Origin of the sequence: Novosphingobium sp. PC22D (assembly GCF_002556635.1) — a bacterium.
GTDB lineage: Bacteria > Pseudomonadota > Alphaproteobacteria > Sphingomonadales > Sphingomonadaceae > Novosphingobium.
The window spans coordinates 1-57671 of the sequence record NZ_MWMO01000019.1 but is presented as its reverse complement, the minus strand read 5'-3'; the positions used below and the strand labels follow the sequence as shown (position 1 = coordinate 57671).

At 66.2% G+C, this 57671-nt stretch carries 47 protein-coding genes, 1 tRNA gene, 1 other RNA gene and 4 pseudogenes (1 of these 53 running past the window's edge); 37 read left to right on the top strand and 16 right to left on the bottom strand.

All coding sequences use genetic code 11. The features are described 5' to 3' along the window. Positions 1 to 1156, top strand: the 3' portion of a protein-coding gene (locus B2G71_RS20700; protein ID WP_098108558.1) for an AMP-binding protein. It extends 479 nt beyond the left edge of the window; the window shows 1156 of its 1635 coding nt (coding positions 480-1635); its start codon lies beyond the left edge, outside the window; the stop codon is at positions 1154 to 1156. A gap of 81 nt (positions 1157 to 1237) precedes the next feature. Here B2G71_RS20700 and B2G71_RS20695 read toward each other — a convergent pair whose 3' ends face one another. Continuing rightward, a complete protein-coding gene (locus tag B2G71_RS20695; protein ID WP_098108557.1) occupies positions 1238 to 2038 on the bottom strand; it encodes an enoyl-CoA hydratase-related protein in 801 nt (266 codons plus the stop codon). 146 nt (positions 2039 to 2184) lie between these two features. Here B2G71_RS20695 and B2G71_RS20690 point away from each other — a divergent pair. After that, positions 2185 to 2619, top strand: a pseudogene (locus B2G71_RS20690) (transposase); the annotation flags it as partial. 146 nt (positions 2620 to 2765) lie between these two features. Then, positions 2766 to 3779, top strand: a pseudogene (locus B2G71_RS20685) (IS256 family transposase); the annotation flags it as partial. A gap of 97 nt (positions 3780 to 3876) precedes the next feature. On the opposite strand, the gene B2G71_RS20680 reads toward B2G71_RS20685, so the two are convergent. Beyond that, positions 3877 to 5085: an IS110 family transposase gene (locus tag B2G71_RS20680; protein ID WP_168176434.1), complete on the bottom strand. Its 1209-nt coding sequence runs from the start codon at positions 5083 to 5085 to the stop codon at positions 3877 to 3879. 263 nt (positions 5086 to 5348) lie between these two features. Here B2G71_RS20680 and B2G71_RS20675 point away from each other — a divergent pair. Together B2G71_RS20675 and B2G71_RS24615 are read left to right on the top strand one after the other, a co-directional pair. Beyond that, a pseudogene (locus tag B2G71_RS20675) lies at positions 5349 to 5549 on the top strand (transposase); the annotation flags it as partial. A 145-nt stretch (positions 5550 to 5694) separates the two neighbouring features. After that, positions 5695 to 5886 (top strand): annotated as a pseudogene (locus B2G71_RS24615) (hypothetical protein); the annotation flags it as partial. 1048 nt (positions 5887 to 6934) lie between these two features. On the opposite strand, the gene B2G71_RS20665 reads toward B2G71_RS24615, so the two are convergent. Continuing rightward, positions 6935 to 7011 (bottom strand) — tRNA-Pro (locus B2G71_RS20665). Positions 7012 to 7215: 204 nt separating this feature from the next. Here B2G71_RS20665 and yajC point away from each other — a divergent pair. From yajC to secF, 3 genes are read left to right on the top strand one after another with little or no spacing between them, the layout of a single operon-like run. Further along, on the top strand, positions 7216 to 7551 hold the full coding sequence (yajC, locus tag B2G71_RS20660; RefSeq protein ID WP_098108555.1) for a preprotein translocase subunit YajC: 336 nt from the start codon (positions 7216 to 7218) through the stop codon (positions 7549 to 7551). 8 nt (positions 7552 to 7559) lie between these two features. After that, positions 7560 to 9167, top strand: a complete 1608-nt coding sequence (secD, locus tag B2G71_RS20655) for a protein translocase subunit SecD (RefSeq protein ID WP_098108554.1) — start codon at positions 7560 to 7562, stop codon at positions 9165 to 9167. A gap of 13 nt (positions 9168 to 9180) precedes the next feature. After that, entirely contained in the window at positions 9181 to 10161 is a 981-nt protein-coding gene (gene secF, locus B2G71_RS20650; protein WP_098108553.1) for a protein translocase subunit SecF, read from the top strand. Positions 10162 to 10195: 34 nt separating this feature from the next. Here secF and B2G71_RS20645 read toward each other — a convergent pair whose 3' ends face one another. Continuing rightward, positions 10196 to 11422: a glycosyltransferase gene (locus tag B2G71_RS20645; protein WP_098108552.1), complete on the bottom strand. Its 1227-nt coding sequence runs from the start codon at positions 11420 to 11422 to the stop codon at positions 10196 to 10198. Between the two features lies 1 nt (position 11423). Next, a complete protein-coding gene (locus tag B2G71_RS20640) occupies positions 11424 to 11990 on the bottom strand; it encodes a helix-turn-helix transcriptional regulator (RefSeq protein ID WP_098108551.1) in 567 nt (188 codons plus the stop codon). A 99-nt stretch (positions 11991 to 12089) separates the two neighbouring features. On the opposite strand from B2G71_RS20640, the gene B2G71_RS20635 reads away from it, so the two are divergent. Both B2G71_RS20635 and B2G71_RS20630 read left to right on the top strand, forming a co-directional pair. Continuing rightward, positions 12090 to 12563 carry a DUF6456 domain-containing protein gene (locus B2G71_RS20635; protein WP_098108586.1) on the top strand — a complete coding sequence of 158 codons (474 nt, stop codon included), beginning with the start codon at positions 12090 to 12092 and terminating at the stop codon, positions 12561 to 12563. Positions 12564 to 12641: 78 nt separating this feature from the next. Continuing rightward, positions 12642 to 14450 carry a DUF885 family protein gene (locus B2G71_RS20630; RefSeq protein ID WP_098108550.1) on the top strand — a complete coding sequence of 603 codons (1809 nt, stop codon included), beginning with the start codon at positions 12642 to 12644 and terminating at the stop codon, positions 14448 to 14450. A 3-nt stretch (positions 14451 to 14453) separates the two neighbouring features. On the opposite strand, the gene B2G71_RS20625 is transcribed toward B2G71_RS20630, so the two are convergent. Further along, the gene (locus tag B2G71_RS20625) at positions 14454 to 15809 is read right to left on the bottom strand and encodes an amidohydrolase (protein ID WP_098108585.1); all 1356 of its coding nucleotides are present in this window, start codon (positions 15807 to 15809) and stop codon (positions 14454 to 14456) included. Between the two features lie 143 nt (positions 15810 to 15952). Continuing rightward, positions 15953 to 17737 carry an ATP-binding cassette domain-containing protein gene (locus B2G71_RS20620; protein WP_098108549.1) on the bottom strand — a complete coding sequence of 595 codons (1785 nt, stop codon included), beginning with the start codon at positions 17735 to 17737 and terminating at the stop codon, positions 15953 to 15955. Between the two features lie 121 nt (positions 17738 to 17858). On the opposite strand from B2G71_RS20620, the gene B2G71_RS20615 reads away from it, so the two are divergent. From B2G71_RS20615 to B2G71_RS20600, 4 genes are all read left to right on the top strand, one after another. Beyond that, positions 17859 to 18581 (top strand): SIMPL domain-containing protein, encoded by a 723-nt coding sequence (locus tag B2G71_RS20615; protein WP_098108584.1) that lies wholly within the window; start codon positions 17859 to 17861, stop codon positions 18579 to 18581. A 73-nt stretch (positions 18582 to 18654) separates the two neighbouring features. Further along, complete coding sequence (locus B2G71_RS20610; RefSeq protein WP_141521644.1) at positions 18655 to 18951, top strand: hypothetical protein; 297 nt, start codon at positions 18655 to 18657, stop codon at positions 18949 to 18951. A 126-nt stretch (positions 18952 to 19077) separates the two neighbouring features. Then, positions 19078 to 19755: a response regulator transcription factor gene (locus B2G71_RS20605; RefSeq protein WP_098108547.1), complete on the top strand. Its 678-nt coding sequence runs from the start codon at positions 19078 to 19080 to the stop codon at positions 19753 to 19755. A gap of 91 nt (positions 19756 to 19846) precedes the next feature. Beyond that, positions 19847 to 21163 carry a HAMP domain-containing sensor histidine kinase gene (locus tag B2G71_RS20600; RefSeq protein WP_098108546.1) on the top strand — a complete coding sequence of 439 codons (1317 nt, stop codon included), beginning with the start codon at positions 19847 to 19849 and terminating at the stop codon, positions 21161 to 21163. Between the two features lie 87 nt (positions 21164 to 21250). On the opposite strand, the gene B2G71_RS20595 is transcribed toward B2G71_RS20600, so the two are convergent. Then, positions 21251 to 21835 carry a hypothetical protein gene (locus B2G71_RS20595; RefSeq protein WP_098108545.1) on the bottom strand — a complete coding sequence of 195 codons (585 nt, stop codon included), beginning with the start codon at positions 21833 to 21835 and terminating at the stop codon, positions 21251 to 21253. Between the two features lie 160 nt (positions 21836 to 21995). Beyond that, positions 21996 to 22301 carry a chorismate mutase gene (locus B2G71_RS20590; protein ID WP_098108544.1) on the bottom strand — a complete coding sequence of 102 codons (306 nt, stop codon included), beginning with the start codon at positions 22299 to 22301 and terminating at the stop codon, positions 21996 to 21998. A gap of 103 nt (positions 22302 to 22404) precedes the next feature. Between B2G71_RS20590 and B2G71_RS20585 the strand changes: the two genes are divergently transcribed. Then, positions 22405 to 23421 (top strand): polyprenyl synthetase family protein, encoded by a 1017-nt coding sequence (locus tag B2G71_RS20585; RefSeq protein WP_098108543.1) that lies wholly within the window; start codon positions 22405 to 22407, stop codon positions 23419 to 23421. A gap of 10 nt (positions 23422 to 23431) precedes the next feature. Here B2G71_RS20585 and B2G71_RS20580 read toward each other — a convergent pair whose 3' ends face one another. Continuing rightward, the gene (locus B2G71_RS20580) at positions 23432 to 24133 is read right to left on the bottom strand and encodes a GGDEF domain-containing protein (protein ID WP_168176428.1); all 702 of its coding nucleotides are present in this window, start codon (positions 24131 to 24133) and stop codon (positions 23432 to 23434) included. A gap of 191 nt (positions 24134 to 24324) precedes the next feature. Here B2G71_RS20580 and hrpB point away from each other — a divergent pair, with 191 nt between their 5' ends. The 6 genes from hrpB (at position 24325) to B2G71_RS20550 (ending at position 30044) form a co-directional block, all read left to right on the top strand. Next, entirely contained in the window at positions 24325 to 26778 is a 2454-nt protein-coding gene (gene hrpB, locus B2G71_RS20575; RefSeq protein ID WP_098108583.1) for an ATP-dependent helicase HrpB, read from the top strand. 33 nt (positions 26779 to 26811) lie between these two features. Continuing rightward, the gene (locus B2G71_RS20570) at positions 26812 to 27090 is read left to right on the top strand and encodes an ETC complex I subunit (protein WP_098108582.1); all 279 of its coding nucleotides are present in this window, start codon (positions 26812 to 26814) and stop codon (positions 27088 to 27090) included. Positions 27091 to 27163: 73 nt separating this feature from the next. Then, positions 27164 to 27260: signal recognition particle sRNA small type (gene ffs, locus B2G71_RS20565), an RNA gene on the top strand. Positions 27261 to 27322: 62 nt separating this feature from the next. Continuing rightward, complete coding sequence (locus tag B2G71_RS20560) at positions 27323 to 29179, top strand: DNA polymerase III subunit gamma/tau (protein WP_098108541.1); 1857 nt, start codon at positions 27323 to 27325, stop codon at positions 29177 to 29179. Continuing rightward, on the top strand, positions 29179 to 29514 hold the full coding sequence (locus tag B2G71_RS20555) for a YbaB/EbfC family nucleoid-associated protein (protein WP_098108540.1): 336 nt from the start codon (positions 29179 to 29181) through the stop codon (positions 29512 to 29514). The genes B2G71_RS20560 and B2G71_RS20555 overlap by 1 nt, the downstream gene beginning before the upstream one ends. A 17-nt stretch (positions 29515 to 29531) precedes the next feature. Continuing rightward, positions 29532 to 30044: an ACT domain-containing protein gene (locus tag B2G71_RS20550; RefSeq protein WP_098108539.1), complete on the top strand. Its 513-nt coding sequence runs from the start codon at positions 29532 to 29534 to the stop codon at positions 30042 to 30044. 50 nt (positions 30045 to 30094) lie between these two features. On the opposite strand, the gene B2G71_RS20545 is transcribed toward B2G71_RS20550, so the two are convergent. Next, positions 30095 to 32071: a sensor domain-containing phosphodiesterase gene (locus tag B2G71_RS20545; RefSeq protein ID WP_240530261.1), complete on the bottom strand. Its 1977-nt coding sequence runs from the start codon at positions 32069 to 32071 to the stop codon at positions 30095 to 30097. Positions 32072 to 32495: 424 nt separating this feature from the next. Here B2G71_RS20545 and lon point away from each other — a divergent pair, with 424 nt between their 5' ends. Next, entirely contained in the window at positions 32496 to 34916 is a 2421-nt protein-coding gene (lon, locus tag B2G71_RS20540) for an endopeptidase La (RefSeq protein ID WP_098108538.1), read from the top strand. A 225-nt stretch (positions 34917 to 35141) separates the two neighbouring features. Then, on the top strand, positions 35142 to 35414 hold the full coding sequence (locus B2G71_RS20535; protein ID WP_098108537.1) for an HU family DNA-binding protein: 273 nt from the start codon (positions 35142 to 35144) through the stop codon (positions 35412 to 35414). Between the two features lie 109 nt (positions 35415 to 35523). Here the strand turns inward: B2G71_RS20535 and B2G71_RS20530 are convergent, their stop codons facing one another. Genes B2G71_RS20530 through B2G71_RS20510 form a run of 5 tightly spaced genes read right to left on the bottom strand, consistent with a single transcriptional unit; the run spans position 35524 to position 39020 of the window. Then, positions 35524 to 36384, bottom strand: coding sequence for a phosphatidylcholine/phosphatidylserine synthase (locus tag B2G71_RS20530; protein WP_240530260.1), 861 nt, complete (start codon positions 36382 to 36384; stop codon positions 35524 to 35526). After that, entirely contained in the window at positions 36381 to 37130 is a 750-nt protein-coding gene (locus B2G71_RS20525) for a phosphatidylserine decarboxylase (RefSeq protein ID WP_098108536.1), read from the bottom strand. Before B2G71_RS20525 ends, B2G71_RS20530 begins: the two co-directional genes overlap by 4 nt. Before the next feature lie 49 nt (positions 37131 to 37179). Then, positions 37180 to 37992 (bottom strand): sterol desaturase family protein, encoded by an 813-nt coding sequence (locus tag B2G71_RS20520; protein WP_098108535.1) that lies wholly within the window; start codon positions 37990 to 37992, stop codon positions 37180 to 37182. Between the two features lie 4 nt (positions 37993 to 37996). Continuing rightward, positions 37997 to 38491: an EF-hand domain-containing protein gene (locus tag B2G71_RS20515; RefSeq protein ID WP_168176427.1), complete on the bottom strand. Its 495-nt coding sequence runs from the start codon at positions 38489 to 38491 to the stop codon at positions 37997 to 37999. 25 nt (positions 38492 to 38516) lie between these two features. After that, on the bottom strand, positions 38517 to 39020 hold the full coding sequence (locus tag B2G71_RS20510) for a hypothetical protein (protein WP_098108533.1): 504 nt from the start codon (positions 39018 to 39020) through the stop codon (positions 38517 to 38519). A gap of 186 nt (positions 39021 to 39206) precedes the next feature. Here B2G71_RS20510 and B2G71_RS20505 point away from each other — a divergent pair, with 186 nt between their 5' ends. The 14 genes from B2G71_RS20505 to B2G71_RS20445 all read left to right on the top strand — a co-directional run. After that, positions 39207 to 39917: a response regulator gene (locus B2G71_RS20505; protein WP_098108532.1), complete on the top strand. Its 711-nt coding sequence runs from the start codon at positions 39207 to 39209 to the stop codon at positions 39915 to 39917. After that, on the top strand, positions 39910 to 41196 hold the full coding sequence (locus tag B2G71_RS20500) for an ATP-binding protein (RefSeq protein WP_098108531.1): 1287 nt from the start codon (positions 39910 to 39912) through the stop codon (positions 41194 to 41196). Before B2G71_RS20505 ends, B2G71_RS20500 begins: the two co-directional genes overlap by 8 nt. Positions 41197 to 41327: 131 nt before the next feature. Then, the gene (locus B2G71_RS20495) at positions 41328 to 43382 is read left to right on the top strand and encodes a pilus assembly protein TadG-related protein (protein ID WP_141521643.1); all 2055 of its coding nucleotides are present in this window, start codon (positions 41328 to 41330) and stop codon (positions 43380 to 43382) included. Further along, positions 43379 to 43888, top strand: a complete 510-nt coding sequence (locus B2G71_RS24205; protein ID WP_168176426.1) for a hypothetical protein — start codon at positions 43379 to 43381, stop codon at positions 43886 to 43888. Before B2G71_RS20495 ends, B2G71_RS24205 begins: the two co-directional genes overlap by 4 nt. After that, positions 43885 to 44298, top strand: a complete 414-nt coding sequence (locus tag B2G71_RS20490) for a TadE/TadG family type IV pilus assembly protein (protein WP_168176425.1) — start codon at positions 43885 to 43887, stop codon at positions 44296 to 44298. The genes B2G71_RS24205 and B2G71_RS20490 overlap by 4 nt, the downstream gene beginning before the upstream one ends. 91 nt (positions 44299 to 44389) lie before the next feature. Beyond that, on the top strand, positions 44390 to 44794 hold the full coding sequence (locus B2G71_RS20485; protein WP_141521642.1) for a DUF2946 family protein: 405 nt from the start codon (positions 44390 to 44392) through the stop codon (positions 44792 to 44794). Between the two features lie 273 nt (positions 44795 to 45067). Further along, a complete protein-coding gene (locus B2G71_RS20480; RefSeq protein WP_098108528.1) occupies positions 45068 to 47215 on the top strand; it encodes a TonB-dependent receptor in 2148 nt (715 codons plus the stop codon). A gap of 2 nt (positions 47216 to 47217) precedes the next feature. Then, on the top strand, positions 47218 to 47937 hold the full coding sequence (locus B2G71_RS20475; protein ID WP_098108527.1) for an energy transducer TonB: 720 nt from the start codon (positions 47218 to 47220) through the stop codon (positions 47935 to 47937). 268 nt (positions 47938 to 48205) lie between these two features. Continuing rightward, positions 48206 to 50905 (top strand): cation-transporting P-type ATPase, encoded by a 2700-nt coding sequence (locus B2G71_RS20470; RefSeq protein ID WP_240530259.1) that lies wholly within the window; start codon positions 48206 to 48208, stop codon positions 50903 to 50905. Between the two features lie 62 nt (positions 50906 to 50967). Beyond that, the gene (locus tag B2G71_RS20465; protein WP_098108526.1) at positions 50968 to 52734 is read left to right on the top strand and encodes a cation:proton antiporter; all 1767 of its coding nucleotides are present in this window, start codon (positions 50968 to 50970) and stop codon (positions 52732 to 52734) included. Between the two features lie 231 nt (positions 52735 to 52965). After that, positions 52966 to 53877 (top strand): LysR family transcriptional regulator, encoded by a 912-nt coding sequence (locus B2G71_RS20460; protein WP_098108525.1) that lies wholly within the window; start codon positions 52966 to 52968, stop codon positions 53875 to 53877. Between the two features lie 271 nt (positions 53878 to 54148). Continuing rightward, a complete protein-coding gene (locus tag B2G71_RS20455; protein ID WP_098108524.1) occupies positions 54149 to 54682 on the top strand; it encodes a TonB-dependent receptor plug domain-containing protein in 534 nt (177 codons plus the stop codon). 90 nt (positions 54683 to 54772) lie between these two features. After that, positions 54773 to 56515, top strand: a complete 1743-nt coding sequence (locus tag B2G71_RS20450; protein ID WP_141521641.1) for a TonB-dependent receptor — start codon at positions 54773 to 54775, stop codon at positions 56513 to 56515. Between the two features lie 77 nt (positions 56516 to 56592). Beyond that, on the top strand, positions 56593 to 57671 hold a 1079-nt coding region (locus tag B2G71_RS20445), incomplete at its 3' end, for an NADH:flavin oxidoreductase (RefSeq protein ID WP_141521640.1).

The window sequence follows — 57671 nt, the reverse complement described above, 5'->3', positions numbered from 1 at the left end:
CTTTACCGTGCGCGGCGCGGGTGCGGACGATTATGCCGCGCTGGTCGCGCAAGGGCGCGGTCGCGGCTTCGCGCGGCCCCGCGTCGATCCGTTCGGAGTGAAGATGGTGCTCTATACCTCGGGCACCACCGGGCGGCCCAAGGGGGTGCTCCATTCGCATGTGGCGATGCCGCGGATACTGGGCGCAAGCTACCGGTTCTGGGGACTGCTCTCGGGCGAGCCGCTGCTGATGCCCTCGCCGGTCACGCACATCTCGGGCTACGCGAACGGTCTCGAGGCGCCGCTGTGCGTGGGAACGCGCACGATCCTGATGGAGAGCTGGAGCGCGGCGGACGCGATCGCGCTGATAGACCGCTACGCGGTCGTCGCCACGATCGCGGCCACGCCGTTCCTCGTCGAGCTCGCGGCGGCGGCCCGCGCGGCGGGGCAGCGCCTGCCCGGCCTGCGCTTCTTCGCCTGCGGCGGCGCGGCGGTTCCCAACGACCTGATCCCGGAGGCCAACAGTGCCTTCGACGCCTGCAAGGCTTTCCGCGTGTTCGGCGCCTCCGAGGTCCCGCTCGTCAGCTTTGGCTGGCCTCGGGACGAGCGCCTCGCCGCCACGACCGACGGCAAGGTGGTCGATTACGACGTGCGTATCGTCGATGCCGACGACAACGCGCTTCCCCTCGGCTCGGAAGGCGAGATCCTGGTGCGCGGCCCGGCGATGATGCTGGGTTATGCCGATGCCGGCCAGACGCGCGAGGCGATCACCGCGGAGGGCTATTTCCGGACCGGCGACCTCGGCGTGCTCTCGCCCGAAGGCGCGATCACGATCACCGGGCGCAAGAAGGACCTGATCATCCGGGGCGGCGAGAACCTGTCGGCCAAGGAGATCGAGGACGTGCTCCACGGCCATCCCGACGTCGGCACGGCGGCGGTCGTGGCGATGCCCCATGCGCGGCTCGGCGAAGGTGTGTGCGCCTATATCGTGCCGAGTGGCGAGACGCGCGACGCGGCGCAGCTCGTCGGGTACGTCGAAGCGAGCGGCCTTGCCAGGCAGAAGATCCCCGAGCGCTTCGAGTTCCGCGACGAACTTCCCGCGACCGCCTCGGGCAAGATCCGCAAGGACCTGCTGCGGGCCGAGATCAAGGCGCTGGTCGAAGCCGAAGGGTCATAGCGCAACCGATCCGTCCGCGTGGCCGTACCGCCGCGTCCGCTTCCGGCGCGCAACCGCGCGCCGGGTCGGACACATCGCTGGTCAGGAATCCGAGAAGTCCGGCTCGCGCTTTTCGAGGATCGCCTTGACCGCCTCGAGATGATGCGGCGATTCCCAGGACTTCGTTTCCAACCGCAGCATCTCGCCCATGTAGCGTCGCGCCTTGTCGACAAGTTCGAGGTTGAGCGCCTGCTTGGTCGTCTGCACCGCGGCGGGCGACTTGGCGAGCAGCCCCTTCACCCAGCGCTCGACCGCCGCATCGAGGTCTTCGCGCGTGCTCGCCTCGGTGATCAGGCCCTTGGCGGCGGCCTCGGCTCCGGTCAGCGGATCGCCGGTGAGCAGGTGGCGGCGGGCCTCGACCAGTCCGACGAGATCGGGCCACAGCAGCGCGCCCCCGTCGCCTGTCGCCAGGCCCACGTTCACGTGCGGATCGGCGATTCGCGCGTCCTCGGCCATGATCGTGATGTCGGCGGCGAGCGCGAGGCTGGCGCCCAGCCCCATGGCATGACCGTTGATCCGCGCGACGATCGGCTTGGGGCATTCGAGCATGCCGAGGATGATCGCGCGCGCCTCCACCATGCTGACTTGCCAGTGGCCGCGATCACCAAAGGTCTCGACCATCCCGTTGAGGTCGCCGCCGGCGCTGAAGGCCCGCTCGCCGCTACCGGTGAAGACGATGCAGCGCACATCGGGATCGGCCCCGGCGTCGGACCAGATCCGTGCCAGTTCGTCGTGCGTTTGCGGGGTCATCGCGTTCAGGGGCGGATTGTCCAGCGTCACGGTCAGGACGTGGTCGCGCAAGGTGACCGACAAGGCTTGGTAGGATTCGTAGCGCCCGGGCACGGCATTTCCCTCTCTCAGTTGCGCGGCGATCCTTGCCGCCGAAGCGCGCGCGGCACAACCCTTCGCCTGATGTGCCTGTCAGGAGGAGGGAAATTGAACCTCTGAGCCTTCACCACTCAATGTGCAGACTGGCGTTTTAGCGATACATTCGTCGAGACGGATGGAGATATTGCTTGGGTCGGCTGAGCGCGGCAGGTGATCCGCTTGAGCGTCTAGCGGCCGTCGTGGATTTCGAGGTTTTCCGAGATCAGCTGGTGGCAGCCTTGCATCGCAGTGCGCGCGGCAAGAGCGGCAGGCTCCCATTCGATCCGGTCCTCATGTTCAAGGTCCTGGTGCTGCAGGCGCTCTACTTGCTGTCTGACGAGGCGACCGAGTGCCAGATCAAGGATCGCTTGCCTATCCAGCGATTCCTGGCTCTGGGGCTCGATGGTACCGTGCCCGACGCGACGACGGTACGGGTATTCCGCGAGAGGCTGGTGAAGGCCAACGCGATCGATAAGCTCTTCGCCAGGTTCGATGCAGCCCTCTCCGACCGGGGCTATCTCGCTATGGGCGGCCAGATCATCGACGCCACGGTCGTATCGGCAGTCCGGACCCGGGGCACTTCCTGGGTGACGATGTCGCGATGAAGCTGCTATACCTCGTGCTTAACAAGGCGGCCGAGGAATGGGGCCTGTCAGTAATTTTGTGCGCGAGGCCATAGAGATGGATAGAAAGGACCATCGATATGGCGATCGACAAGGACATGCTGGACCAGCTGCTGGCTGGTCGTGATCCGCAGGATTTGTTCGCGAAGGACGGGCTGCTCGACGAGTTGAAGAAGGCTTTGTCGGAGCGGATGCTGTCGGCGGAGCTGGAAGACCATCTGGAAGCCGAGAGCGCCGAAGGCGCAATGAACCGGCGCAACGGCTCGTCGCGCAAGACGATGCTGACGGGGACCTCGAAGGTGACGCTGGACGTTCCGCGCGACCGGGCGGGCACGTTCGATCCCAAGTTGATCGCCAAATACCAGCGGCGGTTCCCGGACTTCGACGACAAGATCGTGTCGATGTACGCGCGCGGGATGACGGTGCGCGAAATCCGCGGGCATCTTGAGGAGCTGTACGGCATCGACGTATCGCCCGACCTGATCTCGACGATCACCGATGCGGTGCTGGAGACGGTCACGGAGTGGCAGGGTCGACCGCTCGACGCCTGCTACCCGCTGGTGTTCTTCGACGCGATCCGGGTCAAAATCCGCGACGAGGGCTTCGTTCGCAACAAGGCGGTGTACATCGCACTCGGCATCCTGCCCGACGGCACGAAGGACATCCTGGGCATCTGGATCGAGCAGACCGAAGGCGCCAAGTTCTGGTTGCGCGTCATGAACGAACTCAAGAATCGCGGCGTTGCCGACATCCTGATCGCGGTCGTCGATGGCCTCAAGGGCTTCCCCGACGCGATCAATGCGGCGTTCCCCGAGACGGTGGTCCAGACGTGCATCGTCCACCTGCTGCGTAACTCGATGAGCTTTGCGTCATGGAAGGACCGTAAGCCGATCGCCCAGGCGTTGCGCGCTGTCTATCGCGCCGACACCGCCGAGGCCGGCCTGGCGGCGCTCGACGCGTTCGAGGCTGGCCATTGGGGCAAGCGGCATCCCGCGATCGCCCAGAGCTGGCGGCGGCACTGGGACCAGGTGATCCCGTTCTTTGCGTTCCCCGAAGGGGTGCGTCGGATCATCTATACCACGGATGAGATGGACAAGACCGGCCGCAGAAAATTGTGCTATGGAGGTGGCGCGCGGGCGACTCCGTGGCGAAGAGCGGAACCCAGGCTGCGAGTTCCGTCAGGCCGCCTTTTCACAGTCCTGCCGGTTTGGAGCGTCCGCGCACCTTTGGCTTTGTCTCCCACTGGGCAACGAACTGCTCATAGGCCTGCTCGGCATGGCGGGCGATATCCATTTCCTGATCGCGCAATGCCCTGACGTTGTAGGCGTAAGCTGGGCCGGGCTTGTTGCCCTTCTTCTGCGGTTTTCCGGCCTTGAGTTCCATGGCCCGACGCTTGTTGGCGATCAGCGCTGGGCGCGCCCAGCGATAATCGGTCTGCTTGGTCAGCAGATGCCAGCACAGAACCGTCAGCTTGCGCGCCAAGGCGACGGCCGCCACCTGATGGCCACGCTTGGCCCGGATGCGGACGAAGAATGCATGCAGCGGCCCAGGCGTTTTGGCGGCCGCCCATGCCGCCTCGACCAGCATCGCTCTGACGTGGCTGCGTCCGACCTTGCTGATCCGCCCATGGTGAGCCGCGCCAAGCCCCGACTGGCGCACCCGCGGGTTGAGGCCGAAGTAGCTCACCAGCTTTTGCGGGCTCGAGAAGCGATTGATGTCGCCGATTGCTGCCACAATCCCCGCTGCCACGGTCAGATTGATGCCCGTGATGGTGAGCAATCTGGCAATTGCGTCATCGTCGAGCGCGTCGCCGGCGATTTCCTTGTCGACGGCTGCCAAATCGTCAGTCAGGCGGTCGAGCTCGCGAATGTGTCGCTCGATAGCGCCACGTTCGTCTTCCGGCACGGGCTGGCGCAACAGCCAGGCACGGCCAACGGTGCTGAACAGATCGGCATGCGGACAGCGCGGGATCAGGTGAGCGTGCAGGATCGAATGCACCTCGTTCTTGATCCGCGTGCGGTGCCGGACGATTTGAAATCGCCGGGCAGCAAGCCGGCGCATCCGCTCTGTCGCTGCATCCGGTGTCCAGATTTCCGGCAGGTAGCCGGCTGCATGCAAACTCGCCAGCGTGCCTGCATCGATCTTGTCGGTCTTCACATGCGCATGCGCGATCGCCTTCACCTGAAGCGGATTGGCGATCACTACCCGGGCCACAAACGGCGAGAGCACCCGCGAAACCGCCATACAGTTGCCCGTTGCCTCGATCACGACCTCGTCGGTAGATCTCAGTCCTTTGCCGAAACCCTCCAGCGCCGTCCGGGTCATATCGACCCGTCCGGCATTCCTGAGCCGGCCTTCCTCCCAAATCACCACCTCGCCAAAGGTGCGGTGGATATCAATGCCAATGACGCGCCGCATCAACGCCTCCTGTCAGCCAAAGTGACGGGAGCGGCGGGCGACACGACAACTACGGATCCGCGCTCGCAGCGCAACCGGGTGAGTCGCAGAGGCGGTCAGCTACTAACACGAGCTCGCAGCTCATCGAGTACATCGACCTGCCCGCACATTCGTGCTCCCGGTGCCTCTGTCCCGGATGGTCGCACCATATGCCGCAACCCGTGAGTCGCAGAAGGAACTTCGGCACCGACGTCCTCATACCGGTTACCAACGCGATCGAGGCGCTGAACTCGAAGCTGCGACGTGCGGTTCGAACCCGCGGTCACTTCCCCGGTGACGATGCCGCGATGAAGCTGCTATACCTCGTGCTCAACAAGGCCGCCGAGGAATGGAAACGGCCGCCGCGCGAGTGGTCGGAGGCAAAGACCCAGTTCGCCGTGATCTTCGGCGAAAGGTTCGTCATCTGATGACGACAATCGGCCTCGCGCACAAAATTACTGACAGGCCCGAGGAATGGAACGGCCACCGCGCGAGTGGTCAGAAGCAAAGCCCCAGTTCGCCGTGATCTTCGGCGAAAGGTTCGTCATCTGATGACGGTAACCGGCCCCGCGCACAAAATTGCTGACACTCCCCGCCATCCCGATGTTAGGCTACAAGAGTCGCATAGGCATAGATCGTGCCCATGATCTCATCCGCACTTGGGACGCGAGCGCGGCCAATGGCCACGACGGCGCTCAGCTCGCAGACGTGGTCAGCAAGGATGACACCGGCTCCAGCGTCTGGGCCGATAAGGCCTTCTGGTCGCCCACTCGCGCGCCTTGACGTCCCCAGTGTACCGGAATCAGCCGGTTCTTCGAGATGTCGAAACGACTCTAGGCGCTTGCCCAATACATACTTTCTTTCCCAAATCAGGTGTAGACCGGCTGATATCTCCTCCTGGGTGCTTGAGATCATAGGTTATCAATATCACTGCCATAGCAATAAACGTTCCGACTATCGCAACCGCATTGACCTCTGAGTCGATCCGAGTAGGGTTCTCGGGCGTAATTCGCTCATTCCAACCGGCGATTGCCGCGTAATCAATGGTGGAATGATGGGGGCCGAGGTAACGACTCGGTCCCCACTTCACTTATCAGTCGTAAACACCTCATGGCTAACCCCTTGGCGGGACTCGCTAAATCTGGTTTACTACCGTTGGCGAATTGAAATATCCGAAGATGTCTCCGCAGATGTCCATGTCGAGATCGGTAGGCCCAACCTATGACCGCCCGCACCGAAGCCTCGATCCTACTCGCCCTGCTGGTCTACGTGATCGGCGGCAACCTGCTGCAATGGCTGCACGGCTAGCGTGCGATTACGCATAACTGATAGTTTCCACGGTCTCCGACGATACCACCAGCCCTTTCTCCCTCTGATGCCTTAGGGCAGCTCCTACGCGCCGAACCAAGAGTGGAACGACTTCCGGTCTCCAGCACCAGACCGCGCTCCAAGATCATCTGGCCAGCGATCTCGCGAGTCGCGAGAGGATCGCGCGTTTTCTGCGGGATGGACAGCACAAGGCGAGTCAATCTGTGCGCGCGAGGACCAGTCTTCCGGTGGGCGGATATCTTGGGCCGAATGGCCTCAACTTCCATGTTAGGAGCCACGACTGCCAGCGCGCCGTCTATCGCGGATAGATCTTGCACCGGCTTGGAAACCCGGTCATGTGCTGCCCGGAATTCGCCCGCTATCTCTGCCCGCCGCTTGGCAATAAGCCCGTCACCCACATAGTCCGTCATGTGCCGACATTACGCGTCGCGAGCGATGTCATCTATCCTGGCGTTGGTGCGCTTGCTGCCTAATGCCGGTAAATTGGTCGGGACGAGAGGATTCGAACCTCCGACCCCCACACCCCCAGTGTGATGCGCTACCAGGCTGCGCTACGTCCCGACCGAGGCGAGGGCCTATAGTCGGGCCGTGGCGCGAGTGCAAGCGCTCTGGCGACGGGTCGTGTCGCGGGGCGCGTTGCCAGTGCCGGTCTTTGTTGCTAACCGCCCGCGCAGATGGGCAACGCGAGCCCGGGGGCGCGCCGCTTCGGCAAGCCGCCGTGGGGCGCGCATCGCGACAAGAACGACAAGAAAGCCAATTCGCAAGATGAACGACACGGTTCTCGATCTCCTCGCCGCCGGTTCGGCCGGTTCGGCGCCGCCGGCATGGATGCAGTTCCTGCCGCTCGTGGCGATGGGCGTGATCTTCTGGTTCCTCATCCTGCGCCCGCAGATGCGGCGGCAGAAGGAGCATCGCCAGAAGGTCGAGGCGCTCAAGAAGGGCGATGAAGTGCTGACCGGCGGCGGCCTGGTCGGCAAGGTCGTCAGGGTCGACGAGCACTACGCCGAGGTCGAGATTGCCCAGGGCGTGCGCGTCAAGGCGGTCAAGCACACGATCACCGACGTCAATCCGCCCAAGGGCGCAACCCCCGCGAACGATTGAGCGGCGCCATGCTCGATTTTCCTCTCTGGAAGCGCGTGTGGTTCTGGGGCGTCACGCTGTTCGCCCTGGCCTGCGCGCTTCCCTCGCTGTTCGCGGTGGCCAACGTGGGCTGGCCGCGATACCTGCCCGACCCGACGATCAACCTCGGGCTCGACCTCGCCGGCGGCAGCCACATCCTGCTCGAGGCGGACAAGGGGCAGGTGGCGCAGCAGCGCATCGAGAACATGGAGGAATCGGTCCGTGGCCGGCTCCGCCTCGCCAATCCGCGCATCCGCATCGGCGATATCTCTAGCAGCGGCGGGCGGCTTTCGTTCATGCTGCGCGATCCCGCGCAGGTCGACGCCGCGCGCGACGAGATCGAGCCGCTGACCTACGGGGCCGGGCTCACCGGCCAGCGTGACTGGACGATCGAGGTGGTCGACGGCAGCCGCTTCGTCCTGACGCCGACCGAGGCGGGGCTCGACCAGGCGGTCTCGAACGCGATGGAATCGGCGATCGAGGTCGTGCGCAAGCGGATCGACGCGCTGGGCACGCGCGAGCCGACGATCATTCGCCAGGGCGAAGAGCGCATCGTCGTCCAGGTGCCGGGGCTGCAGGACCCGCAGGCGCTCAAGAACCTGCTCGGCCAGACCGCGAAGCTCGAGTTCAAGCTGGTCGATCCGACCGCGACTCCCAGCGACGTCGCGCAGGGCATCGCTCCGCCGGGCAGCGAGATCGTGCCTTATGCCGACCCGGCGGGCGCGGGCGGGGTGCAGGCGCTCGCGGTGCGCCGTCTCGGCGGCATCAAGGGCGACAACCTCACCGATGCGCGCCAGACTTTCGATCCGCAGAACAACTCCGCGGTCGTCTCGATCACCTTCGACCAGACCGGCGGGGCCAAGTTCGCCAAACTCACCAGCGAGAACGTCAATCGCCCCTTCGCCATCATCCTCGACGGCAAGGTGCTTTCGGCGCCGAACATCAACGAACCGATCCTGGGCGGGTCGGCGCAGATCTCGGGCGGCTTCAATGTCGAGACCGCGAACCAGCTCGCCATCGCCTTGCGCTCGGGCGCGCTGCCGGTCGACCTGACCGTCGTCGAGGAACGCACCGTCGGGCCGGACCTCGGCGCCGATTCGATCCAGAAGGGCCTCATCGCGATGGGCGTCGGCTCGTTGCTGGTGGTGCTGTTGATGATCGCGAGCTACGGCCGCTTCGGCATCTACGCGACCTGCGCGCTGGTGCTCAACGTGCTCATGATCCTGGGGATCATGGCGCTGATGAACACGACGCTGACGCTGCCGGGCATCGCCGGTTTCGTGCTCACGATCGGCGCGGCGGTCGACGCCAACGTGCTGATCTACGAACGCATGCGGGAGGAGCGAAAGCGCGGGCGGCGAGTGATCGCGGCGGTCGAGAACGGCTACAAGGAAGCGAGCCGCGCGATCTACGACGCCAACGTCACCAACTTCATCGCCGGCGCGCTGCTGTTCCTGTTCGGCTCGGGGCCGGTCCGCGGCTTCGCCGTGGTTCTCATCATCGGCCTGTTCACCAGCGTCTTCACCGGCGTCGCGCTGACCCGCATGTGGGTCGCCTCGTGGCTGCGCAAGGCGCGGCCGACCGAGCTGCACGTCTAAGGAGGGCCGGACGATGAAACTGCTCAAGCTGGTTCCCGAGAACACCAACATCCACTTCCTCAAGTGGCGCGTGCCCTTCTACATCATCAGTGTGGTCCTGATCATCGCGAGCTGGGCGCTGGTGATGACGCAGGGGCTCAACTACGGCGTCGATTTCGCCGGAGGCCAGGAAATCCGCGTCGCCTTCACCCAGGAAGAGGAAGCCCCGGTCGCCGAACTTCGCGATCTGGTCGGCGGGCTCGGCTACGGCGATCCGGTGATCCAGCGCTTCGGCGCGCCGAACGAAGTCTCGATCCGCACCAAGCTGCCGCCCGAGGCCGAGGGCAATCCCGGCATGGCCGAGAAGATCAGCAACCAGATCGTCGGCGCCCTGCGCGCCAACCATGCCGACGTGCGGGTCGACGGGATCGATACGGTCTCGGGCAAGGTCTCGGGCGAGTTCCGCGAGAAGGCGATCTATGCGCTGCTCGCGGCGATGCTGGCGATCGCGATCTACATCTGGGTGCGCTTCGAGTGGCAGTTCGGTGTGGGGGCGCTCTTCGCGCTGTTCCACGACGTGTCGTTGACGCTGGGGATGTTCGCGCTGTTCCAGCTCGAATTCAGCCTCCAGATCATTGCCGCGATCCTCGCCATCATCGGCTATTCGCTCAACGATACGATCGTGGTCTACGACCGTATCCGCGAGAACCTGAAGAAGTATCGCCGAATGCCGATCGTCGAACTGCTCGACCTTTCGGTGAACGAGACGCTGGCGCGCACGGTGATGACCTCGGCCACGCTGCTGATCGCACTGCTGCCGCTGCTGTTCTTCGGTCCGGAAAGCCTGTTCGGCCTCACCGCCGCGATCGTGCTGGGCATCTTCGTGGGCACCTACAGCTCGATCTACATGGCCGCGCCGATCCTGATCTGGCTGCGCGTGAGCACTGACAGCTTCGTCCCGAAGGAAAGCGAGATGGACCGGCAGGAGCGGCTCGCCCGCGAACGCGGCGGCTGACGGCGCGCCCTGCCCGCCGGAGCGGTCTGCGCGATCAGCTCGCGGCGGGCTCGGGTTCGCGCAGGCCGACGGCGTTTCCCGCGAGCACGTCCTGCCAGAACCGCACCAGGTTCTCGGCGTTGACGCTCCAGCTGAAGTTGCGTGCGTGCGCGGCGACGTCGGTTTGCGCCGGCGGATCGGCGAGAATGTCGGTGACGGCTTCGGCGATCGAGGTCGCGTCGCGCTCGACCAGGCGGCCGGCGGCGCGGTCGCGCACGATCTCGGAGGCGCCGCCGATATCGGGGATGACCAGCGGCGTGCCGCAAGCCAGCGCCTCGATCCACACGTTGGCCAGCCCTTCGCTGCTCGAAGGCAGCACCACCACGTCGGCCGCACAGAGAAGCTGCGGCAATACGTCGTGCGGCACCAGGCCGAGGAAGTGCACTCGGTCGGCAACGCCGAGATCCTTGGCGAGCTGGCGCAGCGACTGCTCCTCCTCGCCGACGCCGGCGAGCGCCAGCCGCGCTTCGGGCAGATGCGTGAGGCTGGCGATCGCGAGGCGTTGCCCCTTGCGCTCGATCAGCGCGCCCGGCGTGACGATCAGCGGGCCTTCCGACCAGATGCCGAGGTTGGGCATCGCCGACACGAGCGCCCGGGCGGCACCGCGCTCGATCGGGTGGAAGCGCTCGCGGTCGAGCCCGGTGTAATGCACCGCGATGCGGTCGGCGGGCATGCCGAGCGCGATCATGTCTTCGCGCAGCGCCCGACTCACCGCGAGCATGCCTGCCGACTGGCGCGCGGCTTCAAGCATCTGCGCGAGCGCCGAGGAGCGCTTGCCCCAGTAGTGGATGTCGCCGCCGCGCGACTTGATGGTCAGCGGCAGGCCGAGCTTGCGCGCGATCTTCGCAGCGGCCGGGCCGTCGGGAAAGAAGAACTGGGCATCGACGATGTCGAACGGCTTTTCGGCATGGAGCTTTTCGGCGAGCGGCAGCACAGCGGACAGGATGCGGCTGGGGTTCGAATCGCCGCCGATGCGGGGGAAAAGCGTGAACTTGGGATAGTGGACCGGAAGCCCGACTTCGTCGCTCATGTCGGGAATGCGCTTCAGCTTGTCGTAGGGCTCGCGGCGCGAAAGCGGCCAGGGCGGCACGCCGATCGGGCTGATCATCGTCAGATCGACGTCGTCCCGGGTCGAAACCGCGCGCATCTGGTTGCCGACGAAGATGCCGAATGAGGGGCGAACGGGATTGGGGAAGAGCGTCGCAAGGGAAAGAATGCGCAAGCTAGAAGGTCCTGACCAGCATATAGGCGACCGCGATCCAGAGCGGGTGTTCGATAACGATCTGCCTTTGTCCTGTGCCGAGCGGTAGCACCCCCACGCGGGGGCCGTCACTGTCGAACAGACGTCCGAAAGCGAATCGTCCTTCGGCCCGGGCGACGAGCACGTCGCGATTGATGTGCCGGGCGAGGTCTTCGGGCGAGACCATGCGCAACCAGATCTGGTCGCCCGCCCGGTATTCGCCGCTGCTCACCTCGACTTCGATGACTACGATATCGCCCGACGAGCCGTGGTGAAGCACCGCCTCGCGCGGCTTGCCGATCGATTCGACGTCCTTGTCGATCAGCCGCGCGACGACCTTGGGGCCGTCGGCTTCCTCGCCGCGCACGAGCAGCGTCGGCTCGACATCCAGCGCGGCACCGATCCGGTTCATCCAGTCGAGCGAGAGGGTGCGGGTGCCCGTCTCCAGCCGGCCCACCGTCTGCGCCGTGGTGGGTGGGGTGCAACGCGCCGCCACGTCGGCGAGGGTAAGCCCCTTGGCCTTGCGGACATCCCGGATGCGGTTGATCATGCGAACGATCCCGGAGAACCAAATCGGTTCAAGGCTTTCCTACAGACCTCGCGATTGGGCAAGTGTCGAATCGTCTGACCAGCGAAGGAGGAAATGCCCGTGAAGCGCCATCTCGTCGAACGCGAACTTACCGAGGAAGGGCCGAGGCGGCGTGCGGGGGCCGCGCGGGGGCGTCGCACCGCCACCGTCAATCTCGCCGAGTCGCCGGTCGCCTGGCTCCACGCGCGCGGCCATCTCGACGAGCGGCAATTCGACGCCGGCGAGCGGCTGCGGGCGGATTGGGAGTTCGCCCAGCTCAGTCAGCGTCTGACGATGCGCTGGGATCCGGTGCGGACGAAAGGCGGTCCCGACGCGGGATTGAGCCCGACCGAACGCCAGATTGCCGCCAAGGCCCGGTTCGATGGTGCCGTCGCCGCCGCCGGCTCCGGATTGTCGGATATCCTGTGGCGCGTCGTCTGCGCGGGCGAGGGACTGCCCGATGCCGAACGCGCGCTTGGCTGGCCGACGCGCAGCGGCAAGCTTGTGCTCCGCCTCGCGCTCGATCGCGTGGCCGACTTCTACCGGATCGGCTGAGGGTCGCTCGGGCTTGCGGCCTGTGCGCAATGGGGGCAAACGCGACAGCACAGAAAATTTCAGAAATGGACAACTTCCATGCACCGTCGCCAATTCCTCTCCGCCAGCGCCGCCGCTGTGGCCGTCGGCACCGTCAGCACCGCGCCCGCTTTCGCGGCGGCCTCGGGGGACGAGGCCTTCGCCGCCCTGCTCGACGAGCTGTTCTACGCCGGGATCGATGCCTCGCCCGAATCGGCGACCGCTAGCGGTCTCGACAAGGGCGAGCGCGCCGCGCTCAAATCGCGGCTCGATGACGAAAGCAGCGCGGGCCACGCGAAGACCGTGGCGCGCAACCGTGCCGGGCTCGCCGCGATCGAGGCGGTCGATCCGGCGACGCTCAGCCCTGCGGCGCAAAACCAGCGCGAAGTCGCGTTGTACGTCTATCGCCAGCGGCTCGCCGCGGTCCCGTTCGAACTCGATTCGATCCGGCGGCCCTATCCGATCTTCCAGCAGGGCGGCGCCTATTTCGGCATTCCCGATTTCCTCAACAGCCAGCACACGATCGAGGAGGCCGCCGACGCCGAAGCCTACCTTTCGCGGCTTTCCGCCTTCGCCGAAGTGCTCGACGAGGAGACCGCCTACCAGCGCGATCTCGCGCCGCGCGGGGTGATCGCGCCCGGCTGGTCGATCGATCTGACGCTGGGTCAGATGGGCAAGCTGCGCGAACCCGGGCCCGAGGCTTCGGGACTGGCCGATTCGGTCGCGCGCCGCGCCGAAGCCAAGGGCATCGCCGGAGACTGGCGCGCGCGGGCCGCGAAGATCGTCGAGGCCGAGGTCTATCCCGCGCTCGACCGGCAGGCCGCGCTGATGGCCGAACTGCGCGGCAGGACGCCCGAGGGCGACGGCGTCTGGCGGCTTGATCAGGGTGAGGCGATCTATGCCGCCGCGCTCAAGGACAGCACCACGACCGATCTCGCGCCCGAGGCGGTCCATGAGATCGGTTTGCGGCAAGTCGCCGAGATCAGCGCGCAACTCGAGGAAATCCTCGGCGATGCCGGGATCACCGGCGGCAGCGTGGGCGAGCGGCTGGCCAAGCTCAACACCCGGCCCGAGCAAGTCTACGCCAACACCGACGCGGGCCGCGAAGCGCTGATCGCCAGCCTGAACCATGGCGTGGCGCAGATGAAGACGTTGCTGCCCAGGGCCTTCATGAACGTGCCCGACAAGCCGCTCGAGATCCGCCGCGTGCCGCCCGCGATTCAGGACGGCGCGTCGAACGGCTATTACTCGCGTGCCGCGCTCGACGGGTCGCGCGACGCGATCTACTGGATCAACCTCAAGGACACGGCCGACTGGCCGAAATACCAGCTCCCCTCGCTGACCTACCACGAGGGCGTTCCCGGCCATCACCTGCAGCTCAGCTACGCGGCGACGGCGGGCGACGTGCCGCTGTTGCTGCGCACGTTGTTCATTTCGGCCTACGGCGAGGGCTGGGCGCTCTATGCCGAGCAGCTCGCCGACGAACTGGGCGGCTACTCGGGAATCGAGAAGGCCGGCTACCTCCAGTCGTTCCTGTTCCGCGCCGCGCGGCTGGTGGTCGATACCGGCATTCACGCCAAGCGCTGGAGCCGCGAGAAGGCGACCCGGTACCTCGTCGATACCGTCGCCTTCCCGCAGGCGCGCAGCCAGCGCGAGATCGAGCGCTATTGCACGCAGCCGGGGCAGGCCTGCAGCTACAAGATCGGCCACAACAAGTGGCTCGAACTGCGCCGGCGCGCCCAGACGAAACTGGGCGACAAGTTCAGCCTGCCGTGGTTCCACGCGGTGCTGAGCGAGGGACTGATGCCGCTCGACCTGCTCGAGAAGCGCGTCGATCAGCGGATTGCGGCGAAGCTGCGGATGGGCTGACGGCTAGTCCGCAGCTGCGCCGGCATCGGGGGCGAGGAGGTCGAACACGGCCACCGTCATCGCTTCGGTGCCGAGCGTGACCGCCGGTTCCGGCGCGATCTTGAAGAACGGCGAGTGGTGCGCCGGTTCGGGCTTGCCCGCCTTCTCCAGCGCGTCGAGTTCGGCCTTGGGCGTGCCGCCGACATTGAAGTAAACGCCCGGCACATCGGTGTTGGGCGTCACCAGCACGCCGAAGTCCTCGGCGCCCATGCCGGTCTGCGGCGAATCGGTGACGATCGTGTCGGCGCCGAAATGGGTGGTGAAGGCTTTCTCGATCCGCTCGGTGACGGTCTTGTCGTTGATCGTCACCGGGGTCGACTGGACGATTTCGATCTCGGGCAGCATGTCGTCGGGCAAGCCGTTCATCCGCCCGACGCCCTTGGCGATCCGCTCGATCGCGGCGATCAGCTTGTCGCGCACTTCGTTGTCGTTAGAGCGCACGGTGAGTTGCAGCTCGGCGCGGTCCGAGATGATGTTGTGCTTGGCTCCGGCATGGAACGCGCCGACGGTGACGACCGCCGGTTGCAGCGGCGAAATCTCGCGCGAGACGATCGTCTGGAGCGCCATGACGATCTCCGCGCCGATCACGATCGGGTCCTTGCCGGCGTGCGGATAGGCGCCGTGCGTGCCGACGCCGTGGATGGTTATGTTGACCGAATCCGAGGTCGATGCGGTGATTCCCGGCTGGATTTCGATCCGGCCCGTGGCGAGCGGGGCGCCGACGTGGAACGCCAGCGCGTAGTCGGGCTTGGGAAAGCGTTCGTAGAGGCCGTCCTCGAGCATCGCGGAGGCGCCGTTGACGCGCTCCTCGGCGGGCTGGGCGATGAAGACGACGGTGCCGCTCCATCGATCCTTCAATTCGGAGAGGCGCCGCGCAGTGCCGATCAGCGAGGTGATGTGCACGTCATGCCCGCAGGCGTGCATCACCGGCTGCTCGATCCCCTCGACATCGACCTGCCGCGCCTTCGAGGCATAGGCCAGCCCGCTCGCCTCCTCGATCGGCAGCCCATCCATGTCGGCGCGAACCAGCACGGTCGGCCCGGCCCCGTTCCGCATCACGCCGACCACGCCGGTTCCGCCGACGCCTTCGGTGACGTCCACACCGACCGCCCGCAGTTCCCTCGCGATGATGCCGGCGGTGCGAAGCTCCTTGTGCGAAAGCTCCGGGTTGCGGTGGAAATCTAGGAACAGCGCCTCGAGCTTCGCGTCGTAGTCCGCGGCCACCGCCTCGCTCAGCCCGTCGGCGGCGAGCACTTGCGGCGGAATCGCACCTGCCGCGAGCGCGAGTGCGAGCGTCATCGTCTTGTGAAAGGCCCTCATTACCATTTGTCCCCTGATTCCGTTGTGCCGTTCGGAAGCGCGATCCTGAGGCGGGGCGCGTCGAAAGCCAAGGCCGAAGGGAAAATCGACAGGTTCAGGATGAGCGGTGCCGGGCATGGGGAGCGCAAGCCCGTGAAAGCTTCTCAGCCCTCGACCTGTTCCGCCAGTTCGAGCCAGCGTTCCTCGGCGGCTTCCTTTTCGGCGCGGGTCTTTTCGAGTTGCGCTGTCAGCGCGGCGAACGTGTCGGGATCGCGGCTGTAGAGGTCGGGATCGGTCAGCGCAGCTTCATCGCGGGCGATCGCGGCGTCGAGCTCCTCGATCCGGCTCGGCAGCAGGTCGTAGTCGCGCTGGTCCTTGTACGAGAGCTTCGTGCTCTTCGGCTTGGGCGGGGGAGGGGGCGCGGCGCTGTCGCCCGATTTCGACGCCTTCGCGGGCTGGGTGCGCTGCTTGCGCTTGGCTTCCCAGTCGGCATAGCCGCCCGCGATCACATCGACGCTGCCCGATCCGTCGAGCCCCAATGTGACCGTCACCGTCTTGTCGAGGAAGTCGCGGTCGTGGCTGACGATCAGCACGGTCCCCTCGTAGTCGGCGATCACTTCCTGCAGCAGGTCGAGCGTTTCGAGATCGAGGTCGTTGGTCGGCTCGTCGAGCACCAGCAGGTTCGACAGCCTCGCGAATTCTCGGGCGAGCAGCAGGCGCGAGCGCTCGCCGCCCGAAAGCGTGCCGACCTTGGCGTCGACCAGGCCCGGGGCGAACAGGAAGTCCTTGAGATAGGCCTGCACGTGCTTGCGCACGCCGCGCACGTCGACCCAGTCGCCGCCCTCGGCGATCACGTCGCGCAGCCGCTTTTCGGGCGCGAGCAGACTGCGCTGCTGGTCGATCACCGTGCCTTCGAGCGTCTTGGCGAGGATGACCTCGCCTTCGTCGGGTTCGAGTTCGCCGGTGAGTATCTTGAGCAGCGTGGTCTTGCCCGATCCGTTCGCGCCGACCAGGCCGATGCGGTCGCCGCGCTGGATGCGCAAATTGAAGTCGCGCAGGATCGTTCGGTCGCCGAAGCGCTTGGTGACGTGTTCGGCGACGATCACGGACTTGGTCTTGGTGTCGTCAGCGACGACCTTGAGCTTGGCCGCGCCTTGCGGGCTGAGCATCGCGGCGCGCTGGGCGCGCATCTCCCACAGCTTCTCGAGCCGGCCCTGGTTGCGCTTGCGCCGCGCGGTGACGCCGCGTTCGAGCCAGTGTGCCTCGAGCTTGAGCTTGGCGTCGAGCTTGTCGGCCGCGCGCGCTTCCTCGGCGTAGACCTGCTCCTCCCAGGCCTCGTAGCCGCCGAAGCCGACATCCTTGCGGCGCAGCGATCCGCGGTCGAGCCAGAGCGTCGCCCTGGTCAGCCGAGTGAGGAAGGTGCGGTCGTGGCTGATGACCACGAAGGCGCCCGAATAACGCTGCAGCCACGATTCGAGCCAGTCGATCGCGGCGATGTCGAGGTGGTTGGTCGGCTCGTCGAGCAGCAGCAGGTCGGGCTCGGAGGCCAGCGCGCGGCACAGCGCGGCGCGGCGGCGCTCGCCGCCCGATGCGCTCGCCGCCTCGCGCGACAAGTCGATGCCGAGCTGGTCGGCGATGGCTTCGACCTCGTGTCGCTGCGGTGCATCGTCGCCGTCGAGGGCGAAGTCGAGCAGCGTGTCGTAGCCGGTGAAGAACGGGTCCTGTTCAAGCGTGACGACCCTGGTGCCCGGCTGGATCGAGCGCTTGCCGCGGTCCGCCTCGACCTGCCCGGCGATCAGCCTGAGCAGCGTGGTCTTGCCCGCGCCGTTGCGCCCGATCAGCGCCAGCCGGTCGCGCGGGCCGATGTGCAGGTCGAGGTCCTGGAACAGCCAGCCCGAACCCTGGATCAGGCCGAGGCCTTCCCAACTGAGGATCGGTGGTGTCGCCATCCGCGCGCCCCTAGCCGCCGGGGCCGGGGCTTGGCAAGCGAGCGGGCCGCTTCCCGGCGCCGGGAACCATCGCGGCACCGGCGTGTTCAATCCCAGCGTCTATATCGAAAGTTGCCATTCCATGCGTCTTACCGCCCTGCTTCTCCTGGCCGCCGCCGCCAGTCCGCTCGCGGCGCCGATCGTTGCCCGCGCGGCTGAGGTGCAGATCGCCGTCGAGAACCCCGTCGTCGAATTGACCATCACCGAAACCGTGATGTCCGAACCCGATACCGCCATCGTCGGCGCGGGCGTTACCGTGCGCGCGCCGAGCGCCAGCGCGGCGCTGCGCCAGAACGCGGCGCAGATGACCAAGGTGATCGACAAGCTCAAGGCGTTGGGCATTCGCCGCGAGGATATCCAGACCTCGAACTTCAATCTCAACGCGCAGTACCAGTACCGCAACGACGGCCAGCAGCCCACCTTCCTGGGATACGACGCCAGCAACTCGGTGAACGTGACGCTTCGCGACATGACGAAGATCGGCGAGACGCTCGATGCGCTCGTGGGCGCGGGGGCGAACAACGTCTACGGACCGAACTTCTCGCTGAGCAAGGACGAGCCCGCAAGGGTCGCGGGCCGCAAGTCAGCTTTCGAGCGGGCTGGGGCGCAGGCTCGCGAATATGCCGCAATGGCGGGATATTCGGGCGTGCGGCTTCTCGAGGTCTCGGAAACCTACAACGCCTATTCGCCTCCGCCGATGCCGATGGCGATCACGGTGACGGCGCGGCGCGAGTCGACGCCGATCGAGCCGGGGCAGGTGGGAACCGCGGTGACGCTGACGGCGAAATATGAAATGACCCGCTAGATCGCTGTCCCGATCCTGAAAGAACGGGCATTCACGGCTTGTTCAAGCCGTCCGGTCTATGCAACCGGGCATCATGAAACGATCCCTCCTGATGCTGGCGCTTGCCGTCGCGCTGCCGACGGCGCCCGTCCTTGCCGACAAGAACGGCGGCGAACAGGCGAGTGCGCGCAGCAACGTGCGCAACGGCGGCGCGCTCACCAGCCGGCAGATCGAGGCGATCGTGCTGCCCAAGATGCGCGGCAAGAACTACATCGGCTTCACCTACTATCCGGTCGAGAACATCTACCGGCTGCGGTTTCTCGAAGGCATTCAGGCGATCGACGTCGATGTCGATGCGCGGACCGGACGGATCATCTCGCGCTCGCGCTAGGCGGACCAGACCGGGCATCGCCCCGCCGGGAACCGGGGGGAATCACCGCGCGTTTGCTTGACCGGGCAAGCCCGAATCCCCATTTGTAACAAGAACCAACAGCAATCATCGAGGGGAGTGAGTGCATTGCGCATCCTGATCGTCGAGGATGAACCCACGCTCGGCAACCAGCTCAAGACGACGCTGGAACAGAACGGATATGCGGTGGACCTCTCGACCGACGGCGAGGACGGGCACTTCCTCGGCTCCACCGAAGAATACGACGCGGTGATCCTCGACCTGGGCCTGCCCGAGATCGACGGACTGACCGTGCTCGGCATGTGGCGGCGTGAAGGCCGCAATTTCCCGGTGCTGGTGCTCACCGCGCGCGATAGCTGGTCGGACAAGGTGGCCGGGCTCGATGCGGGCGCGGACGACTATCTTGCCAAGCCGTTCCAGACCGAGGAGCTGATCGCCCGCCTGCGCGCGCTGATCCGCCGCGCCTCGGGCAATACCTCCAGCGAACTGACCGCGGGCGACGTGCGGCTCGACACGCGTTCGGGGCGCGTGACACTGGCCGGAGAGCCGGTCAAGCTCACCGCGCAGGAGTACAAGCTGCTGTCCTACCTGATGCACCACAAGGGCAAGGTGGTCAGCCGGACGGAGCTGATCGAGCATATCTACGATCAGGATTTCGACCGCGATTCCAACACCATCGAAGTTTTCGTGACGCGCATCCGCAAGAAGCTGGGCGCCGACGTCATCACGACCATCCGTGGCCTCGGTTACAGCCTCGACGACCCCGCCGACGCGCCCCGCACCTGATCCTGCCGAAGCGCCGGAGGCGGATGCGGCGGGCGGCGCGGCCAAGCCCCGCCTCGGGGGGCGCGGCAGTACGGGATCGCTCGCGCGGCGCATGATGCTGATCGCGGCGGGATGGATCTCTATCCTCCTGCTGCTTGGCGGAGTGGCCCTCGACCGCACGCTGACCGGCCTCGTCACGCGCAACTTCGACGAACAGCTCGGCTACATGCTGACCGGCATGATCGGCTCGGCCGAGATTGGCCCGGACGGCGAGGTCTTCTTCAACCGGCCGCTGGGCGACCAGCGCTTTCTCGAACCCAACAGTGGCCTCTACTGGCAGATCCGGGCCGCCGGACACGAGGATTTTCCCTCGCGCTCGCTATGGGACCGCAGCATCGACGTTCCCGCCGACCATTACGACGCGCAGCCTCACGTCTACGATTCGAAACAGTTTCCCGGAGAAGAACTGCGGATCATGGAGCGCTCGATCATTCTGCCGGGAAGCGATACCCAGTGGATGTTCACGGTCGCGGCCAGTCGCGAAAGCCTGGAGGAACAGCTCAAGTCGTTCCGCGCGATCCTGCTCTATTCCTTCGTCATTCTCGGCTTCGGCCTGCTGCTCATGGCCGGGATGCAGACCTGGTACGGCCTGTTTCCGCTGCGCCACGTGCGCAAGGGGCTCTCGCGCATGCGCAAGACCGGCGCGAGCCGGCTCGACGAGCCGCTGCCGCAGGAAGTCCAGCCGCTGGTCGACGAACTCAATGCCCTGCTCGCGCACACCGACAAGCAGGCCGAGGAAGCCCGGACCCACGCCGGCAATCTCGCGCACGCGCTCAAGACGCCGCTCACGGTGGTGATGAATGCGGCTACCGCCAAGGCGCCCGATCTTGCCGATACCGTGATCCGCGAGGCCTCGGTGATGCGCCGGCAGATCGACCACCATCTCGCCCGTGCGCGCGCCGTTGGCCGCCGCGCGGCGGGGCTTTCGCGCGCGAACGTCTGGAGCAGCCTGGAAGCCGTGCTGCGCGCGGTCGAGCGGCTCTATGACAACACGCGCTTCGACTTGGCCGGCAACGCCGATTCGGCTGTCGCGCTCGAGCGGCAGGATCTCGAGGAAATCCTTGGCAACCTCGTCGAAAACGCGGCCAAGTACGGCGGCGGCTCGGTGTTCGTGACCGTCGATCCCGGTAATGACCCCGTGCTCTGCGAGATCTGGGTCGAGGACGATGGCATGGGCATTCCCGAGAGCGAGCGCCAGCGCATCTTCGATCGCGGCGCGCGGCTCGATACCGGCAAGCCGGGGACCGGGCTCGGCCTCGCGATCGTTCGCGACGTGGTGGAAATCTACGGCGGTTCGGTCGAACTCGACGAGAGCGAGGATCTCGGCGGTCTCCTCGTGCGGGTCAAGCTGCCGCGCTCGGCGACTTGAGAGGGCTCCGCTCGCGAGCGGATCCAGAACGGCAACGAGCACCGGGACCGCCCCCCGGTGCTCGTGCGCCCGGCTCGGGCCGGCGGTTCAGGAGCGCGCCGACTCGAAGCGGCGTTCGCGCAGATCCACGGCGTCGGGCTCGTTCACCAGATCGTCGAAAAGGGCGCGGTAATGGATCATCGCGGCGCGCAGCTCGTCGGTGGTGGCGTCGCTGCGCCTGTGCGATTCCACGATCGCATGGCCCTTGCGATAGTTCTGCACGACCTCGGGATGATCGACCGAGAGATCTTCGGCGGCGTGTTCGAAATCGGTTACCGGATAGCCGCGCGCCTGCATGACCTCGCCGAGCAGATCGTCGGCGCGCATCACGGCGTACGACGGGTCGTCGACGAACTGGGCCTGGACCTTCTGCCAGGTCGCGACGAAGTGCTCTCGCATCTTCGGATCGAGCTTGCGGATCGTGTACCTGGAGACGCGGCGCTCGCGTTCGGAAAGGATGGCGATCGCCTTGCGCTGGTCGCCGACCCTCGACATCGTGCGGTCGTATTCGGGGCCGAAGCGGTCACGCAGTTTGTCGGTCCGCATGCGGCCGCGCTGCCAGAACATGATGCCGATCGCGACGAGCGCGATGGCGATGACAGCGAGAATGGCAATCGTGGCGTTGTTGGTCATGTCTCCGTTCTCCAGCCGCCGGCGGGAGAACCGGCGCATCCCGCGTTGCTCACATGCCCTCAACAACGAGGCATGCGCGGCGCGGTTCCCGCGGTTGAAAACCGGAGACCGGACGGTTGTCGCAATTGCCGAACGGTTCGCCGGGCGCCCCGCGCCCCGGTCAACCCTTGTCGGCTTTGGCCAGCTCGTGATGGCGGATCACTTCCTGGATGATGAAGCGCAGGAACTTTTCCGAGAATTCCGGGTCGAGGTGGGCGTCCTCTGCCAGCTTGCGCAAGCGGGCGATCTGCCGTTCCTCGCGCCCCGGATCGGAAGCGGGCAGCTTGGTCTTGGCCTTGTGATCGCCGACCGCCTTGGTGATACGGAAACGCTCGGCCAGAATGTGGATCAGCGCGGCATCGATGTTGTCGATGCTGGCGCGGTACGCGGCGAGGATCGGATCGGGTTCGGGTGCGGGGTCGGCCATGGCCCGGCGTCGCTAGCATGACGATCCGGCCGTGCCAATCGCAAGGCGCGCCGATGGTCAAGGGGCTTGCCATGCGCCGCGCGAAGCGCCATGCGCATCAACGATGAGCGCCGATGTCGTTGCCTTGCGCCCAGGGGGCGGCCAGCCTTCGCTGGACCCGATCCTTTCCCTCACCGCACCGGGAATGAACCGCGTCAACGCGGTGATCCTCGAACGCATGCAAAGCGAGGTGCCGCTGATACCGGCGCTGGCCGGACACCTGATCTCGGGCGGGGGCAAGCGCATGCGCCCGATGCTGACGGTCGCCGGCGCGGAGCTGTGCGGCTATCAGGGCACGCGGCATCACAAGCTCGCGGCCGCTGTCGAGTTCATTCACACCGCCACCCTGCTGCACGACGACGTCGTCGACGGATCGGACCTGCGGCGCGGCAAGGCGGCGGCGAATATCGTCTACGGCAATCCGGCGACCGTGCTGGTCGGCGACTTTCTCTTCACGCGCGCGTTCGAACTGATGGTCGAGGACGGCAGCCTCAAGGTGCTCAAGATCCTCTCAGGCGCGTCCTCGGTGATCGCCGAGGGCGAGGTCGACCAGTTGACCGCACAGCGCCATATCGAGACCAGCGAGGAGCGGTATCTCTCGATCATCGGTTCGAAAACGGCCGCGCTCTTCGCCGCCGCGACGCGAATCGCGGCCGTGGTAGCCGAGCGGAGCGAGGCCGATGAAGTCGCGCTCGATTCGTACGGACGCAATCTCGGCATCGCCTTCCAGCTCGTGGACGATGCGATCGACTACGAGTCGGAAAGCGCAGAAAGCGGCAAGGCCCAGGGCGACGACTTCCGTGAAGGCAAGATGACCTTGCCGGTAATCCTCGCCTACGCGCGCGGCGACGAGGACGAGCGGCGCTTCTGGCAGGACGCGATCGCCGGCTTCCGCGTCGAGGACGAGGATCTGGCGACCGCCGTTTCGCTTATCGAGAAGCACAATACCGTGTCGGCGACACGCGATCGTGCGCGCCACTACGCGCAGCGCGCGATTGACGCCATAGCGGGCTTTCCGCCCGGCGCGGCACGTTCGGCCATGGCCGAGGCGGCGCAGTTCGTGGTCTCGCGCCGCTACTGATCCGCGTAGTTCAGACGGCCTTGAGCCGGGGGCGCGGGCGGATGAAGCCGTGCCGCACGGTGCGGTTCCGCCCGCTGCGCTTGGCTTCGTACATCGCTTCGTCGGCCTCGTGCATGGCGCGGGCAAGCTCGCCGGCGCGGGCCCGGGTAAATCCCAGACTGATCGTCGGATGGACCAGCACGCCGTCATTGTCGGGAAGGCCGAGCGCGGAGATGCACAGGCGCAGCCGCTCGGCCGTGGCGAGCGCCGCCTCGGGATCGTCGGTCTCGATCAGGACGCCGAATTCCTCGCCGCCGAGCCGTCCGCACAAGTCGCTTTCGCGTACGCACTTGCGGATCGCCGAGCCGATCGCGGCGAGCACGCGGTCGCCGGTGGCGTGGCCGTGCAGGTCGTTGATCGCCTTGAAACGGTCGACGTCGGCGAGGATCAGCCATCCGCTGCCCCGGGCGAGCTTTTCGTTGGCGCGGGCAATGAAGGTCTCGCGGTTGGCGATACCGGTCATCTGGTCGGTCCGCGCGCTGCGCTCAAGGTGCCGATAGGCGCTGGCGAGATCCTCGTGCAGGCGCCGGACGCGCCCTTCCTGGCGGACGTAGAGCAGCGAAACCGGCGTTGAAACGCAGATCGCGCACAGGATGCCGACGAGGAAATAGCGCTGCGGGATATCGTAGCCGGGGACCAGATTGACCGCGAGCATGAATACCAGCGTGGCCACGACCGAAAAGCCTATGCCCTGTAAAAGCCGCGACACCTGTTTGAACCGCATATCTGAAACCCTCCCCGCGGCCTCGTTACCTAACCGTCGTTAATATAGGCTTACGCGGCGCCGGATCGCGGGTGAACCGGATCGCCGGCATCGCGGCGGCCGCCATGGCGCGGGGCCCTCTCACTCGCTATGGCGCGCCCATGTCGCGACTGCCGATCCTCGACGCCTTGCCCGAACTGCTAACGGCGCTGCGCGCGCCGGGCGCGGCGGTGCTCGTCGCGCCGCCGGGAGCGGGCAAGACCACGGCGGTGGCGCCCGCTCTGCTCGGCGAGGACTGGTGCGAGGGGACGGTCATCCTGCTCTCGCCGCGCCGTGTCGCCGCTCGGGCGGCGGCCGAGCGCATGGCCGAGGCGCTTGGCGAGCAGCCGGGAGAGACGGTCGGTTACGCTACCCGCCTCGATACGCGCCGTTCGGCTCGCACGCGCATTCTGGTGATGACCGAGGCGATCTTCGTCGCGACGATCCTTGCCGACCCGGAACTCGGCGGGATCGGCGCGGTCCTGTTCGATGAGGCGCACGAACGCCACCTGGACAGCGACCTCGGCCTCGCGCTCGCGATCGAATCGCGCGAGGTGCTGAGGCCCGATCTGCGCCTGCTGGTGATGTCCGCCACGATCGACGGCGCGCGCTTCGCCCGGCTGCTCGAAGCGGCGCCGGTGGTCGAAAGCGCGGGGCGCGCGCATCGGCTGGCGCTTCGCTGGCTCGGCGCTTCGCCGCAGGCCGCGACCGAGGATGCGGTCGCCTCCGCTATCCTGCTCGCCTGGCGCGAGGAGGAGGGCGACATCCTCGCCTTCCTGCCGGGCGTCCGCGAGATCGAACGCGTGCGCGAGCGGCTGGCGGAGTGGCTGCCCGCCGCGCTTGTCCTGCCGCTCCATGGGCAATGCGAGCCGGGCGCGCAGCGCGCCGCGATCCGGCGCGATCCGCAGGGCCGCCGCCGCATCGTGCTCGCCACCGCCATCGCCGAGACCTCGCTGACGCTCGACGGGGTACGCGTGGTGGTCGACGCGGGCCTCTCGCGGCGGGCGGAGTTCGACAAGGCCGCGGGCGTCACCCGCCTTGTCACGCATCGGGCCAGCCGCGCTTCCGCCTCGCAACGCGCGGGCCGCGCGGCGCGGCAGGGGCCGGGCGTGGCCTACCGGCTGTGGGAGGAGGCCGCGCACGCCGGTCGGCCCGAGTTCGATCCGCCCGAGATCGAGACGTCGGATCTGGCGCCCCTCGCGCTCACGCTGGCGAAGTGGGGCAACACCGATCCCGCCGCGATGGCCTGGCTCGATCCGCCGCCGCCCGCCGCGCTCGATGCTGCGCGCGGGGCGCTGGCGGCGCTCGGCGCGATCGACGCTGCCGAAGGTCGCATCACGCCTTTCGGCGAGCGTATTGCGAGCCTGCCGATGGACCCGGCTCAGGCCGCCATGGTGCTGCGTGGGGCGATGCTCGGCGATGCACGAACCGCGGCGCGGCTCGCGCTCTTGCTGCAGGAACGCGGGCTGGGCGGACCGGACGGTGACCTCGCGCGCCGCCTGTCGCGCTGGAACGGCGATCGCTCGGCCCGCGCCGAGGCCGCGCGCAAGCTCGCCGACGGCTGGGCGCGCCGCGCCCGCGCACTCGTTGCGGACGCCGAGGTGCGGTCCGAGGTTCCGTCGGGCGTGCTGCTCGCCATGGGCTACCCCGACATGCTCGCCCGCCGCCGCGATGCGAGCGGCGAGACCTGGCTGTCCGCCGGGGGACGCGGTTACATGCTTGACCCGGCCTCGCCGCTCGCGTCGTCCGAGTGGATCGTCATCGGCGACGCGCAGGGTCAGGCCAAGGGTGCGCGCATCTTCGCAGGGCTCGCGCTCGAGCAGGCCGAGGTCGAGCGCTGGTTCGCGGATCGCATTGCGCGTCGATCGGTGCTGCGCTGGAACGAGGAGCAGCAGCGCGTCGAGGCGCGGCTCGAACGCCGCCTGGGCGCGGTCGTGCTGGCAAGCGGGCCAGATCCCGCGCCGGACGCCGCGGCCTTGCGGGCTTTCCTGATCGCGCGCGTGCGCCTGAAAGGGCTCGACATCCTGCCGCTCTCGAAGGCGAGCCGCGCGCTTCTTCGACGGGCGACCTATGCGGGCAGCCACGCGTTGGGCGAAGAGGCGCTGATCGCCGATCTGGAGGCATGGCTCGCGCCGCTGCTGGCGCGCAGCCTCGATGCAATCGATCCGCAGGCGCTCCACGCGGCGCTGCGCGCCCGGCTTGACTGGACCGCGCAGCAGGCGCTCGACCGCATCGCGCCCGCCGAGTTCAAGAGTCCCGCCGGCTCGCATCACGCCATCGACTATTCGGACGAGGCGGGCCCCTCGGTCGAAGTGCGGGTTCAGGCGTTGTTCGGGCTCGACCGGCACCCCACGTTCGGCGCGCCGCCGCAGCCGTTGCTGCTCAAGCTGACTTCGCCCGCGGGCCGTCCGATCCAGTCGACGCGCGATCTGCCGGGCTTCTGGCGCGGTTCCTGGCGCGACGTCCAGCGCGAGATGAAGGGACGCTATCCCAAGCACCGCTGGCCGGACGAGCCCTGGACCGAAGACCCCAGCCTGAAGACCAGAAATGCGTTCGAGGCGTCCAAACGCTCTTGATTCGAAGCGCGATTCGTGGGCATGGCGAACGGCATGAGTGCACGCATCTTCCAGCGACCGAAGAACGCCATGCAGTCGGGCAGGGCGCTTACGGACCAGTGGATCCTCGAGTTCGCGCCTGAGGAGGCGAAGCGGCCCGATCCGCTGATGGGTTGGGCCGGATCGGGCGACATGAAGCAGCAGGTCCAGCTCAGGTTCCCGACCCAGGCCGACGCCATGGCCTATGCCGAGCGCTACGGTATCGCCGCCGAGGTGCATGCGACCCCGCCGCGCCGGCTCAAGATCCAGGCCTACGCCGACAACTTCCGCTGATATTGCCCGATCGTCGACCGGGCCGAGCCATGGACCGGGCTTGCATCGTGAGCCGCGTTTCGCCATATGCGCCGCCGGGAGTCGGTCGGGCGCTTGCGTCCGCCAACCTGGTCAGGTCCGGAAGGAAGCAGCCACAACGGGTTGCGGCGGGTCGGCCGGCTCCTTCTTCACTCCAAGGTTTTTCGCCGAAACGCGCTGACATTGTGACTCTCAGGTCCTACCTTCGCGCGTGATGGACGATTCCCGCGACATCTTCGGCCAAACGCCCCCCTGGCAGGAGGACGAGTCCGCCGAACAGCCGCCCGAGCGGCCGAGTGCGTCCGACCTCGAGGCGGCGGGCCAGTCCTCGATGTTCGGCGCGCCCCCGTCCTCGCCCCCGCCCGCGCCGGAGCCGCCTGCCGCTCCCGCCGAAGCGGGGCCGGCTCCCAAGCAGCCGCCCGCGCAGCAATCCGCACCGGTCGCCGCGGCGCAACCCTATCGCGTGCTTGCGCGCAAATACCGCCCGCAGACCTTCTCCGAGCTGATCGGCCAGGAAGCGATGGTCACGACCCTCGCGAACGCGATCAAGCGCGACCGACTGGCGCATGCCTTCCTGATGACCGGCGTGCGCGGGGTCGGCAAGACATCGACCGCGCGGCTGATCGCCAAGGCGCTCAACTGCGTCGGGCCGGACGGCACCGGCGGTCCGACGATCAATCCGTGCGGCCAGTGCGAACCATGCGTCGCGATCGCCGAGGGGCGCCACATCGATGTGATCGAGATGGACGCGGCGAGCCACACCGGCGTCGACGACGTGCGCGAGATCGTCGAGGCCGTGCGCTACGCGGCGGTTTCGGCGCGCTACAAGATCTACATCATCGACGAAGTCCACATGCTCTCGCGCAATGCGTTCAACGCGCTGCTCAAGACGCTCGAGGAGCCGCCGGCGCACGTGAAGTTCCTGTTCGCGACGACCGAGGTCGAGAAGCTGCCGGTCACGGTGCTCTCGCGCTGCCAGCGCTTCGACCTGCGGCGCATTCCCGCGCCGATGCTCGCCGAACACTTCGCGGCGATCTGCGAGAAGGAAGGCGTCGGCGCCGAGGATGAGGCGCTCTCGATGGTCGCGGCCGCTGCCGACGGATCAGTGCGCGACGGTCTGTCGATCCTCGACCAGGCGATTGCCCATGCCGATCTCGACGGCGAGGGCCGGGTGCTCGCCGCGCGCGTGCGCGACATGCTCGGGCTTTCGGACAAGAGCGTGCAGCGCCAGCTCTTCGCCGCGATCCTCGCTGGCGAGGGGGCGACGGTGCTCGAACTCGTCGCGCATCAGTTCGCGCTCGGCGTCGATCCGATCGCGCTGGTGCGCGGGCTGATGGATCTCACCCACCGCGTCACCGTCGCGCAGGTCGGCGGGACGCCGGCCGATGCGATCTCCGCCGAGGAGCGCGAGGCGATCGGCCTGTGGGCGCGCGACTTGAGCGCCGGGCAGCTCCACCGGATGTGGCAATTGCTGCTCAAGGGGCACGATGAGGTGAAGTCCGCGCCCGATCCTCTGGTTGCGGCGCAGATGGCGCTGCTGCGGATTCTCCACGCCGGTACCATGCCCGATCCCGGGATGCTCGCGCGCCGCATCGAGGACCTCGCGAAGGCCGGCCCGCTGGCGGCGGGGGTCGCCGCCGAAGGTTCTGCCGGACCGGTCGCGCAGGCGGCGCCCGCGCCGTCGGCACAGGGCTGGGAAGAGCTTGTCGCTCTCGTCGAGCGGCGCGGCGCGCTCGCCATCGCAAGCATGATGCGCATGCAGGTTCGCGTGGTCGAACTCGGTTCGGAGCTGCTTCGGTTCACGCAGCCGGGGGAGTTTCGCGATGACATCACCCAGGCATTGCGCGACGGCCTCAACCAGGCGACGGGGCAACGCTGGCGAATCGAGCGGGTCGAGGCGCAAGGCGCGCCGACGCTTGTCGAGCAGGACGAGGCGCGCAAGCGGGCCGACGCCGAAGTCGTCCGCCGTTCCCCCTTGGTCGAAGCGACGTTTTCGGCCTTTCCCGAAGCCGAGATCGTCGAGGACGACCGGCAGGCCGCGCATGGCGGCGGACGTAATTGGAGACGCTGATGAAGAGCATGGAAGAGATGATCGCGGCCGCGCAGCAGGCGGCCGAATCGATCCAGAAGCAGATGACCGAGACCCAGGGCAAGCTCGATGCCATCGAGGTCGAGGGGCTTTCGGGCGGGGGGCTCGTCAAGATCCGCTGTTCGGCCAAGGGCCGCGTCATCGGCGTGTCGATCGACGACAGCCTGATCCAGCCGGGTGAGAAGGCGATCCTCGAGGATCTCGTCGCGGCGGCCTACAACGATGCCCGGGTCAAGGCTGACAGCGTCGCCAACGAGGAACTCGCGAAGGCGCAGCAGGGCATGGGTCTGCCCCCCGGCTTCAAGCTGCCGTTCTGAGCCGGGACGGGACGACGATGAGCGTTCGCCTGATTCTCACGGTCAGCGGGAGCGACCGGCCCGGCCTGACGCAGGCGGTCGCCGACGCGGTGTTCGCGGCCGGCGGCAACTGGCTGGAAAGCCATCTCAGCAAGCTGGGCGGGATGTACGTGGGCTCGGTCCTCGTCGAGATCGCGCCCGATGCGGCAACGAAGCTCGAACACGAGGTCCGCGCGATCGATTCGCACGGTCTCGCGGTCAGCGTGGTTCCCGCCGGAGAGGATGCGGTCGCCGGCGGGGAGCCGCTGCTGATTGATCTCGTCGGACAGGATCGCCCCGGTATCGTCGCCGAACTGACCAGGCTGCTCGCCGGGCTCGGCGTAAATATCGAGGAAATCGATACCGAGATCGAGAACGGTGCGTGGTCGGGCGAACTGCTGTTTCGCGGGCGCGTCCACACCCATGTGCCCAGCGGCACCGACCCCGAGAAGGTCCGCTCCGCGCTCGAGACGATCTCGGGCGACATGATGGTCGATTTCACCTTCGGCTAGGTGCCTGGCGCGCGGGAGCCGGGCGGACCATTGCCCGACGGATCGGCCGCCTAGGAGACCTGCGCGACCGCCATCGCGGTCGCACGTTCGGCTTTTCGCAGGGCGGCGTCGTAGATCTCCTGGATCGTCTGCGCCTCGACCGGCTGGCTGAGATGGAAGCCCTGCAGGTGTGTGCAGCCGGCGACCAGCGCGGTTTCGACCAGCGCTTCCTCGCTCACCCCTTCGGCGACGACTTCGGCGCCGATCTGCCGGGCCATCTGCACGGCGGCATCGAACACGGCACGCGAGGTCTCGTCCTCGCCGATGTCGATCACGAGGGAACGATCGAGTTTCAGCCGATCGAACTTGAAGTTCTTCATCATGCACAGCGACGAATAGCCGGTCCCGAAATCGTCCAGGGCGATGCGGAACCCGGCATTGCGCAGCAGTTCGAGCGTGAGCAGCGCGCGCGCGTTGCGCTCGATCGAGATCGTCTCGGTGACTTCCAGAATGACGCGGCGGGGCGAAATCCGGTATTTTTGGCAGGCCTCCAGCAGGAAGCTGACGAAGCCTTCCTGCTGGAGCTGGATCGGTGACAGGTTGACGCTCATCGCCAGGCCCGCCCAACGCGACAGGTCCGACAGCGCGCGATCGACGATCCAGGCACCCAGTTCGGGCATGACACCGCTGCGTTCGGCGGCGGGGATGAAGCGGCCTGGGGAGATTTCGCCGAGCCGGGGGTGGCGCCAGCGCACCAGCGCCTCGATCTCCTGCGCGGCATTCGTGGTCGGGTAGATGGGCTGGTAAACCATTCGAAGCTGGCCGCCGCCAAGGGCTTCCGCCAGATCGCGTTCGAGCGCCCGGTCGAGATCGCGTTCCTGCGAGAGATCCGCGTTGAATCTCGTCGCCCGATTGCGGCCGTTGCGCTTTGAGGCATAGAGCGCGAGATCGGCACGATGCAGGATATGCTCGATGTCGCCGTCCGCCGACTCGATTTCGGCGAAGCCGATCGAAACCGTGATTGAAATGGCCGTTCCGTCGAGTTCGAACGGTTGACGAACCGCTCTGGTCAGCGCGTCGCAGACAATGCCGGGCGGGGCCTGGTCCTGCGTCGCGCAATAGATCGCGAATTCGTCGCCGCCGATGCGGGCGAGCAGGGCGTCTTCGCCGAGGGCTTCGCGCATGCGCTCGCCGAGCAGCCGGACCAGCCGGTCGCTCGACTCATGACCGAAGTCGTCATTGATGTACTTGAATCGATCGATATCAATCAGCGCGATGAACGCCGGGGCATCGTGATCGCGGTTCATCAGCAGCCTTGGCGCGATTTGCACGAAGGCGCGGCGGTTGGGCAGGTCCGTGGACGGATCGGCGAAGGCGAGGTCCTGAACGGCGAGCGCATTGCGCCGGAAGGTCTCAAGCGATCGCGCCAGGTCGCGAAGCTCGACGAGTTTGAACCTTTCGATCGGCACGTCGAGGTCGCCCTCGGCGAGACGCTTGAGCGACCCGTGCATGCGCCGCAGCGCGGGCAGGATATTGCGCGAGATGTCGAAGTGGATGGCAAGCGCGAGCGCGAGCAGCACGAGGGCGAAAATGGCCACTTGCCGGTTCCAGCGCTGCGCCGAGCCTTCGAGCCGCGCGATCGCCTGGTCGCGCCGCGCCTGACTTTCGTCGCTCAGCGCCGTGGCGGCGTTCAGCATCTCGTCCAGCCGCCGGGCGCTGCTGTTCGAGGACGATGTATTCCGTTGCGAAACAAAACCTTCCACCACACGGTCGAGGTCTTGGAAGACCTGGTCGTGCCGTGCCGGGTCTATCGCACCCAGACCGTCCAGTCGGAGCGCGTTGACCACCTCCTCGATATCCATCGCGGTGTCGGTCAGCGCTCCGGCGTAGCGGGCCATGCCGTCCGGGCCGGGCGGGATGGCGGCGCGCGAATCGAGCTTGAAGCGGATGACGAGCTTCAGCAGCCGGTCGCTCTGCGTCGCCATCGAGACAGTACGGCGCAAGTCTTCGCCCTCGTGCGCCAGCGCATTCGCGCGGTCGTGTGACACGAACTGAAGACCGAGGATCGCAAGAACGATGATTGAAACCGCAATGACGAGCCGTTTTTCGAATGATCGACTGGTGGTTGGGATCAGTTCTCCGATCCGCAAGCCCGGTTTATGTCCGATACGCGCGACCGCACCGCGTTCCACTATGGTTGGCCCCCAACTGCCATGACGCCCACCCCCGGTGCGCTATCCAAAGCTATCGCCTTGATAGGTTTACGTTTCATGACCGAAAGCGGGGCGGCGAAAGATTTTGTCCACGCGGCGAAAGGGTCTTGCGCGGGCGAATGGCTCGCCTGGCGCGCCGGGCCGCGGATGCATCCACAAGCAGGGGGCTTATCACCATTGCGCGCCAGCGGGGGCGCCCCCATATTCCCCGGGAAACCGGATATGTACGGTTGGGCGCGTAGCCAGCGCCCTTCAAACGATGGACTTGCCTGTGACCCAACTTCCCCTCCTTCCCCTTCGCGACATTGTGGTCTTCCCCGGCATGGTCGTGCCCTTGTTCGTCGGCCGCGAGAAGTCGGTCGCCGCGCTCGAGGCCGCGATGGCGGGCGAGAAGGACATCTTCCTGCTCGCGCAGCTCGATCCGGGCTGCGACGATCCCGACCGTGACGATCTCTACGAAACCGGCGTCATCGCCAGTGTCCTGCAATTGCTCAAGCTTCCCGACGGCACGGTCCGCGTGCTGGTCGAAGGGCAGGATCGCGCCCGGCTGGAAGCGCTGCGCGAGGAAGAATCCGACGATGGCGAAATGCTCGTCGCGAACGTGAGCAAGATCGAGGCGGTCAGTTCGTCGGGGACCGAGGTCTCGGCGATGATGCGTTCGGTGATCGACCAGTTTCGCGAATACGCCAAGCTCAACAAGAAGCTGTCGCAGGAAGCCGGAGACCAGCTTGGCGACATCGACGATGCCGCCAAGCTCGCCGACACGGTCGCCTGGCAGCTTTCCGCCAAGGTTTCGGACAAGCAGGCAGTGCTTTCCGAGCCCGACCCGCTCAAGCGGCTCGAGATGGTCTATTCGTTCATGGAAGGCGAACTCGGCGTCCTGCAGGTCGAGCGCAAGATCCGCGGCCGCGTTAAGCGGCAGATGGAGAAGACCCAGCGCGAATACTACCTCAACGAACAGCTCAAGGCGATTCAGACCGAACTGGGCGGCGGCGACGGCGAGGACGGCAACGAGATCTCCGAGCTTCAGGAGAAGATCGAGAAGACCAAGCTCTCGAAGGAAGCGCGCGAGAAGGCGACCTCGGAACTCAAGAAGCTCAAGTCGATGCAGCCGATGAGCGCCGAGGCGACCGTCATCCGCAATTATCTCGACGTCCTGCTCGATTTGCCCTGGGGTAAGAAGTCGAAGCTGAAGCGCGACATTTCCGAGGCGCAGGGCGTGCTCGACGCGGACCACTACGCGCTCGACAAGGTCAAGGACCGGATCATCGAATACCTCGCGGTGCAGGCACGCACCAACAAGCTGAAGGGGCCGATCCTGTGCCTCGTCGGCCCGCCGGGCGTCGGCAAGACCTCGCTGGGCAAGTCGATCGCCAGGGCGACCGGACGCGAATTCATCCGTCAGTCGCTCGGCGGCGTGCGCGACGAGGCCGAGATCCGCGGCCACCGGCGCACTTATATCGGCTCGCTGCCGGGCAAGATCATCACCAACTTGCGCAAGTCGGGCAAGAGCAACCCGTTGTTTCTGCTCGACGAGATCGACAAGCTCGGCCAGGATTTCCGCGGCGACCCCGCCTCGGCGCTGCTCGAAGTGCTCGATCCGGAACAGAACGCCAAGTTCCAGGACCACTATCTGGAGCTCGACTACGACTTGTCGGACGTGATGTTCGTTTGCACCGCGAACAGCCTCAACCTTCCGCAGGCGCTGCTCGATCGCATGGAGATCATCCGGCTCGAAGGCTATACCGAGGACGAGAAGGTCGAGATCGCGGAGCGGCATCTGATCGCCAAGCAGGTCGAGGCGCATGGTCTCAAGCCCGAAGAGTTCACGCTGACGCAGGAAGGCCTGCGCGACCTCATCCGCCACTACACGCGCGAGGCGGGCGTGCGCACGCTCGAGCGTGAGATTGCGCGGCTGGCGCGCAAGTCGCTCCGCCAGATCCTCGAGAAGAAGGCCGAGACGGTTACGATCACGCCCGAGAATCTCGCCGACTTCGCTGGGGTGCGTAAGTTCCGCTACGGCATCTCCGAAGAGGAGCACCAGGTGGGGGCCGTCACCGGTCTCGCGTGGACCGAAGTGGGCGGCGAACTGCTGACGATCGAGAGCGTTCTGGTGCCCGGCAAGGGCGCGATCAAGTCGACCGGCAAGCTCGGCGAAGTGATGAGCGAATCGATCCAGGCCGCCTTCAGCTTCGTGCGGGCCCGATCGCCCGCTTACGGCGTGAAGCCCTCGGTCTTCCAGCGCAAGGACGTGCACATCCACTTGCCCGAAGGCGCGGTCCCCAAGGACGGCCCCTCGGCGGGCATCGGCATGGTCACCTCGATCATCTCGACGCTGACCGGCATCGCGGTGCGCAAGGATATCGCCATGACCGGCGAAGTGACGCTGCGCGGGCGGGTGCTGCCGATCGGCGGCCTCAAGGAAAAGCTGCTGGCGGCGCTTCGCGGCGGGATCAAGGTCGTCCTCATCCCCGAGGAGAACCGCAAGGATCTCGCCGAGATTCCCGACAACGTGAAGCAGGGGCTGGAGATCATCCCGGTGCGCCACGTCGACGAGGTTCTGGCGAAGGCGCTGGTCGATCCGGTCTCGCCGATCGAGTGGACCGAGGCTGATGAGCTGGCGAGCCAGTCCACTTCGCCGGGACTTGGCGGCAATCCGCCCTCGCCGACTGCGCACTAGTCTACACTTTTACTGGGCGGCATCTGGCGTGCCGCCCGCGCTTGTTCGCTGTTGTTGCAGTGCACAAGCCGGGATAGTCGAAGACTTTTTTATCAAACGTCCGGTGCAGGCGCACTTCGGCGGCTTTTGATTTTGACTTCGGTGACAAATCGGTTTCAATTCGAGCTGAGTCGAGAGGCGATTCTTGCAACTTTCCGATTCACCGTGGCTTAGGGGGTTCCCAGAATGAACAAGAACGATCTCATCAGCGCTGTTGCCGATACGAGCGGACTTACACGGAGCGACGCCACGAAGGCCGTCGAAGGCGTGTTCGACTCGATCACGGGCGCGCTGAAAAAGGGGGATGAGGTTAGACTGGTTGGTTTCGGTACGTTTTCGGTCGCGAAGCGCAAGGCGTCGACGGGCCGCAATCCGCGCACCGGTGAGCCGATGGAGATCAAGGCCTCCACTCAGCCCAAGTTCAAGGCGGGCAAAGGACTGAAAGACGCCGTCAACTAACGAGAGAGGCGGCCTGGTCCGTCAGAAAGTCGATTTTCGAAAAGCGCCGTGCTTTGAATAGAAGCGCGGCGCTTTTTTGAAGTAATGTGTACTGGTTCGCGGTCGTCGCCTATTCGCGCTCGATCGCTTGCGTCGCCCCTGTCTCCGTGTCGGTTGCGGAGGCGTCACTTTCCCCTTTGCGACGGTGGCGGCGGGCATAGGCAATCGCGCCGATCGGAACCAGAGCGAGGTAGCCCATCGTCAGGGCGGCCAGTGTCAGCCAGGGCTCGGTCAGGAGCGCCGCTACGAGCAGGCCGACGACGGCAATGACGCCGATGCGGATTTCGCGCGGTGGACGCAGTTTCGACCAGCTCAGCGTCGGCAGGTTCGAGATCATCAGGAAGGCGATCAGCGCCATCCACAAGCTCACGGCAACCGGATGCGCGAACTCGTTCACGCCGCTGGCGATCCACAGATAGAGCGGCAGGAAGGCGAGACCGGCGCCAAGCGGCGCCGGAACCCCGGTCAGGAAGCCCGCGACCTTGTGCGGCTGGTCATGAATGTCGAGCCGCGCGTTGAAGCGGGCCAGCCGCAGCACGCAGCAGATCGCGAAGGCGAGCGCGGAGATCCAGCCGATGCTCGGCAAGTCGCGCAAGGCCCACAGATAGACGATCAGCGCCGGTGCAACGCCGAACGAGATCGAATCGGCGAGGCTGTCGAGTTCGGCGCCAAATCGCGTCTGCGCCTTGAGGAGCCGCGCGGCGCGGCCGTCGATCCCGTCCAGCAGGCCGGCGAGGATCACCGCCTGGACCGACTTTTCGAAATCGCCGGCGATCGCGAAACGGATGCCGGTGAGGCCCGAGCAGAGCGCCGCCGCGGTAATGGCGTTGGGGACGAGCGCGCGCGCGCTCAGTCCCTTGGCGAGGCGTCGCTTGCCGCGACCGGGCAGAGGATCATCGACGAAATCGGGGTCACCGAGCGCGTCGGTCACTGGGAAACGCCCTGGATCAGCGGCGCCTCGCCCAGTTCGGCAAGCACCGTCTCGCCCGCGACGACCTTCTGGCCCATCAGCACGCGCGGCTCGCTGCCGCGCGGCAGATAGACATCGACGCGGCTGCCGAAGCGGATAAGCCCGACACGCTGGCCGGACGCGAGGATATCGCCGGGCTTGATGAAGGGTACGATCCGCCGCGCGACCAGTCCCGCGATCTGCGTAAAACAGATCTGCAGGCCGTCGCCGCGTTCGATGAGGACGTGCTGGCGCTCGTTCTCCTCGCTCGCCTTGTCGAGATCGGCGTTCACGAACTTGCCGGGGATGTAGATCACCCGCCGCACCGTGCCGCCGATCGGGGCGCGGTTGATGTGCACGTCGAACACGCTCATGAAGATCGAGAGGCGGGTGACCTCGTCCGGCGGAAGCGGCGCCAGGCCGCTGCCGTCGTCGGTGGTCAGTTCACGCGGGGGCGCGACCTTCTGGATGAGGGTGACGAGGCCATCCGCGGGCGCGACGAGGAAGCGGTCCTCGGTGGGCGTAATGCGGACCGGATCGCGGAAGAACGCCACCACGCAAACCGTGAGGATCGCGAGCGGCCAGGCGATCCAGGTCCATCCGAGGATCAGCGTCACAAGACAGGCAACCGCGACGATCGCCCCGAACTTGCGGCCTTCCGGATGAATCGCAGGCCATTGCCAACTGACTTCGCCCCGGCCCTGATTGTCAACTATCTCTCCGGGCATTGAAGGCATGTAGGGCCTCCGCTGCCGCGCCGCAATGGCGCAGGCCGCATCAGGGACGGCCGAACGCGATCCTGACCCTGGCGGCGCCCCCTTCGGCGCGCCGCATGTCCCGCATCATCCTGCCCCATTCGTGCAGCGCGATGCGCAGCGGATTACGGCTGTCGAGGCCGTTGACAAGGCCGTAGCGCAGTCCGCCGCCCGCGGGCTCCTGCCGGAACGTGCCGAAGAGCCGGTCGAACACGATCAGCACGCCGCCGAAATTGCAGTCGAGGAAGGCGGCGTCGCGCGAATGGTGCGCCCGGTGATGTGACGGAGTGTTCAAGATCCATTCGAGCGGCCCCAGCCTGCCGACCATCTCGGTGTGCAGCGGGAACTGATAGAGCAGGTTGATGCCAAGCAGCGTCACCACCACCACGGGCGGGAAGCCGGCCAGCAGCAGGCTGGCGAAGAACAGCCAGCCGAGCGAGAAGAACTCGGTCCAGCCCAGCCGGACGGCGGCGGGCAAGACCATCTCGGTCGCGCTGTGATGCACCGCGTGGGTCGCCCAGAGCCAGCGAACGGTGTGGCTGAAGCGATGAAACCAGTAGTAGACGAACTCCACCGCGACGAAGCCCGCGACCCAGGTGCGCCAGTCATCGACCGGCCATGCGAACGGTGCAACTTGCGCCAGTCCGCCGAAGATCACGGCAAGCGCGATGCCGGTCAGCGGCCGGATGATGCCCTGACCGACGGCGACGCCCAGGCTGGCGAGAGCCGCGCCGCCGTCATAGCCGTGCTTCGTCCTGCGCCGCCAGACGAATTCGCCGGCGATCAGGGCCAGCAGGATCGGGAGGATCCAGGGGTGCTCGAGGGCGAGCCGCATGGGGCTATTGCCGGGCTCGGGCGTTCTCCGCCCGTTCGGTCATGGCCTGCGCTTCGGCCTCGGTCACGCGGCCGTCGCGATCGGTATCGGCAAGGTCGAACAGCGTCGTCGGCCCGTCTACGAATTCGGCCCGGCTGATGCGGCCGTCGCGGTTCGTGTCGAACTCCTGGCGCAAGGTGCTGATCCTGTCGCCATCCCAGCGCTTCTGGGCAAATCCGGGCAGGTCGTCGCGCGAAAAGTAACCGTCGCTGTCGCGGTCGAAGCGCTGCCATTGGCTCGCGCGCATGGCGAGGAATTCTGCGCGGCTGACCGCGCCGTCGCCGTTGGTGTCGGCGGCGCGGAGCCGCTCCATCGCGTTTTCGGGGATTTGCCGCGCGCCGGCCGGGAAGACGGTGACGCCGAGGAGGGCGCCCGCGCACAGCATGAGGGTGAAAGACTGGTTCATTTTGATCAAATCCGGGAAGAGGAGGCCAATACCCCGCCGGACCATGCGCGGCATGCATCCGGCGGGGTGACCGAAACCGTCAGCGGCAGGGGATCGTATTGCCGTAGGCATCGCTGCAGGTCCCGGTGTGGACGGGCTTGCCCGTCGCGGGGTCGATCTGGGTCGTGCCCGAGTAGGAATTGCCGGTTTGCGCGTTGGTCGCGCTGCTCGAGCGGCTGCCGGACCATGTGCCGTCCGACGAGCGGGTGAAACCGCCCTGGCTGTAGACGCTGCCGCGCGGGCCGGACGCGCCCGCCTCGCCCTGGCGCGAGACCGAGCCGTCGGGCGAGACCGTCGTCGAAGAGGCGCGCGCGCCGCGGCTGCCGTTGTAGCCGGCGAAGGCGCCGCCGCTGGCGTGGGTGACGCTGCCGTCGCTGTTGCGCACGGTGCCGCGTGCGCGCACCGCCGCGCCGCGCGGCCCGGCCGCGGCCGTGCTCGCGCCGTTGGGGCCCGTGGCACGAATGACGCCGCGCGCTTCGACAGTGGTGGAAAGGAGGGCTGCGAAGACCGCCAGCGAAGCGGCGGCAGTGCGGATTCTGGTCATCTGCGGGTTACTCCTTGGTGGAATCGGGCCTGTCCTTGGGACGGCCTCTATCTCGACCGAGGATGCGTCGCGGTGATGTCGCGGCGCGGCGATGCGATGGCAATTCGTTGCGCGCGGCGCGGTTCGTAACGCCTTGTCACATTTTCCCGGCTGGCCGCCTCGCGGATGTGCTGGCAGTCAGGAGATATGAGCGACAAACCCGCCCGCGTCCTGGTGGTGGACGACGATTCGGAACTGCGCGCGTTGTTGCAGCGCTTCCTTTCCGAGCATGGCTTCGCCGTGCGCACCGTCGATGGCGGCAAGGCCATGAACGCGGCCCTGCGGCGCGAGCCGGCCGACGTGATCGTGCTCGACCTGATGATGCCGGGCGAGGACGGCCTCGCCATCCTGCGGCGGCTGCGCGCGGAAGGCGAGCAGGCGCCGGTGATCATGCTCACCGCGCGCGGCGAGCCGGTCGATCGCGTGCTCGGGCTCGAAATGGGCGCGGACGACTACCTCGGCAAACCCTTCCTCCCGCGCGAACTGGTCGCGCGTATCGCCGCGCTGCTGCGACGCATCGCCCCCGGCCGGGCGCAGGCCGATGACGAGGTCTGCGAAGTGGGGCCCTTCGTCATCAACCATTCGACGATGAGCGTGACGCGCGATGGCGTGCCGCTCGACCTGTCGTCGCGCGAGTTCGCGCTGCTTTGCGCGCTTGCGCGCAGTCCGGGGCGGCCGCTCAGCCGGGCGCAGCTCATCGAGCGGGCGCTGGGGCGCGATGCGGAGGTGACCGACCGCGCCATCGACGTGCAGATCGCCCGCCTGCGCAGGGCAATCGGCGACGACGCGGCGAGCCCGCGCTTCGTCCGCACGGTCTGGGGCGTCGGCTATGTCCTGACTTCGGGAAGCGATGTTTAGGCGCCTCGCCCAGCGCAAGATCGCGCTCATCGTCGGGGTGGTGCTGGCCGGTCAGGTGCTGGCCGGCCTGTTCGTGATCACCTTTGTCATGCGTCCGCAGATCGCGCGCGTCGCCAATGTCACCGCCGACACCGTCTCGGCGCTGTCCGAAGTGATGGGACGGCTCCCGCCCGCGCGCCGCGAGGCGCTGATCGCGCGGATCGAGCAGGGCGGCGAAATCGCGATCCGCCGCTCGACCGATGCGCCGCAAGGCGGCGCGCGCATCCCGAACCTGATCGAACGGCAGTTCATCCGATCGCTGTCCGAGCGGCTGAACCGGCATGGCGATCTCGAGTGGCGCACCGATCGCGGCCGGCGCCTCTGGTTCCGGCTGAAGCTGGGCGGCGAGCCCTACTGGATCAGCGTCACCCCGCCGACCAGGCGCGGCGCGCTGACCGGCTTCGTGGTCTCGCTCGGCGTCGCCTTCCTGGTGGCGGTGGTTTGCGGGTTGCTGCTGCAACGGCGGCTCGATGCGCCGATGCGGCGGCTGGTGCGATCGGTCGATGCCTGGCGGCCCGATCGCGCCAGCGCCCCGCTGGATATCGCGGGGCCTGAGGAAGTCGCCGCCGTCGCCGCCGCCTTCAACCGGATGACGCAGCGCCTTGAACGCAACGAGGCCGAACGCGCGCTGATGCTCGGCGGGGTCAGCCACGACCTGCGCACGCCGCTCACCCGCTTGCGGCTGTGCCTCGAGATGATGCGCGGGACCGATGCTGACTTGCGCGCGACGGCGATGCGGCAGGTCGATGTCATCCAGGCCATGCTCGAACAGTTCCTCGATTTCGCGCGCGGCTTCGAGGACGAGGTGCCGGTGCGCGTTGATCTCGCACGGCTGGTCGAGGACGTCGCCGTGACGGCCGCGCCCGAGGGCGCCATCGCGACCGAGGTGGCGCCGGGCCTGACGGCGTGCCTTCGCCGCGAGGCGCTGGCGCGCGCGCTGGGCAATCTCGTCGCCAACGCCTTGCGCCACGGCGGCACGCCGGTCTCGATCCGCGTGCGCGAAGCCGGCGACGGCGCGATCGCCTTTACCGTTGCCGATGCCGGGGCGGGGTTCGACGAGGGCGCGGCCGATAGTTACCTCCGGCCTTTCGCGCGCGGCGACAGTGCGCGCGGCGGAGACGGGGCCGGGCTCGGCCTCGCCATCGTCGAGCGGATTGCCGCCGCGCATGGCGGATCGCTGACGTTCGAGCGGAGGCCGGACGGTTTCGCTGCGATCCTGCTGTTGCGGCCCCAGACCTGAGCGCCGGGTGAGCACACTGATCGAAACCGACACAGCAGGGGCGACGGCGACGGATGGTTAAATCCGTCTTCGCGCGCGTTAGGGCTGGTCGGAGTACGATTCGTTAAGCTTGTTGTGCGAAATCGTCGCGCATGAGAAATCCGATCCGAAACGCGGCAAGACACGGAGCGGCGCGGCTCCGGGACGACCGGTCGGGCGGTGTCGCGCTGATCGCGGCATTGGCGCTGCCCGTCGTCATCGGAGCGACCGGTCTTGCCTTCGATCTCAACCAGGGACTGCAGCAGCGCGTCGCCAACCAGCGCGCCGCGGACGTGGCGGCGCTCGGCGCGGCCATGGCCTTTCAGGATTCGTCGAACGCGAGCGTTCTTCAGCCGACCGCGGCCGACATCGTCACCGCGAACGGCATCACGGGCGCGACGGTCAACGCGGTCATCGTCAACGATTTCCCGGAGAGCGGGGACCAGGCGGTCCGCGTGACCGTCACCACCGAAGTGCCGTACTCGCTGGCGCGCGTGCTCGGTTTTACCGGAACCTACGATGTCGGCGTGCAATCGACGGCATCGCTGACCTCGGAGGGCTCCGCCTTCGCCGCGCCCTGCTTCCTCGCGCTTTCGGACGCAAGTGACGCGCTCAAGACCACGGGCGGCGCGACGATCGATGCGCCCACCTGTGCGATCGCGGCTTTCGGCAAGGTCGCCAACCTGGGCACCCGGATCAACGGGCACGACATCATTTCCGGCGGGTCCGACGTCGAGAACAACTACGGCACGCTGAACGCCGAGTCGGTGCGCTACGCCGGCGATTTCATCAATCCGTTTTGGAACAGCAATGTCCCTTCGGAGGACAAGTGGGTCAACCAGGCGACCGTATTGCTCGACCCCTGGGCAGAGAACGAGGAAATGCTCGACGCGATGGATGAGATCGGCGATTCGTCGAACATCCCGCCGATCTCGAATCCGACGACGCCGTCGGGCAGTAACTGGACCTTCGACTGGAGCCATGCGGGCCCCGTGGCGGCGTTCTGGCAGGGCGACGGCAAATACGTCGTTCCGGCTGGCAACTATACGATCGGCCGCCTCTCGGTCGGTGGCGGAATCAACGTGACGTTCCAGAGCGAATCGAACATAACGATCAAGAATGGCCTGCAGAACGGCGGCGGGTCCAATCTCCTGTTTGGAGACGTCAACCTCTATGTCAACGGCGGGTTCGATACAGCGTACAACAACGTGACGATCGGCAAAGGCGCGCTGTGGATCGGTAGCGGCACCAATCGCTTCGCCGGTACCACACGCAAGGGTGACGGCACGGTCATCATCAATTCGATCCTCAGCGTCGAAGGCGGCTCGAAAGTCTATCTCGGCGAAGGCGATCACTTCTTCGGCGGTTTCAACCTCGGCGGCGGCGGCAACTTCACCATGGGCGACGGTGACTTCGTCGCGGCGAACGGCGTCACGATCTCCGGCGATACCGAGCTTTCGATGGGCGATGGCAACGTCATTATCGGTCCCTCGAGTTCGAATTACGCGATCAATCTGGGCGGCGGCGCGCGCTTCTTCATGGGCGACGGCACGTTCAGCGCGAAGGGCAACATCAACACCGTTGGCGGCAGCCGACTGGTCTTCGGCAAGACCGCCAATCACTATATCGACGGCAATCTGGTCGTTGCCGGCTCGGTGATCTTCGGACGCGGCCGCTATACGATCGATGGCAACTTCGTGAACGGCACTGGCGGCACGCAGTGGCCCTACACCTCGTGGATGAACGGGGTGACCTACGGAAACACGCTCGAGGGCGTCAATGTGGCGGGCTACGATCAGGCGGGCGTCGGCGTCACCTTCGTGCTTGACGGCACCGTCAATCTCGCGGGCGGCGCCAAGTCGAAGCTGATCGCGCCAACCACCTCCACGTCGGGCGCGGAGATTTCCGATCTCCTCATCGCCAGCCTTACGAGCGCGGATACGAACTGGGCGGCGGGATCGGGCAACAATTTCGCCGGCTCGGTCTATCTGCCCAATTCCAAGGTCACGATGAGCGGCGGCAACACGACGCTGAGCGCCGGCCAGTGCTTCACGCTGGTCGCATCGAAGATCTGGGCCACCGGCGGCGCGGCGGCCGGCACCGCATGCCCGACGGTCGAGGGCGTCTATGCGGGCGGCGAAAGCACGAGCATAAGGCTCGTCCTATGATGATCGCGCTTATGCGCCGCCTGCGCCGCGATTCGCGGGGCGTCGCGGTGACCGAGTTCGCCGTGTGGACCACGGCCATGTTCTTCGCGATCATGACCGCGATGGACTTCGCCGGTTTCTACCTCCAGCGCGGCCAGATCAACGAGGCGCTCTCGGCCGCCGCGATCACGGCTTTCAAGGAACGCGACAACGTCCCCTTCGACGACGTGTCCGCGACCGTGCGCAACCTTGCCGAGAATCCCAACCTCGCCGTGACTCTTTCGTGCAACGGCGTCGCCAACGAATGCGAGAACGCCTCGCGTTCGTGCGGCTGCCTGAGTTCGACCGGCACCTACACTGCAAAGGAGTGCGGCCAGACGTGCACGGGCACGGGCATGACTGCCGGTTCGACCGCAGGCTATTATCTGACGATCAATGCCCGGCAGGACTACACTCCGGTGCTGGTGCCGTTCAGCGTGCTGGGCGACAAGGCCGTCGAGCAATCGGTCACGGTGCGTCTCGAATGAGGCTGTGGGCTCGCCTTGCAGGCGACCGCGAAGGCGCCACTCTCGTCGAGTTCGCGCTGGTCGCGCCGGTGTTCGTCGCCATGCTGTTCGGCGTGATCGAATCGGGCCGGCTGTTCTGGGTCAAGCAGACGCTCGACGAGGTCGCCTACAGCACCGCACGCTGCATGTCGGTCAGCTCGACCTGCGACGACGAGACCAAGCGCGAAGACTTCGCCGTGGATCGGGCGGCCGCGCTCGGCATAACCATTGCCCTCGAAGAGATATCCACCGACACCGACGTTACCTGCAAGAGCGTCGCGGGCTCGAACGAAGTGCGGATCGACCACCCGGTGACTTCGGCGATGACCGGCCTGATCCCGGTCCTGCCGCAGAGCCTGAGCGCGGAAGCCTGCTTCCCCAAGCTCGGCTGAGCCGAGCCGCCGTCCGGCGCCGGCCGGCGCCGCGCCAATCGCCTGCTGACAGATCGCTGCGTGGGCGCTACGCGCACCGCGGATGCAACGCTTGCGCGCCTTGATTCGGGAGCACCGCCGCCTAGCGCTGGCGCTGCTCTTGCTGGTGTTCTGCATCAAGGCGCTGGTGCCGTCGGGCTTCATGGTCTCCGCATCCGGCGACACCGTGCTGACGGTGACGATCTGCGCCGATGCCACCAATGGACCGAAGCAGATAAAGCAGATCATACCGGGCAAGCACAACCGCGACGGCGGCCACCCGGATGGCGCGAAGAAGGGCGAGCATTGCGCTTTCTCCGGTCTCGCCAAGGTCGCCGTGGGCGGCGCCGATGCGATCCTGCTCGCGCTCGCGTTCGCCTTTATCCTCGTGCTCGGGCTAGGGCCGGTCCGGCGCTTGCCCTTCCGGCAAATCGCCTATCTTCGTCCGCCCCTGCGCGGACCACCGGCGACCGCCTGACCATCTGACCTGACTTGTCGGCTAACCGGCACGCGCCGCCGGTGCGCGCCGCGCCTGCCGGTCCATGTGATCTGGGCGTGATCTCGGCCTGTCTCGGTGCGAGGATCGCCCGGCCTGTCAGAGCAGACACGCGTCGCGCTCCCCCCGGCCCGTTGATGTCGGGCCGAGGCGGCACGCTCCTCGATCATCGATACCCGCCAGGGCCGCCAACGCCTCCCCGCCGCGCGGGGGGCGCTCCGGCCTGGAGCCCCTCACCGAAGAAAGGCATGAGAAATGCCCGAGTATTGCAGATTGCTTCGTGTTGCCCTTTCCGCCGGCTGCGCCGCCATACCCATGGCAGGCCACGCGCAGGAGACCACCTCCATCGAGGCGATCGACGTCGCTTCCGACCGGGCGAGCGAGAACGTCGCGCGGACCCCGATCACCGGCGTTCGCGTCGATCGCCAGACGCTCGAGCGCCGGCAGGCGCGCAGCAGCGACATCGCGGAGCTGCTGGCCGATCTGCCCGGGGTGAGCGCCGCCACCGGCGGCGGCTTCTCCTCCATGCCGTCGATCCGTGGGCTGTCGGAGCAACGTCTGACGGTGCTCGTCGACGGGTTCGCCATCGATGCGGCTTGCCCCAACGACATGAATCCGCCGTTGTCCTACACCGACCCGCAGAGCATCTCGTCGATCACCGTACTGACGGGTGTGGCCCCCGTGAGCAGCGGCGGCGACAACATCGGCGGCGTGATTTCGGTCGAGAGCGCGCCGCCGAAGTTCGCGGTGATGGGAAGGACGCTCGTGACCGGCGAAGCGAGCAGCTTCTACCGTTCGAACGGGGACGCCTTTGGCGGCGCCGCGACGCTGACCGTCGCGGGCCCCGGCCTGAGCGCGACCTATACCGGGTCCTACATCCGGTCCGACCAGTATCACGGCGGCGGGAACGACGGGCTGGTGCGTTCGAGCGAATACGCCAAGACCGATCACGCGCTGGCGCTCGCGTGGCAGCACGCCGCCGGCCTGCTGCGGCTCAAGGGCGGCATCCAGTCTTCGCCCTACGAAGGCTTTCCCAACCAGTACATGGATATGGTCGACAACAAGAGCTGGTTCGTGAACGCGAGCTACGAAGGCTATTTCGACTGGGGCGACCTCGAACTGAAAGCCGCCTATCGCGACACCGACCATGCGATGAACTTCCTGGAGGACAAGCTTCCCGGAGCGATGCCGATGAACACCGAGGTCCACAGCCTCGATGCCTCGGCCAAGGTTTCCCTGCCGGTTTCGATGCATGACACGGTGCGGATCGGGAGCGAATACCATCACCAGTGGCTCGACGACCGCTGGCCGCCCGTCCCCGGCAATACGATGATGGGGCCGAATGCCTTCGTGAACATCAATGGCGCGACGCGCGACCGGATCGGCGCCTTTGCCGAATGGGAACGGCACTGGAGCGACCGGGCCTCGTCGGTGGTGGGCATCCGCTACGATCGGGTCGAAATGGATACCGGCACCGTCCAGCCTTACGGCACGGGCATGATGCAGATGGCCGACGTCATGGCTGCCAGTGCCTTCAACGCCGCCGGGCGCAAGCGTACCGACAACAACTGGAGCGGGTCGGCGCTGTTCGTCTACGAGGTCTCCGCGAGGGCCGCCCTCGAATTCGGTTACGCCCACAAGGTCCGCTCGCCCAACATCTACGAGCGCTACAGCTGGGGGCGCGGCTCGATGGCCAGCCGGATGATCGGATGGTACGGCGACGGCAACGGCTATGTCGGCGATCCCGACCTCGCCCCTGAAAAGGCCGACACGCTCAGTGCGGCTCTCGCGCTCGGCGGCGAGGGTTCCGCGTGGACCTTGCGGATCGCGCCCTACTACACACGCGTCGACGACTACATCGACGCGGCCTTCCTGCAGGACCTCACCGACATGGCGGGCATGCCCACCGGCTTCGTGCAGTTGCGGTTCGCCAACCAGGACGCCGAGTTCTACGGCATCGATCTGTCGGGCACGGTCCAGCTCGCGAAGGGCGAGAACGGCGACGGCACGCGGCTCAGCGGCTCGATGTCATGGCTCGAGAGCCACAACCTCACCGATGGCGGCCCGGTCTATCGGCAGATGCCTCTCGCCGTGAAGATCGGCGTGGCCCATCGCCGGGACGCGCTCGAACTCAGCGCCGATTTCGAGTGGGTCGCGCGCAAGACGCGCGTCGACGCGACGCGCAACGAGCCGATGACGGCCGCCTACGCCCTGCTCGATCTCGGTGCCGCCTACACCGTCTCGGGAATTCGCGTGAGCCTTGACGTCGAGAACGTATTCGACACGGCCTACGATCTCCCGCTGGGGGGCGTGTCGCTTGGCGACTACAAGGCGACGGGCGTGCTTCGCTCCGTTCCCGGTCGCGGGCGATCGTTCAACCTCGGGTTCTCCACCCGGTTCTGACGATGCCCGGGATCTTCTCGGCTCGTGCCGAACCGCACACCGGTTGGAGCCTGCCCGGTTTCGCCGCGACGGCGGCAGTGCATCTCGCGCTGCTGGCGGTCGCGGTCGCGTCCTTTCGGGTCGGGGATGCGGGCAGCGAGAGGGAGAGGAAAGCCGTCATCGCGGTCTTTCATGCGGCAGAGCCTGGCAAGGACAATGCGGAAGCCGAGCCGCCGGATCGGCCAGCATCGGATCGGCCCGCGTCGGGTCGGTCGCAATCGCGGCGACGTGCGACCCCTCCGGGCTTGCCGAGGAATATGCAGGAGCGTCCGGAACGGAGCACGCTTGCGGCCGGGCTCCAGTCCCGCACCATGCTGCCGCCAGCGGGTCTCGCGCAAGAGCCGCCGCTGATCGCGCCCGGCCCGGCCGCCCCGGCAAGCGATCCGACGCCCGGGGCGGATAGCAGGACCGACGATGTGCTGTCCCGCTATGTGGATGGCCTTCGCGCGGCCATCCTACGGTGGAAGCCGGGCGGGCTGCGAAAGGAAGGGACGGCCATCGTGGGATTTCGGCTCGATCGCGAAGGACGCTTGATCAGCTCGCAACTCGTGGAGTCGAGCGGGGATGTCCAGATCGACCGGATGGCCTTGCGAATGGTGCGACGGGCCGCCCCGTTCCGGAAGCCTGACGAAGAGATTCCGGCCGGCAAGCTGGATTTCGTCCTGCCCGTGCGGTTTCACTAGCTTCGCCTTGTTCCGCTGATCGCACGAAGCGGGGCGACGTCCGGACGACCACAGGCGCCAGGGCCGGGTCTTTAGGGGGCCAATTGACGGTGATGGCCGATCCGGTCCGGAATGATGGTGAGAATGATACCGAATGATAGCGTGTTCCTGTTGCGCCACGCTGCGTCCATCTCATATTCAGTGGTGCGTAGGTTGATTGTTGTCTCCAGGGCGAAGCATTCTCCTGTTGGCTCGGACACCCGGGAACCACGAGAGCAAGGAGGCACTTTTGGGCCCCAGTGAAATCGAAGCCGGCTTTCATGCCAGGAGCGTCGACGAGAGTTTCGCGGCGCTGGACAGCGGGCCCGCCGGCCTGTCGTCCGAGAACGCCCGTCTTCGTCTGCAACGCTTCGGCCCGAACCAGCTCCCCGAACCGCCGCGTCGCAGCGGGTTGCTCCGCTTTTTCGGCCAGTTTCACAATCTCCTGATCTATGTCCTGCTTTTCGCGGCGCTGATCACCGCCGCGCTGGGACACTGGATCGATACCAGCGTGATTCTTGCCGTGGTCGTCGTCAACGCCATCATCGGCTTCATCCAGGAAGGGCGCGCCGAACAGGCGATGGACGCCATTCGCCAGATGCTCACCCCGCACACATCGGCTCTTCGCGACGGCAAGCGCGCGACCATCGAAAGCCATGCTGTCGTTCCGGGCGACATCATCCTGCTGGAGGCCGGCGAACGCGTTCCCGCCGATCTGCGGCTGATCGAGGCGACGGGTCTGTCGGTGGAAGAGGCCATCCTGACCGGCGAGTCCGTGCCTGCGGACAAGGGCGTCGCGCCGGTTGCCGCCGATGCCGCGCTGGGAGACCGCGCCTGCATGGCCTTCAGCGGCACCCTGGTCGTGCGGGGCACGGGGCTTGGCATCGCCGTCGCGACCGGCGAGGATACCGAGATCGGGCGCATCAGCGGCATGTTGCGCGGCGTCGAGACGCTGACGACGCCGCTGATCCGGCAAATGGACGTATTTGCGCGCTGGCTCACGCTCCTGATCCTGCTGATCGCGGCAATTCTGCTCGTCTACGGCTACTTCGTGGGGAATCTGCCTTTCGGGGATCTTTTCATGGCCGTCGTCAGCCTTTCGGTGGCGGCGATCCCCGAGGGACTTCCCGCCGTGCTGACGATCACCCTGGCGGTCGGCGTCAAGGCCATGGCGCGGCGCAACGCGATCGTGCGCAGGCTTCCGGCCATCGAGACGCTGGGCGCGGTGTCTGTGATCTGCAGCGACAAGACGGGAACGCTGACGCGAAATGAAATGATGGCCGCCTCGCTTGCGACCACCGATCACCTCCTGTCGGTCGGCGGCGACGGTTATGCGCCGGTCGGCTCGATCCGTCTCGACGACACCGAAGTCGCCCTCGAGGACCATGCCATTCTCGCCGAGTTCGCCAGAGGCGCGGCCTTGTGCAACGACGCGGCGCTGCATTCCGCCGAGGATGGCTGGCGGGTCGAAGGCGATCCTATGGAAGGCGCGCTCAAGGCCCTAGCCGGAAAGATCATGCCCGACGGTCATGAAAGTTTCGCGGCGTGGTCGAGGATAGACAGCATCCCCTTCGATGCGGGCAGCCGGTACATGGCGGTGCTGCATCATGATCGGGAGGGCAACGCTCTGATCCATGCCAAGGGCGCGCCCGAACGCATTCTCGAGATGTGCGCGAGCCAACTCTGTCACGAGGGCGGAACCGGCAAGCTCGATACGGACTACTGGCTTGGACAGATCGACCGCATGGCCGCGCAAGGGCAGCGCGTGCTGGCGCTGGCGGTGCGTTCGGCATCGCCCGATCGCCGCGTGCTGAGCGGCGCCGATCTGGAAGGGCAGATGGTGCTGGTCGGCCTGGTCGGGCTGATCGACCCGCCCCGCGCGGAAAGCGTGGCGGCGGTGGCCGAATGCATCGAGGCCGGAATCCGCGTGAAGATGATCACCGGCGACCATGCGGGCACGGCCTCTGCCATCGCCCGGCAAGTCGGCCTGATAAACCCCGACAAGGTCGTGACGGGCGCCGAGATCGAGCGGATGGACGATGCCGAGCTCGCGGCGGTGGTCGTCGAGGCCGACGTTTTCGCGCGGACGAGCCCGGAGCATAAGCTGCGGCTGGTCACGGCGCTCCAGTCGCACGGTCTCACCGTCGCGATGACCGGCGACGGCGTCAATGACGCCCCGGCCCTCAAGCGCGCGGATGCCGGCGTGGCCATGGGACTGAAGGGCAGCGAGGCGGCCAAGGAGGCCGCCGAGTTCGTCCTGGCCGACGACAACTTCGCCTCGATCGTCGCGGCGGTCCGCGAGGGGCGGACGGTCTACGATAACATCAAGAAAGTCATAAGCTGGACCTTGCCGACGAGCGCGGGCGAGGCGATCGTCATCATCGTCGCGCTCTTCTTCGGAATGGCGCTGCCGGTCACGCCGGTCCAGATCCTCTGGGTCAACCTGATCACCGCGACAACGCTCGGCATCGCGCTGGCATTCGAACCGACCGAAGCCGGAACCATGCAGCGCCCACCCCGGCGGCGCGACGTTCCGCTGCTGAACGGCCAACTAATCTGGCATCTGGTGCTTGTCTCGGGACTGTTCATCGTCGCCGTGTTCGGCATTTCGGCCTATGCGACCGGCAAGGGCTACCCCGAGGAGCTGGCACGGACCATGGCACTCAACATGCTGGTCGTGCTGGAAATATTCCACCTGTTCTTCATTCGGAACATCTACGGGACATCGCTCACCTGGCAGGCCGTCAAGGGAACGCGGATCGTCTGGACCTGCGTGGTCGTGATCACTCTTGCCCAGTTCGCGATCACCTATCTGCCGCCGATGCAGGCCATCTTCGACACGCGTGCGGTTCCCCTGCTCGACGGCCTGCTGATCGTCGGCTGCGGCGCGCTGTTCTTCGCCGTTATCGAGATCGAAAAGCAGATGCGGCTCGCGCTGAGGAGGGCATGACGTGCCCGTGCTGCAAACCTTGACCCTCGACATCCGAGCATAGGATTCCTCCGGGGCCGCGCATGCACGCCAACATACCATACCTGCGAGAGATCATCCTTTTCCTGGCCGCCGCCGGCCTGGTCATGCCGGTCGTGCGGCGGCTGAATATTAGTCCGGTTCTCGGCTTTCTTTGCATCGGGCTTGTGATCGGCCCCTACGGCCTCGGTCGGTTCGAGGAGCGCTTTCCCGCGATCGGCTATTTCGTGGTGTCCGACCTCGAAGGCGTCCAGACGATCGGCGAACTGGGCGTGATATTTCTCCTGTTCAGCATCGGCCTCGAGATGTCGGTCGGACAGCTTTGGGGCATGCGGCGAACGGTGTTCGGGCTCGGTTCCGCGCAGATCCTGCTCAGCGCCGCCGCGATCGGACTTGCCGCGGGCGTTCTCGGCGCCGAGCCGCAGACGGCGATTCTGCTCGGACTGTGCCTTGCGCTGTCTTCGACGGCCATCGTCATGCAGCTCTTGTCGGAACAGTTGCGGCTGGGGTCGCAGGCCGGCAGGACCGCGTTCGGCGTCCTGTTGATGCAGGATCTCGCCGTGGTGCCGATCCTGTTCTACGTCGGCCTGCTCGGGTCCGAGGTCGAAGGCTCGTTCTGGGCGGCCGTATCGCTGTCGATCGCAGAAGCGCTGCTCGCGATTGCGGCCATATTCGCGATCGGTCGCCTCGTGGTTCGTCCGGTCCTGCGCTTCGCGGGAAGCAGCGGAAGCCGCGAAATGTTCATGGCCTCGGTGCTGCTGTTCATCCTGGGGACCTCGGCGCTGACGGCCCAGGCGGGGCTTTCGATGGCGCTCGGCGCCTTCCTGGCCGGCCTGTTGTTTTCCGGCACGGAATACCGTCATCAGGTGAACAGCGACATCGAGCCCTTCAAGGGCCTGTTGCTGGCCCTGTTCTTCATTTCGGTGGGGATGAGGCTCGATCTGGCCGCGATCTGGAGCGACCTTGCCGCAATTGGCCTGGCGGCCGCGGCCCTGATCGCCGGCAAGGCCCTCATCCTCGTCCTGCTGGTGCGCGCCTTCGGACGTCCCTGGGGCGTCGCGATGGAAACCGGCATGCTGCTTGGCGAAGGCGGCGAGTTCGCGCTGGTCGCGGTGACCGCGGCGCTGGGCATGGGGGTCATGGCGCCCGACCTCGCGCAGTACGTGATTTCCGTCGTGGTGGTGACGATGCTCGCTTCGCCCGGGCTCGCATGGTCGGGGCGCAAGATCGGGAACGCGGTCGCGGCATCGGAGCAGGAGACCGCGAACGCCATGCCCGAAGATGTCGCGTCCGAAGCGATCGTGATCGGCGGGTTCGGCCGGGTCGGGCGCACGCTCGGCAGGATCCTCGAGGGGCAGCGCATCCGCTATGTCGCGATCGATTCCGATCCCCATCTCGTCGCCACGGAAAAGGCGCGCGGTCTTCCGATCTACTTCGGCGATGCCAGCAATCCCGAATTGCTGCGCCATATCGGCATCGAGCACGCCGCAGCCTTCGTCACCACGATGGACCAGAGAAGCGCTGCCGAACGCATCGTGTCCGCGGTTCACAAATCGTGGCCGCATATTCCCATCTACGCCCGGGCACGCGATCCCGATCATGCCCGCAAGGTGAGGAGCCTGGGGGCTTACGACGCGATTCCCGAAACGACCGAAGCCAGCCTCCAGCTTTCGGAATCGCTCCTCTTCGGCCTTGGGGTTCCCGATGACGTGGCGAGATCGGTCGTCGATCAGGAGCGCGAATACTCGAGTCAAGACGGCCCTCACCGCGCTGGCGGGGAAGGCGGCGCGACCAGGTCGGCGAAACGCTAGCCCCGCGAGGTTCGGCCCTTGCTCTTCGCAGACGCTCGGACCTGCCTTTCTGAGCGGTCCGCCCGCGCGGCTTCGGGGCATCACCGAAAACCCGCAATTCGATCGCGAAGCCTTCGAACGACGGCGCACTCTCCGGCGTGGCCTCTCAACCGCCGTATCCGGGAAAATGGCGCCGGGCGGCTTGCGGAACACGTCGCAAATCCAGGTTGCGGACCGGTAACAAGAGCGGGCATGAGCGCCTGGGAGGGTGCCGTGGATCTAAAGCAGTTGCGTTTTCTGGTCACGATCGCGAACGAAGGCAGCTTCAATCGCGCTTCGGGTGTGCTTCGCATCGCCCAGCCTGCGCTTTCGAGGCAGATCCGCGATCTCGAGGGCGAACTCGGTTCCGACATTTTCTTCAGGTCGGCCGCTGGCGTCACGCTGACGCCTGCCGGAGAGGTGCTCTATGCCGAGGCGAGGCGCCTGCTGCCGCAGTTCGATCTGGCGGGCACGCGGTTCAAACGCGCGGCGGCAGGGCAACTCGGGGTGGTGCAGGTCGCGTTGTCCCTGAACGGCGCGCATATCGGCCGCGTCGTGGGCGCTTTCGCAGACGTGCGCAACGCGTTGCCGGACGTCGAATTCCATATGAGGCTGGCAAGCACCGCCGACCAGCTCAGGTCGCTGCAGTTCAGCGAGATAGACGTCGGTGTGATGTTCACGTTCGCGCCGATTCCCACGGACCTGAGGACCATCCTCCTGCGGTCCGAACCCCTGCGGTTGCTGGTGCCCGTCGATCATCCTCTTTGCGGCAAGGACCAGGTCTACCTTGCCGATCTCAACGACTATGAGCTGGTATTCCCACCGTTTGACGAGGCCGCCGAAGTCTACAATCCGCTAATGTCCGCGTGCCTCAATGGTGGGCTGCGGCCCAAGGTCGCGATCGAGGCATTCGATATGCGTGTCATCGCGCACTTCGTGCGCGAGCGGATCGGGCTTGGGTTCTGTATCCCGCTGGCTGTCGAAGAGATGGTCGGCACCGAGCTTGCCGTTCTCGATGTGGTTGACCTGCGCCTTACGCGTCACGCCTATGCCGCGTGGAGAGCGGAACGCGAGACGCCCGCGATTCTCAGTTTCGTCGACAAGCTGCGCGAAAGGCTGGCCTGACACCGCGGCGGGACACGTGCCGCGACATCATCGAATTGCCTGCCGGTCCCGGTTTTTCGGCCTGGCTCTATTTTTGCCGCCGATTCTCGTAAAGCATTATAATAAAATAATAAATTCTTCGCCATTCGATCGCTAATGCCGAAACGGTATAGCCAGTGCAGGAAAACGGCATTGGCGGGCATAAGCGCAATTCGCCCATGGTCGGGCGACTTCACCGCGCAAGGATCGAAAAGGTCTGCGGTGGAGTCCAATCGGATTGGGAGGAGAGGACATGACTGAGAAGGGCATTTTGCTGCCATCCGCCGCTGTGGCTGCTGTGACGATGTTGACGCCGCATCAAGCCCTTGCGCAGGCTGGCGCGGCCGAGACCAGAGGCAACGAGATCATCGTCACCGCGCGTCGACGCGAAGAAACGCTTCAGGATGTGCCGGTGACCGTCATTCCGATCACCAAAGAAGCGATCGAGAACAATCTGACGACGGACCTGTTGAAGCTGAGCGAATTGGCGCCCCAGGTCATCATCGGCAAGGGAAACAGCGGCACCGGGGCCATCATCACGATGCGTGGCATCAGCACGACCCCGACCGACGGCGCCTTGGATCAGAGCGTTTCCTTCGTTTACGATGGTGTGCAGTTGAGCCGGGGGAAAATCATCGGCACGACCCTGTTCGATATCGCGCAGGTCGAAGTCATGCAGGGGCCCCAGGCCCTCTATTTCGGCAAGAATTCGCCGGCGGGCGTGATCTCGGTCAGGAGCGCCGGGCCGACCGATGAACTGGAAGGCTTCGTTCGCGCCGGGTACTAGATCAAGGCTCGCCAGCGCTATGCCGAAGCCGCGATTTCCGGGCCGCTTTCCGACACCTTCGGCGCCCGCCTCGCCATGCGGGCGAGCAAGATGGACGGCTGGATCAAGAACGTCGCCGTGCCGATCGAGAACCCCTTTCAGCCGGGCGTGGCCATTCCGGGCGCGCGGCACGGCAAACGGTCACCCGAAACCGAGGAATACGCCGCTCGGCTGACCTTGTCCTGGGAGCCGTCCCCCGACTTCGACGCCGAAGCCAAGCTCATGTACCACGACCATGAGGGCAACGGCCGGACGGGCTACGGCGAAACCTTCTGCATCGGCAGTACGACAATTCCCACGCAGTCCGGCATTCCTATTCCCAATGCGGACTGCAGGAAGGACCGGGTCAAGGCGGAGTCCTCCATCCCGTCGCAATTTGCCGGGAAATGGCCGGAAGTCGATGTGAAGGATGGCGTCCTGTACGACGAGGGCGAGTTCTTCATCGCGTCCCTGCGACTGAACAAGCGTTTCGGCGCCCTCGAACTCGCCTCGACAAGCGGATACTACGATCAGAACGAGGCGGGGTCCTACAACGCCGACTACGGCGCTTTCGCGCAGGCGCTGGTGCCATCGAAGCACGATTACCGCCAGTTCACCCAGGAAATCCGGCTCACCTCCGAATTCGAGGGGCCGTTCAATTTCATGGTGGGCGGCTTCTTCGAGGACGGGAAGCGCTACTGGGTCAATGCACCCGATCTCTTTCATACTTACGATCCGGTATTCGATACATATGCCGATGCTGCGAGCACTTCGGATACGGATACCAGGTCGATATCCTTCTTTGGTGCGGTAAACTATCAGCTTACGCCTACAATCGAGCTTTCGGGTGGCCTTCGCTACAGCAAGGACAAGAAGTCCGCTGTTCTCGTAAACAAGTACGTCAATCCCAACAGTATCGCGATCGGTGGGCTGCGAGCGCAGGGCGATGCGCTGTTCCCGGTCTACAAGGACGACAATCTCTCGCCCGAAGTGACGGTTTCCTGGAAGCCATCGCGCGATCACCTGCTCTTTGCCGCCTACAAGACGGGTTACAAGGCGGGCGGCATTTCCAATGACGCGCTCCTGTCCCCGGCTGCCACCGTGGATACCGTCAAGTTCGGCAACGAGGAGGTCGAGGGTTTCGAGGTCGGCTACAAGGGGACGCTCGCGGACGGTACGCTTCAGTTCGACGTCACCGGCTACTATTACGACTACAAGGGGCTCCAGGTCGCGTCCTACGACGTGGATGCGCTGCGCAGCCGGATCTTCAATGCCGCCAAGGTCCGCACGACCGGCGTGACCGCGACGGCGACCTTTCAGCCCACCGACAGGCTCTCGTTCAACGGCAACCTCGGCTACAACGATGCCGAGTATGTCAGCTTCGAAAATGCCGCCTGCTATAGCGGTCAGACCGAGGCAGAGGGCTGTATCGGCGGCTTCCAGGACAACTCGGGCAAGGCTCCAAACCGGGCGCCCAAGTGGAACTTGTCGTTCGGCGGCAACTACCTGATCGACCTCGGCGGCGGCTGGAACTCGAGGATCTCGGTCAGCACCAGCTATTCCTCGTCGTACCAGACCAACACGGACTTCGCTCCGGGCGGCGTCCAGGATGGATATTGGCTGCTGAACGCCTCCGTGCGTGTCGCATCTGACGAAGACAAGGGCCTCGAACTTGCTCTGATCGGGCGGAACCTGACCAACTCGTACTACATGATCTACAATTTCCAGCAGCCCTTCACTGGAAATCCCGAGCAATATTACGGCGTTTTCAATCGTCCTCGTGAAGTCGCGCTTCAGGCATCGTTTCGTTTCTAGGAAATTTCCGGAAGCAACGAAGTCGAACGGTGACGAGAGGCGGAAGAGAGACTGCCCGCATTTAGGAAGAAGGCAAGATGCACCCGAAGTATCCAAACATTTTCCAGCCAATCGATCTGGGGCCTGTCAGACTTCAAAATCGCTTTTACGCGTCTCCTCATGTGCAGCCCATGACGGACGCGCAAGGGGCGCCGACCGAAGATGTGATCAGCTACTACGTCGAGCGGGTGAAGGGCGGCTGCGGGTTGATCATCCTGAGCATGACCGTGCCGCACCGCACGAACCTGGTGCAGCCTTCGCCCGAGGCGGCCGAGAACATTCCGGGCCTGCGTGCGCTGTCAGAGGCGATCCACGACGCCGGCGGCAAGATATTCGCGGAGCTCTTCTACTGGTGGGGGCGTCCCGGCCAGTGGCAGCCATACAGCACGCCCGCACCGTCCATGGGGCCGTCGATGGTGCAGTACAATCATTTCGATCGGGGCATGACCACCCGGGAAATGACGCGCGACGAGATCCGCCGGATGATCAAGTCCTATGCGACGGGTGCCAGGAACCTGCGCGAGGCCGGCTACGACGGCATCATGATGCACGCCGCGCATGGCGCGCAGCTCGAACAGTTCATGTCCCCGTACTTCAACCGCCGCACCGACGAATATGGCGGCAGCTTCGAAAATCGTATGCGCTTTCCGACGGAGGCTTTCGAGAGCGTGCGCGAAGCGGCGGGCAGCGACCTCGCCGTTGGCATGCGGCTCAACTGCGACGAATTGGTCTCGGGTGGATATTCCACCGACGAGGCGCGGGGGATCGTCGAACACTTCACGAGCGGCGGGCTGGTGGATTTCGTGGATCTGGATATCGCGATCGAGCCGAACCAGTTCTTTTACGGGATGGCCCCGGCCTTTGTGCCCGAGCATCCCTACGTTCCTTATGTGAGGGCGGTTCGCGACGGCGCCGGGAAGGTGCCGGTGCTGAGCGTGCTGGGTCGGCTCACCTCGATCGCCGACGGCGAAAAGGCGTTGGCCGAAGGACTTTGCGACATGGTCGGCGCCGCCCGTGCGCTCATTGCCGAGCCCTATCTCGTCGTCCGTGAACAATGCGATTTTGGCTCTGGGACGGCGCAGGGCCATTCGCGGCGGGCTGTGGCGAGCTGTTGTGG

Excerpts from the sequence above, each read along its gene's own strand:
- yajC (WP_098108555.1), top strand. The coding sequence starts at position 7,216 with ATGAACGACACGGTTCTCGATCTCCTCGCCGCCGGTTCGGCCGGTTCG.
- secD (WP_098108554.1), top strand. The coding sequence starts at position 7,560 with ATGCTCGATTTTCCTCTCTGGAAGCGCGTGTGGTTCTGGGGCGTCACG.
- secF (WP_098108553.1), top strand. The coding sequence starts at position 9,181 with ATGAAACTGCTCAAGCTGGTTCCCGAGAACACCAACATCCACTTCCTC.
- B2G71_RS20640 (WP_098108551.1), bottom strand. The coding sequence starts at position 11,990 with ATGATCAACCGCATCCGGGATGTCCGCAAGGCCAAGGGGCTTACCCTC.
- B2G71_RS20630 (WP_098108550.1), top strand. The coding sequence starts at position 12,642 with ATGCACCGTCGCCAATTCCTCTCCGCCAGCGCCGCCGCTGTGGCCGTC.
- B2G71_RS20625 (WP_098108585.1), bottom strand. The coding sequence starts at position 15,809 with ATGAGGGCCTTTCACAAGACGATGACGCTCGCACTCGCGCTCGCGGCA.
- B2G71_RS20620 (WP_098108549.1), bottom strand. The coding sequence starts at position 17,737 with ATGGCGACACCACCGATCCTCAGTTGGGAAGGCCTCGGCCTGATCCAG.
- B2G71_RS20615 (WP_098108584.1), top strand. The coding sequence starts at position 17,859 with ATGCGTCTTACCGCCCTGCTTCTCCTGGCCGCCGCCGCCAGTCCGCTC.
- B2G71_RS20610 (WP_141521644.1), top strand. The coding sequence starts at position 18,655 with ATGAAACGATCCCTCCTGATGCTGGCGCTTGCCGTCGCGCTGCCGACG.
- B2G71_RS20600 (WP_098108546.1), top strand. The coding sequence starts at position 19,847 with ATGATGCTGATCGCGGCGGGATGGATCTCTATCCTCCTGCTGCTTGGC.
- B2G71_RS20595 (WP_098108545.1), bottom strand. The coding sequence starts at position 21,835 with ATGACCAACAACGCCACGATTGCCATTCTCGCTGTCATCGCCATCGCG.
- B2G71_RS20590 (WP_098108544.1), bottom strand. The coding sequence starts at position 22,301 with ATGGCCGACCCCGCACCCGAACCCGATCCGATCCTCGCCGCGTACCGC.
- B2G71_RS20585 (WP_098108543.1), top strand. The coding sequence starts at position 22,405 with ATGAGCGCCGATGTCGTTGCCTTGCGCCCAGGGGGCGGCCAGCCTTCG.
- hrpB (WP_098108583.1), top strand. The coding sequence starts at position 24,325 with ATGTCGCGACTGCCGATCCTCGACGCCTTGCCCGAACTGCTAACGGCG.
- B2G71_RS20570 (WP_098108582.1), top strand. The coding sequence starts at position 26,812 with ATGAGTGCACGCATCTTCCAGCGACCGAAGAACGCCATGCAGTCGGGC.
- B2G71_RS20560 (WP_098108541.1), top strand. The coding sequence starts at position 27,323 with ATGGACGATTCCCGCGACATCTTCGGCCAAACGCCCCCCTGGCAGGAG.
- B2G71_RS20555 (WP_098108540.1), top strand. The coding sequence starts at position 29,179 with ATGAAGAGCATGGAAGAGATGATCGCGGCCGCGCAGCAGGCGGCCGAA.
- B2G71_RS20550 (WP_098108539.1), top strand. The coding sequence starts at position 29,532 with ATGAGCGTTCGCCTGATTCTCACGGTCAGCGGGAGCGACCGGCCCGGC.
- lon (WP_098108538.1), top strand. The coding sequence starts at position 32,496 with ATGGACTTGCCTGTGACCCAACTTCCCCTCCTTCCCCTTCGCGACATT.
- B2G71_RS20535 (WP_098108537.1), top strand. The coding sequence starts at position 35,142 with ATGAACAAGAACGATCTCATCAGCGCTGTTGCCGATACGAGCGGACTT.
- B2G71_RS20525 (WP_098108536.1), bottom strand. The coding sequence starts at position 37,130 with ATGCCCGGAGAGATAGTTGACAATCAGGGCCGGGGCGAAGTCAGTTGG.
- B2G71_RS20520 (WP_098108535.1), bottom strand. The coding sequence starts at position 37,992 with ATGCGGCTCGCCCTCGAGCACCCCTGGATCCTCCCGATCCTGCTGGCC.
- B2G71_RS20515 (WP_168176427.1), bottom strand. The coding sequence starts at position 38,491 with ATGCCGCGCATGGTCCGGCGGGGTATTGGCCTCCTCTTCCCGGATTTG.
- B2G71_RS20510 (WP_098108533.1), bottom strand. The coding sequence starts at position 39,020 with ATGACCAGAATCCGCACTGCCGCCGCTTCGCTGGCGGTCTTCGCAGCC.
- B2G71_RS20505 (WP_098108532.1), top strand. The coding sequence starts at position 39,207 with ATGAGCGACAAACCCGCCCGCGTCCTGGTGGTGGACGACGATTCGGAA.
- B2G71_RS20500 (WP_098108531.1), top strand. The coding sequence starts at position 39,910 with ATGTTTAGGCGCCTCGCCCAGCGCAAGATCGCGCTCATCGTCGGGGTG.
- B2G71_RS20495 (WP_141521643.1), top strand. The coding sequence starts at position 41,328 with ATGAGAAATCCGATCCGAAACGCGGCAAGACACGGAGCGGCGCGGCTC.
- B2G71_RS24205 (WP_168176426.1), top strand. The coding sequence starts at position 43,379 with ATGATGATCGCGCTTATGCGCCGCCTGCGCCGCGATTCGCGGGGCGTC.
- B2G71_RS20490 (WP_168176425.1), top strand. The coding sequence starts at position 43,885 with ATGAGGCTGTGGGCTCGCCTTGCAGGCGACCGCGAAGGCGCCACTCTC.
- B2G71_RS20480 (WP_098108528.1), top strand. The coding sequence starts at position 45,068 with ATGCCCGAGTATTGCAGATTGCTTCGTGTTGCCCTTTCCGCCGGCTGC.
- B2G71_RS20475 (WP_098108527.1), top strand. The coding sequence starts at position 47,218 with ATGCCCGGGATCTTCTCGGCTCGTGCCGAACCGCACACCGGTTGGAGC.
- B2G71_RS20465 (WP_098108526.1), top strand. The coding sequence starts at position 50,968 with ATGCACGCCAACATACCATACCTGCGAGAGATCATCCTTTTCCTGGCC.
- B2G71_RS20460 (WP_098108525.1), top strand. The coding sequence starts at position 52,966 with ATGAGCGCCTGGGAGGGTGCCGTGGATCTAAAGCAGTTGCGTTTTCTG.
- B2G71_RS20455 (WP_098108524.1), top strand. The coding sequence starts at position 54,149 with ATGACTGAGAAGGGCATTTTGCTGCCATCCGCCGCTGTGGCTGCTGTG.
- B2G71_RS20450 (WP_141521641.1), top strand. The coding sequence starts at position 54,773 with ATGGACGGCTGGATCAAGAACGTCGCCGTGCCGATCGAGAACCCCTTT.